Genomic DNA, 41,540 nt, shown 5'->3' on the forward strand with positions numbered 1-41,540 from the left:
TCCACGCTTTCACGCCAGTATTCTTTCAATATTTCACGGTGTCTTCCTGGAATAGAGTAATCGTAACTTATCCCTTCATATCCTTTTTTCTTAAGCCATGGTTCCCATTCATTTTGATTACTACGAAGAAGCATGTCACAGTGTGACGTCCCGACAACAATTCCCATTTCTTCTGCTAATCGTCCATTTTCCGGGTCCTCATTAAAGTAATTCACATGCATAGCCGGCCATATATAATTTGCTTTTAATCTTAATAGCAGTTCAAATATATGAACATATGTTTCAGGACCTATTGTATGATCATTTGTATGTTCTTTTGCCCATGCTTCAAGCTGCTCCTCATCGTTCAAGAAGATTCCTCTATATTGTACTGATGGATAGGATGATGTTTTAAATTCTTTATCTATTACAATAGAATCAAGCTTTTTAACAGGAACATCCGCAAAGAAATGCCATGGTGAAACACCTATCATTTTTGAGAATTCATATATGCCAAAGATAGTTCCTCTTCTATCTGTTCCTATAATGTATAAAATCCCATCCTTCTCTTGGATGAGGTACCCTTCCCAACTGTAGTTTCCTTCACCATCCAGTAGGCATTCCGTATCAATTTCCTTATCTTTGAGTCGTTTTTCCATTGCTTTATTATTCGCAATGGTCCCTATAACCACTTTACCTTCTCTATCTGAAACTTCTGCCATACCTCCACATACTTGATTGATATCTTTTGTAAGATTATGAGCAGCAATTCTCACAGCTGGAAGTTCATTCTGTGCTAAATAGATGTTTATCTTTTGTTCACGACTACAAATTAATGTTTTACCCTCCATACTTTTCATTCCCTTCTTCACTATAGTGCAAAACCTAAAATTCATCATTACTAGTGATAAACCCATTATAATTAAATACTATTTACATTAAAATTGCATATAATTGAAAATATATTGCATCTAGTCTCATGTCATCCTATACTAGGTGTAATCATTATTTGACTCTAACAAAAGAGGTTTTGTATGAATTTTCAAGATTATTATAAAGATCATCAGCTATTTTTTCATAAAAACTGTGACATGCCACCACATCCCCAAAAATATGGAATGCACGCTCATGAGATTTATGAGTTTTATTATCTATTATCAGGAAAAGGGACTTTTACAGTAGAAGGGAATACATACTTTCTAAATCCTAATAGTATTATGCTCATGCGTTCAAATGAAGCTCATTATGTAAAGATGGATCGTAATCTTCCATATGAACGAATTGTACTTCATTTTTTCCCACAGTTTTTAGATCACTTTGATCCAAATAAAATATTACTTGCTCCTTTTGACAACCGGGCTTTGGGAATTAATAATTACTATCCACCCGGAACTTTTTCTAATCAATTAGTTCGTTCGTGCCTTAATAATATACTCGACGTTAAAAATAATGACTACCAAAAAAGAGTGGCTATTATAACGAATCTTCTTACAATCTTAAATGAATTGAATAAAAGCTTTCATCATGAACATCCACAATTGTTATTTACATCTCAAAGTTCGCAAATGACCGAAGTGATTACCTACATAAATGAACATCTATTTGAAAATATAAGTATCGAAAGTATTTGCAAGCAATTTCATATCAGCAAATCTCAGTTAAATATCTTATTCAAAAAAGCGACTAATACAACCGTTTGGAAATATATAACGACTAAACGATTGATCAGTGCTAGACATTTGCTTTACGACGGTGTTCCTGCTTCTGAGGCAAGCGTGCAATGTGGCTTTAAGGAATATTCGACATTTTACCGAAGATACAGAGATTTCTTTGGTACTTCTCCTCAAGATGATATTGATAAGGTATAACTAGTTTATTCCTATTCGTTTAATTTAACGTTAATTAGAGAAGTGAAATTGGTAGCAAAGCGATTAAAGCTAGCTAGATAAGAGAACACAATCATGAAATGGATATAAGTGCTCCAAAATAAAGAAAATAGCTACTCAGTATGTGTCTACTACGACAAAAAGACGACCACTGCTTAAACGTGATCGTCTCTCCTAATTTTCAACAGGATATGTGTACGGCGCAGTATATGGATCTGTTGTTTTTTCGTCATTTCTTATTCAACATAAGCACCCATTAAAAACGGTAAGTATAGAGGGGCCCATAAATAGTGCTAACTTCATTAACTATTTACTTACTGCTTTTAGCAGGCTATCACCAGTTTCTATTTTCTCCGTTCTTGTAGGAATAAGTTCACTATAGTTGTCACTATTTGTTATAAGGACAGGAGTAACTACAGAATATCCTGCTTGTTTGATTTGATCAATATCAAAGTCGATAAGTTGTTGGCCTATTTCAACCCTATCTCCTTGCTGAACATAGGAATGAAAGAACTTCCCTTCTAACTGTACTGTATCCAATCCAATGTGTATTAAGATTTCAGTACCATTATCAGTTGTTATTCCAACCGCATGATTCGTTGGGAATAGTGCAGAAACGGTCCCTGAAACGGGTGAAACTAACTTTCCTTCAGTTGGATCAATGGCAAGTCCTTTCCCAAGTGCCCCAATCGAAAAAGCCTCATCTTTCACTTCTGACAGTAACATCACATTTCCTTTAAGAGGGCTTGATATGTCCTCATTCTTGTTCTGTGTGACATTCTTATTGTTTTCTTTGTCGTTATTTGAATCCTCAACATTCTGTCCTTTTTTAAAGCCAAAGAAATAAGTAAGAATAAAGCCCAATACTAAATTTGAAACCATTGCGATGATTCCACCCCAAAAACCTATGTCAATACCTTCAGGTCCAATTTTAGATGGAATTCCAAAAATTCCAAGTCCACCTAACATATATACTCTAGTGTCCATTAATGCCATAATTGCCCCACCAATAGCAGAGGTAATAAGGGTGATAATGAATGGTCGTTTTAACGGTAATGTAATCCCGTAAATTGCTGGCTCTGAGACTCCAAATATACTGGAAATAGCCGCTGGGATACTCAATGTTTTATACTTTTGCTGTTTTGCTTTTACCATTACTCCAAGTACAACACCAGTTGTTGCCAGAGATGTAGCAGATATATAGGCTAATAAAGGATCTGAACCAAATACGCTTAAGTTATTAAGTCCAATTGGAACAAGTCCCCAATGAAGTCCAAACATAACAAATACTTGCCACAATCCACCAAGTATAAAACCAGCTAAAACAGGACTAAAATCAAATACCCACATAGAACTGTTCCCCATAATCATTCCTAACCATGTAGCAAGTGGACCTATTACAATAAATGTTAGTGGAACAATGATTAATAAAGTGAAAAACGGAACTAAAAACGACTTGACTACATCCGGTATTACTTTTGTAAGCCATTTTTCTACCTTTGCAGCAAAATAAGTAGCAATGATAATTGGAATAACTGATGATGAATAAGTCATTAGAATAACTGGTATTTCAAGGAATGTAATATGAACTGGCGATTGAAACATGTTTCCTTCAAACAATGTGTAAAGTGGATCTCCAGCCGTTAGAGTACTTAATGCTGGGTAAACTAAAGCAGCACCTATTGCCATCCCAACAAATTGATTTCCACCAAATTTTTTCATCGCTGTATAACCTAGAAAAATAGGGAGGAAGTAGAAGAAACCATCGCCTACAGCTTGTAAAATTTGATATGTCCCACTTGAATTTTGATACCAGCCTAATGCAAGAAACAGGGCGTTAAATCCTTTAATCATCCCGGTGGCGGCTAATACTCCTAAAATTGGGGCGAATATCCCAGAGATAATATCAATAAATTTATTGAATAAACTTTGTGGTTCGCCATTCTCTTCATCTTTTGCTGACTGAGCTTCAAACCCACCAACATCTAGTACTGCTTTAAAGACATCAGGCACATGGTTTCCAATGACCACTTGATACTGGCCACCGCTCTTCATAACAGTAACGACACCATCCATATCTTTTAATACATCTGTATTTGCCTTACTTTCGTCTTTCAACTTAAAACGCAAACGTGTAACACAATGAACAACACTGATAACATTTTCTTTTCCGCCGACATTTTTTATAATGTCTTTTGCCAATTGTTCATATTTCATCTCTAAACCTTCTTTCTCTTATTTATTTTTTAAACCAAAGATAGTCCAACCACAAATGGTATGATTATGGGCAACCCACATTTTGCAAACGCTTTCCCATTACCGTTTAATAACCTAATTGAGATCTATGGTTTACTGAGGCTGGGACATAACTAAAGTGTCTATCTGGAAACCCGAACAAAAGATGAACGTAGCGGATGAAATATACGTAGACTCCTGCGGGATGAAAAGCCAAGGGTGAGACCCCGCAGTGCGAAGCACGAGGAGGCTCACCGGCTTCCCGCGGAAAGCGAAGTATATTTCAGGAGCGGTTTACGTCCACCATCTATCATTGTTCGGCTTTTCTTTTAGTTAAACCACTTTTGTCCCAGCCTCCATTTGTTTCAAGCACTTTCTTATACCAATCAAATGAACTTTTTTTAAAACCGTTGCCTGTTTCATTCCTTCGTTATCACGATCTTCGTCAATCAGGTAATCATCTTCTACTATTAGTCAACTCTAAGAGCCAGATTTAACTGATAGAAGATCAAAGGTTGCTCCTGCTTGTCTATATGTTCCTTTATCCAATTCTTTAGATGCTGAGCTGAAACTGCATCCAATTCACTAGTTTTTTGAAGATCTGATTTCAACAATTCTACTTTTGCTTTATCTTTAATAGAAAACACCGCTGCAAGATACCCTTCTTTTGCACTGTGATTGGAGAATTTAATGTTTTCAGAAACAATTTCTTGTTTCTTATCTGAAATTTTCTGTTCTTCTATTAAATCCTCAATGCTATTAATTTGATCTAATCCATAGTAGCAATACAGTGAATCTGGAGCTTCATTTTCTTTCATTACTTGCTTTAACTTTGTTATCATTTCAAACTCTTTAGTCGCGTCTTGAAGTGGATTTTCTTGGTTTGGATCCTCTTTATAATTAAATAATTTATTACCAAAACGTTGATAACTTTTAGCCATCCAGTCGGTTATTTGCATCTTTAATGTACTGATTCCTTTTGTAAATGCAAAAGAATTATCCAATTGAGCACCCTTGAGCTCATCTGATGTAAAGAGTCTATTCATTCGCATTGGCATTAAGGTGTACTCATGAAGATACTCTTCTTTTCCTGGCATTGGTCCTCTCATATAGATATAGTCGCCGGAAACAATATTGATATTGCTACCAAAGGTACCAAATAGACCAGCATCGTGAACCTCTTCTTCAGATTCAATAACCGAACTTAATGGCTTTCCTAGCATATTCTCCGGAATATCCAAATCATAAAATTCTAATATGGTAGCTGGTACGTCAATATTTTGGGCTAACTGATCTCTAGATTCATTTTGAACTCCTAACTGTGGGTTCCATATGAAGAATGGTAGATGGGCGACTTCGTTGTACACAGGCATAATGTTTTTTCCCCACCATTCATGTTCGCCTAAAAGCAATCCATGATCCGTATTGACAATTAGCATCGTATCTTCCCACATGTTAGTCTCGTCCATAAAGTCTAATACTTTACCTAAATAGGCATCACACATGGTAACGAGCGCTTTATAATATCCTTTAACCACTTCAGACTTTTCAGGTGTAAAATCATCGTGTGAATATAATAACCATCCATTGAAATCGTCTTTTGAGATACCATACATTTTCAAGTACTCTTCTTGTACAAAAAATGGCTCATGTGGATCAAAGCATTCTATTTGTAAAAACCATTGATCAGCATCTTGATTCTCTCTTAAAAATTCTAAACCCGCTTCGACAGTTCTATATAAGGTGTGGTCTTCCTCATTTTTCATGTAACTTCTATTAACAAAGTCTTGAGCCATACTACCGACCTTACGTTTCTTTGCAAAATCAGGAAGGTTCTCTAACCCTTCTATGTCCATATTCTTATTCACTTTTGCCTTCCAGTTGTCCCCTTCTTGGCCACGAATCAATTCATATGAGGAATAGCGCGTATGATAAGTAGCACCTCCATCTCTCCAATAATGTTTATGATCGGTAACAAGATGTGTGTAGATGCCATTTTGTTTCAAAATTTCAGGCATCGAATCATCAAATGGTTCTATTGGCCCCCAACCTCGATGCAAGAAATTGTAACGGCCAGTGTGCAAATCTCTTCTTGCTGGCATACAAGGTAAGCTTCCAGCAAAGAAATTATCGAATTGAACCGTTTTTCTTTTTAGTCGGTCAAAGTTAGGTGTGATTACATCCGAGGTTTCATATGCATTTAAATAATTTCGTTTTAAAGTATCGAACATGACTTGAATCGCTTTCATTACTTCATCTCCTTCCATAAGCGTGTCTGTGTTGTATTACAGTGAATTATATTGTAATAACCGGTGTAAAAGAAGGACTTGAACGGATTATGGGAAACGGTTTCATGACATGGGAATAAACATTTCTTTTTAATTTAAGACAAAATCCATTAAAAAAAGGGCTATTACAATAGCGTGCAATAGCCCTAACGTTTAGTCAGTAAAGTTCTAAATCACTTATTCTTTAACGATTTATTTTTGTATTCAAAATAATTATAGGCAAGGATTTCAATAACACTGTGAAATGCACTTGACGAAGCAAACCAATTCCTAATCATTGTTGAATCATTATTAACATTTACTGCAATACCAAATGTCGCATTATTCATCAACCAATTGTGATGGGATCCGGTTATTGCAAGGATGTTTACGTTCTTAATTAAAGGAATACTAAGTGCTTCCTTAAGAGTTGGATTGTTTCCTGAACCTGAAAATACAATAAGCATATCTTCTTCTGAAATTCTCTCCGTTACCAATTGATAAATATTTGTACTTATGTCCATGGGAAAAGTTTGCATATTCTTTCCGATTCCTAAAAACATCCTTTGCATTTCTTGAGCCAAACTTTGCTGCATGAGACCAGTGCCAGTTATATACACATTTGAACTTCTCTCAATAACTTCGCAAACTTTTGAAAAATCCATTTTATTCAATTGATTTACGGTTTGCTCTACATTGCTGATTAGCATTTTCCCGAAATCTTCTTGTGTAATAGGATTTTCGGTTGTTTGATTTTCCCACTTCATAAAATTTTTCATTTCCGTATATCCAGAGAATCCTAACTTCTGAGCAAATCGTAATACAGAAGATTTAGAACTTAAGCTTTTTTTAGCAAGTTCATTTATTCCTAAATCATAGATATCATCTTTATTATTTAATATAAACTTTGCCAAGACTTTTTCACCCTCACTAAAGGTTGAGTGATTATCATTAATTAATTCTTCTATCTTCAACTAGAATCACCTACTTATTTTTAATATTTTGTTTCTAGTTACTATATCTCGGTGATTTCCTTATTTTTTCAACTTAATAATAGTACAAAAAATTATGTTTTAAACCTTGCTGTTACTCGTGATATGTTCACATGGATAAAAGAAGGTGCACCTCAGTAGCTGAACTGCACCTTCATTTTTTCAAGTTAACAAAGAGCTTACGCATCGATCACACAACGAAATCCTAAATTACCTGTAGCACTATCGGCCGTATTTGAACTACGTGCTGCCACTCGGTATCGATTACAATAAGATTTATGGCAAAGATAGGAACCACCACGCATTACTTTAGTTTGACCCGTATTCGGTCCAACAGGATTCACAAACTGAGATAAATCCGGTGTACTAGTAAACCAGTCCGCACACCATTCCCAGACATTACCTGAAACATTATATAACCCATATCCGTTAGCTGGAAATGATTTTGCAGGTGCTGTACTCACATAGCCATCATCTGCCGTATTCTCTCTTGGAAAATCGCCTTGCCAAATATTACAATAATGCTCACCATTCGGAGTAAGTTCATCTCCCCAAGGATATAGCTTCTGCTCGTGGCCTCCTCTTGCAGCATACTCCCATTCAGTTTCTGTTGGAAGACGCTTCCCAGCCCACTTACAAAAAGCTACAGCATCATTCCAACTTACCTGAATTACAGGATGATCCATACGATCGTCTATGTTTGAGCCAGGGCCCTCTGGCTGATACCAGTAAGCTTCTTCTACTGCAAACCACCATGGCGTTTGCGGCAATTGTTTTGCCCTTTCTGTTAAGTTCCGGGGGATAAATTTGTGAAAAACAAAAGACCACCCAAAATTTTCTGACTCTGTTACATAGCCTGTATCTTTAACAAAAGCACTAAATTCTTGATTGGTTACAGTATAAGCGTCTATATAATATGGGGCCACTGTTACTTTTCTTATCGGCCCTTCTCCATCTGCAGGAAATCCTTCATTGTCTTCGGTACCCATTAAAAATTCCCCTCCAGGAAGGTGAATCATCTTTTCCTTATATTTAATCTGTTCGCTTTGTTCTATTTTCTCACTTTGTTTTTCCGTTTTTATTGGGCTATCAAAATCAGCTCTACTCCCAGCACAGCAAGAACATTGTAGATTCCCCTTATTCATTTATATCCACATCCTTAAGTAACTTCTTTTACTAATTTATATTAATTTTTTTTTGTAATTCCAGTCAATCAATATAATCAATTTAGTTATACCCTATTAATAACAGTGAATATGTAAACATCAAAACTTCTAAGATGATATTATATAGAAGATTATCTAGGGGCAACTACAGTGGACGTAACAACAGGTTTATTATTACTGCTTTGTGCTAGCTACAGGTAGGTTTATTCGCTATGCGTATAAGAGAATGCAAATTGTTGCTTATAATCTGAAATTATACTTTTCCAGAGAGAAATAATCCATTATTTGCGGAAATTGAAAGAAGTTTAAGAAGTGCCGTCAACTGTTATTAGAAAGTTAAACTGAATCGATATGGTTTATCAAAAAAGAGACTTCTCATAAATTAGGATATTTAATGAGAAGCCTCTTTTATTTACATTATGTTAGCATTTCATTATCAAAACACTCATAAAACCTTATAAATCAAGGGTTTTGGGAGCTATCACATCATGCCGCCCATTCCACCCATACCGCCCATGCCGCCCATGTCAGGCATGCCGCCGCCGCCAGCGCCTTCTTCTTCAGGCTTATCAGCGATAACAGCTTCTGTCGTTAAGAACATAGCAGAAACGGAAGCAGCGTGTTGTAGTGCTGAACGAGTTACCTTCGTTGGGTCAACGATACCAACCTCAACCATGTTTACCCACTCACCAGTCGCTGCGTTAAATCCGCTACCGACAGGCTCGCCTTTTAGCTTCTCAACGATAACAGAGCCTTCTAGTCCTGCATTGTGAGCAATTTGGCGAACTGGCTCTTCAAGAGCACGTAGGACGATGTTAACACCTGTCGCTTCGTCGCCTTCAGCGTCTACCGCTTGAACAGCTTTCAATACATTAATAAGCGCTGTACCACCACCAGCTACGATTCCTTCTTCAACCGCAGCACGAGTTGAGTTAAGAGCATCTTCAATACGAAGCTTACGTTCCTTCATTTCTGTTTCCGTTGCAGCACCGACTTTAAGAACGGCTACACCGCCAGCTAATTTAGCTAAGCGCTCTTGAAGCTTTTCTTTATCGAATTCAGACGTTGTCTCTTCGATTTGTGCTTTGATTTGGTTGACACGAGCACCAATTTCAGCTGTATCACCAGATCCTTCAACAATCGTTGTGTTTTCTTTTGTTACAACTACTTTACCAGCACGACCTAATTGCTCAATCGTTGCTGATTTTAGATCTAAACCTAGATCTTCTGTAATCACTTCTCCACCTGTTAGCGCAGCAATGTCTTCAAGCATCGCTTTACGACGATCTCCAAAGCCTGGTGCTTTGACAGCTACTGCGTTAAATGTACCACGAAGCTTATTCACTACTAACGTTGCAAGTGCTTCACCTTCAACATCCTCAGCAATGATTAAGATTGGTTTTCCTTGTTGTACAACTTGCTCTAGTACCGGAAGAACTTCTTGGATGTTTGTGATTTTCTTATCCGTAATTAAAATATATGGATTTTCAAGAACAGCTTCCATCTTATCAGAATCTGTTACCATATAAGGTGATGCATACCCACGATCAAATTGCATACCTTCTACTACCTCAAGCTCTGTTGAGAATCCTTTAGACTCCTCAATTGTAATTACTCCATCGTTGCCTACACGTTCCATCGCTTCAGCAATGATGTCACCAACTGTATCATCAGCAGATGAAATCGCTGCAACTTGTGCAATAGATTGCTTACCTTCGATTGGCTTAGAAATATTCTTAAGCTCCTCTACAGCAGCATTCGTTGCTTTCTCAATTCCTTTGCGAATGACCATTGGGTTTGCACCAGATGTGACATTTTTAAGACCTTCACGAATCATTGATTGTGCAAGAACTGTTGCTGTTGTTGTACCGTCCCCAGCAATATCATTCGTCTTACTAGCTACTTCTGCTACAAGCTTGGCACCCATGTTCTCAAATGCATCCTCAAGCTCAACTTCCTTGGCAATCGTTACACCGTCATTTGTAATGAGTGGAGATCCAAATTTTTTCTCAAGAACAACGTTACGTCCCTTTGGTCCAAGTGTTACTTTCACTGCATCCGCTAATGCGTCAACACCTCTAAGCATTGCACGACGCGCGTCTTCACTAAACTTAATATCTTTTGCCATCATTTCAACCTCCTAATATATTATATGTAGTTCTTTTCGTTAACCGATAATCGCAAGAACGTCACTTTCTCTTAAGATAAGGTATTCTTTCCCTTCATACTTCACTTCTGTACCTGCATATTTCGAGAAGATAATGGCATCTCCTGTGCTTACTTCAAGCTCAATTCTTTCGCCATTATCTGTTACACGCCCCGTCCCAACAGCAACGACTTTTCCCTCTTGAGGCTTTTCCTTTGCAGAATCGGGAAGTACAATCCCACTCGCCGTTTTTTCCTCAGATTCAACTAATTCAATAACAATACGATCACCTAATGGTTTTAACAAGGAAAACACCCTCCTTCAAAATTCTTATTCTTATATTTATTAGCACTCATCATCATCGAGTGCTAACACATTTATTATAATAATCATATCTAATTCATTTTGCAAGTATTTCACATAAAAAATTTTTCGTCATTTTCAGCTATTATTTTACGTATATCTCAACATGTTTTTATGTTTACACATCGGCTTCTATTATCCCCAACTTTCCTTACTCTATCCGACTTTATAGACATTCATCAATTTTTCATATCTTCCTAATACATACTTCATTCACTCATATGATACAATAAGAAAAGTTGTTAACAAATGCCTACATAACACAATGAAAGTGGAACATGATAAAAAGGAGACAAACACAGTGAATCGACGTTATTGGTGGATCATTATTACATTTTTAATTATTCAATTTTCAATTTTACCGGGACAATATATTTTATATTGGTTTGGCGTGGAAATCGAACGTATTTTCGGAATGTGGAATGTAATAGCCTTCTCAATCGGATTGGTTATTATGCTGCTATTACTCCGAAAAGATATGCAGGACAGACATTTAGTTAGAGATCGAGCAAGCCGAGGGGATGCTCTCATTTGGTCTATTATCGGAATATTCATGGCATTTGCTGCACAATATGCTGCTGCCTTTGTTCAAATGGTGATTCTAGGATTTGAGCCTGGATCAGAAAACACAGAAATCATCGTTGAATTTGCACAAGCCTTTCCACTATTTATAATCGTTGTTGCTATCATTGGACCTATTATAGAAGAAATTGTTTTTCGTCTCGTTATTTTCGGATCCTTATACAAACGATTTAACTTTTGGATTGCGGGAATTTTAAGTTCTCTTATTTTCGCCGCAATGCATGGTGATTTTCAAAATTTATTAGTCTACACCGCAATGGGGCTTACATTTGCTTTCCTTTATGTCAAAACGAAACGAATTATCGTACCAATCATTGCACATGTGGCCATCAACTTATTTGTCGCTCTCGTCCAAGTTGTCTTTGCAGACCAGATTGGCGATATGATTAATGAATTTGAAGAAGTACAGCAACAAGTATTACAATTTATTGGGGGATTATTATGAGAGCTTCACCTATGACTATGGCCGTCGTTTATTTTATAATTGGTGTATTACTCGTTTTATTTGCGATTCAATACGTCAATACATCAGGTTGGAACTTCTGGTCTTACTTAATTATCGGATTTGCGACGATTGACTTTATGATTGCTTTTCGCTTTTTCCGCTTACGTAAAGTCATTAAACAAATCCAAGATCAAAACAAAAAGGATAAGGATGATAAATGAATAATGTTTAGTCCTGCTAAACCGTTAATAGAGGCTTGAGCATTTAGTGGGGGCTTTCAGTAATGCGTGTAACGAAAGCACTCGATGCCTCCTTCTCATACACTCCCTTTGACTTATCTTTAAAAGATGATACACATAAACTCCTGATTCAACTAAAAATTAGGCGACAAATTCAGTTGAATTCGTCGCCTCTTCTCTTATCTTTCTAACACCTCTTGTAAAGGTTGCTTACCTTGGCCTAAGTCATTTTTACGAAAACGAAAAACGTTTCTCAAGTACGGTAACACCCAACGGTCTCCTCCGTATCTCCCAGCATTCGCACCAGCAGCCAGAATAAAGATCGCCACTACTATCATCAATGGATTAGTAGATACAGTTCCTGCAAACAAGAAAGACATATTCATCACGACTCCGAAGAAAGCTGCTGCAGAAGTAAGTACCCCTACTATTAACCCTAATCCGACTAACAACTCGCCCCAAGCAACAACAACGCTAAATACATCCGCGTTCGGAATCGCAAAGCCTTCTAAGAAAGCGACATAAGTAGGATAAACGACTTCCTCACCACTCATAACCGGGTTTGCAACAGACCCTTGTAAATACCCTCCTGCATGAAAATCACCAGTCACCTTTCCCCATCCTGCAGATAACCAAGACCACCCTAAATATAATCGTAAGAACACCATAATTCCAGCAGCAATTTTGTTTTCTCTTAAAAATTGACCAAACATGTTAGATTCCTCCCTTTATTATGCTCAATATTTCACATATAATTGTGAAGTCTTTCACATTCCCTTTACACTTACAGTATAGTTCATTGTCATACCATTGGCTATAGATTCTGAGCATTGTTCAAACTTTGTTCAATATTTCACAAACTTATTGATATTCTGTTGCTCATGTCGTGCCACTCTTGTCCCTCAAAAGCCAGAATAAAGGAATGAGGAAGCCGTATACAGCCTGTCATCATTCTAGCAGCGGAGCTCCACAGAGAGCCATTTGGTAATCCTCATACTGCTAAAAGACGAAATACTCGTTGCTTAAGGAGTAAAGGGAATTCCTATTCCGCTAATCTAGTAAAATAAGGCCAAATTGAGTAAGAAAAGTGGATATAGAGGAATGAGGAAGCCGTATGCAGCCTATTATTCACCTTTCCCCCACACCACGGATATGGAGGCCACTGAAAAAGTGAAAATCACACTTTTTCAGTGACCTTTAAGTAATGTGCATAGCCGTTGCCTTGCAATGAGTGGGTTTCTCATAGCAAGATGCGCAACGAGTGAAGCGCTCGCTTGTCAAATAAAAGGCACAGAAAAAGTTGATTTGTCTTTTTCTGTGCCCTCTCTTATTCCTTTTTTCTTTAACTTTTATTCCAGGCTTCTAATTATACGGTTTCCTTATTCTCTTCCTCTGCCTGTTCTCTTTCCTTCTCAGCCTTTAACACCTTACGATACGTAATCTTCGAAATCCAAATACTGAATTCATATAATAACAGCAGTGGTAACGTCACCATCAAATGAGAGATAAATTCTGGCGGTGTAATAAATCCTGCTACGATTAGTAATAGAAAATACGCAAACTTTCTAACTTGCTTCAGAAAGTCTGGTGTTAACAACCCAAGTCGTGTAAAGAACATCACAACGACTGGCAGTTGAAATAATGCGCCAAATGGTAATGTTACTTGAAATAAAAAAGAAAAATACTCATTAATACCATACTGTTCCGTAATTCCTAGTCTCTCCGATAAGTTGCTCATAAACTGTACTAAAAAAGGAAACAACACAAAGTAGGCAAACGAAATACCTGTAAGTAATAAAAAAAACGCAAATGGAATATATGCGAGCGTCGCCTTCTGTTCGTTCTCATGTAAACCTGGCTTAATAAACGCCCACAACTGATACAAAATGACCGGAAACGTTAAAATCAGTGCACCTGCAAAGGCAAACGTCATAAAAATACGAATAGGATCGGTCATTTTAAACGCGTTCATGGGCAAATCTTGTGCTGTCGGTGTACTTTGTAAATATGTGATTAACGGAGTAGCTAAAAAGAAGCCGGCAATGAGAGCGATTGTGAAGAATACGAGCGTAATGACTATTCTACGTCTTAGCTCCACAATATGATCCATTACCGACATGTCTCTTCGATTCATCTATATACCCTTCCTACTAGGCTTTGTCATTATTGTTGTTCTTCTTATCTTCATCTTCATCTGCAAGCCCTTTTGTTGCATTCTTAAATTCACGTAACGTGTTTCCCGCTGCTTTTCCAAGCTCAGGTAACTTCTTCGGACCGAAAATGATTAAAGCGACAATAGCAATTAATGCAATACTACCTGCACCTAATCCCATAGGTACACCTCCTTGTCCATCCTATTATACAGGATAATGCTTCAAAAAATAAACCAATGCTTGTAATTCTACAGAAAGATCAATGTGGTGCACTCGTACCGTGTCTGGCACATCCAATCGCGCTGGAGTAAAATTTAAAATTCCCTTAATGCCAATCTCAACAAGCTCATCAGCGATTCTTTGCGCTACTGCAACCGGAACCGTTAAAATGGCAACCGATACTTCATTTGGATCTATATGCTTCATATCATCGAAATGGCGTATCGTAACACCGCCTACCTCTGTGCCAATTTTCGATTTATCCACATCATAGGCCATCACAATTTGTGTATTATTATTCTTAGAGAAGTTATATTGCAAAAAAGCCGTACCGAGGTTTCCGACTCCTACTAAAATGACCTTCGTTAATTCGTCCTGATCTAACGTTTTTCGGAAAAAGGACAATAAATAGTTTACATTGTATCCATATCCCTTTTTCCCAAGAGCACCGAAATAAGAAAAGTCCCGACGAATGGTTGCAGAGTCTACTTTCACAGCTTCACTTAATTCCGTAGACGACACTCGCTGCTTCCCCGAAGCTTGTAAATTCTCAAGAAAGCGGTAATAAAGTGGGAGACGTTTAGCTGTTGCTTGTGGAATTTTTGTATGATCCGTATTCATTCAATGCCTCCCCCTTCTCTAAATTTAACTAATCATTTCTTAGCTATTGTACACTAATTCACAATTACTTGTCATTCGTTTACTTCGTTGTTCAACAAGTTGTTGAAAGATGCATTCTACGTTACACTAAAAGTGCGAGAACAAGTAACTATGATGAGATGAGAGAAGGAATATTCAAATGATCATTTTACAATGTAACAACCTTTCAAAATCATTCGGCGTTGAACCGATTTTATCATCTATAAAGCTAGAAATTCAAACTGGTGACCGTGTTGGGCTTGTCGGACGTAATGGTGCGGGTAAATCAACGTTACTAAAAATTATAGCCGGACAGCTTTCTTATGACAGTGGCGATTTAATGATGCCAAAAGGAATTGATATTGGTTATTTGGCTCAGGATACTGGCTTAGAATCAAACCTGTCTATTTGGGATGAAATGCTTGCGGTTTTTAAACCATTACAAGAAATGGAGCGCCATATAAGGTCAATGGAAGAACAAATGGCCAATCCATCCATACTAGCCAATAACACAAAATACGAGAAACTCCTTAAAGATTACGATGAAAAACAGCTTCAATTTAAAGACCAAGGTGGCTTTCAATACGAAGCTGATATTCGCAGTGTACTAGCAGGCATGAACTTTGCCGACTTCGATTACGCAACAAAAATTTCGAATTTATCCGGTGGACAAAAAACAAGATTAGCTCTAGCAAAACTACTATTAACGAAGCCTGATCTCCTCATTTTAGATGAGCCAACGAACCATCTAGATATTGAAACACTCACATGGTTAGAACATTATTTAGCAGGCTACAAAGGGGCTATTCTAATCGTTTCCCACGATCGGTATTTCCTAGACCGAATCGTTACTCAGGTCGTTGAAATTTCAAGGACATTAACAAAGAAATACACCGGAAACTATAGTGACTATTTAGATGAAAAAGCTAAACAATACGAGCTAGAGCTGAAGCAATTCGAAAAGCAGCAAGGTGAGATTTCCAAGCTAGAGGAATTTATTCAACGTAATATCGCTCGTGCCTCAACAACAAAGAGAGCGCAAAGCAGAAGAAAACAGCTACAGCGTATGGACAAGCTTGATCGGCCAGCTGGTTCAGAGAAGTCAGCTTCTTTTTCCTTTAATATCGAACGTCAAAGTGGGAATGAAGTACTTCGAGTTAACCAATTGCATATTTCATACGATGAAAGCACGATTTTCAGTCAATTGAACCTTGCCATCAACCGTGGAGAGAGCGTCGCGTTAATTGGACCGAACGGCGCTGGAAAGTCGACATTATTAAAGGCGATTATGAACAAGCTGCCAACAGAGCAAGGAACGATACATCTTGGAAGCAATGTTCGAGCGGGCTATTACGACCAAGAGCAAGCCAATTTAAAGTCCAATAAGCTTGTTCTGCATGAACTATGGGACGAGCATCACCTTCTTCCTGAGAAGGAAATACGGACTGTTTTAGGTAACTTCTTATTTAGTGGCGATGATGTTCTGAAGCCGGTCTCAACGTTGAGTGGTGGAGAAAAAGCTAGATTAGCATTAGCAAAGCTCATGATGCAAAAGGCAAACTTCCTCATTCTGGATGAGCCAACGAACCATCTCGACCTCGACGCTAAGGAAGTGCTTGAAAATGCCCTTATCGATTATCCAGGAACGCTTTTATTCGTTTCACATGATCGCTACTTTCTTAATCGACTTGCTACTCGGATGGTCGAGCTAGACCAAGGTCAAATAACTGATTACCTCGGTGATTATGATTATTATGTTGAGAAGAAGGAAGAAACGAAACAACGAGAGCTCTTGAAACAGCAAGATCAAGTCACAGATGTACCGACAAACGTTCAAAATGATAAACAATCCTATGAAATTGACAAAGAAAAGAAGAAGCTAGAACGCCAACGAAATCGTCGCATTGCTGATATTGAAGAGCAAATTGAAGCAATTGAACAATCATTAGCAGATCATGAAGAGGCATTGTGTGATCCAGATGTGTATACCGATCATGAGAAGGCTCAACACATTCAAGAACAAATCGATCAAGGAAATGAAGAGCTAGAGAAACTCATGGACGAATGGGAGCAGCTTCAAGATTCGTAAATTTGTAGCTGTTGCATACCTGATACGCCGAACCAACCCGTATCAGGCATGCAACGTGTGAACCATTTCCATCAAGACTCTTAACCCCCACCTCTCAAGTTTTATCCTCAATAGGAAAAGTCGATTTAGCCGATTGAAATGTACCTACCTCCTTTCGCTCTTTACATTTAGCCAACCAATAATAATGAGTTGAAACAACAGAGAACATCGAAATAGCTGCTGCTACTACACCTGAATCATTAAAGACACACAATGCAAAGGATGCTACCACACCCGATTGCAGAAAGAGCTGCTTCCTTTTGTCTCGTAGCTGTATTCTCTCTTTCCATAAAATAATCGCCACAAGAGCATAGCTCGTTACAAATAGCTGTGTCCAATTAGAATGTCGAATTAACTTAACGTTCATTTTTAACTTCCGTATGACCGTATCAGTAATATAGGTCACATCACCAGCGATAAGACGTTCATAGGCCATACCTATGTGGGTCTGTTCGCCGAACTGTAAACTAAACAAACCGAGCATCAACAAAACAGCAAACAACATAATAAGAATGAGTAATTTTTTCCTCATACGAAGATGAAGCCATTTAACAAATAGAAACCCAAATACTACTGCCGAAGCTAGAGCAGCTCCAGCATTCGTTCCAAGTGAACTTTTACCTAATACGATAAATACAAATAACGACAGTAGCCCAAGACTAACGGTTGAAAGGAGTCCCTTCTTATACATAAAGGGGCTAATCATCATTAGAATCGCAATCATATAAACACCTACAAATTCATTGCCAATTCCATAATATCTAGCACCAATGATCGGATCATATCCTAAAAATGATCGCTGCATGAACCATGAGCCTGCAAAAAGATCAAGCGTAATGACGACTGCTGTTAAACCACCGATGATTGCGATTGGGTAACGGTCAAACCGTTCGAAGAAAAAGCCAGATAGAAACGTTGCTATAATTAATCCAAAAACAAAACCAATGATTCCGATCGAACCAACTAATGGTGCAAGCGATAAAAACCAAAATGGTGACATTAAAGCTGCCAGCAAACAAATTCGGTTCCATTTTCTCCAAACAGGTCGCTGATGGGGATTAAACCAACCAAAAAGGGCAGCTATGAGTAACGAAATAACTAAAACTGTGACGTAGAACGAGACGACCGATGCTCTCATTTTATAGATGAGCACCATATCATCGACACGATCATGAATCGTTTTAGCATGGACAGATGGATCGACCACTTGCATAGGTTGACCTGTCCAATAAGAATCAACGTCCACCTCAAATGATTTCAGCCAAGTTGGAATGAAATCGATACTTGATACGAGGCCATGACGTCTCGTTGTCTGTGACGTTAATGTACCTCCAGCATGATCAGATGACCAGTAAAACACTGGTGCTAACTGATATCTCAATTCATATGCTTCTTGGTGCATCATTGGAGCAATCAGCCAAACATCACTCTCCGCTGTTATTTGTTCAACAAACAGAGTTAATTCGTGTAGCAAAATAGACAACTGATTGTTGAAATGCTCTTTCTCCATAAAAGGCTTCAAAGAAAAAAGCCGATGAAAATCTCCCCATTCAATCACAGAAAATGTACGCTGTGCATTTGTTGTGGATAACCTATCGATAAGGAACTTTCTATCCATCTTCATACTATAAGGGAATTGCTGATCATCCTTAATCGCAAGTAATATGTCCCCTTCTGTATATCCCTCTTCATTCATCGTTAGCAATGACGCATAACGAATCTTTTCATCATTTGTATCACTATGACCATAAACTCGATGACCGATTTGATTGTTAATTAACAACTGTCCAAACCGTCCAGGTACGGCTTTATAAGTTGTTTGTTTATTTTTGTCTACAAGACGATGAAATAATGGCTGAATGATACAATCAGAGCATACCTTCCCTGTTAGCTGTTCCATCCAATCACGACTTCTAATTCCGTTTATGTATTCACGATCTTCGTAACTATTCCACTCTTGAACCCCTACAGCTTTTCCCCCTGACCCAATTGTCACCATATTATTTAAATACGAGTACGGGCCATCTGGTCGAACATTCATTGCTGCAAATGCAGCATCTTTCCAAATAGAATTCTCACTTTGAAACAACAATGGTGTTTCCAAAAAAGAGAGTGCTGGCACAACAATGACGACAACGTCAAGAGAATCATCAGTAGAATGTGAATAACCTGTTAGTGGCTGGACACTTAAAAACGTTAATAAAAATAAAATGATCACTTTTTTCCACATATTCACCAACCTCTACTTATACACTCGATATATCCACACTACACACAGGTTTATACACAGGAAAAACCGTATAAAAGCTTGATTGAAATAACTTATACACATTATCCACATTTTTACCCACAAAGGGTTAGCCACAATCAAAAAGTGATTAAATGAAGCTTTTTCACCCTTTTCCACACTATCCACAATCCATGTGGGTAAGTTATCCCTTATAAATACAAAAAAACACTTATTAGGAGTATATTCTCCAATAAGTGTTTTCTTATACGACGATCTATCGTTACCATTGCTCTAAATCAATAGCTGGGTTTCCATTCAAATCATATCCTGAAAATTGCTTTGTTCGTAGCTTTAAGCTTGCAGCGGCCCCAATCATCGCTGCATTATCTGTACATAGATGTAATGGAGGAATGCTAACTTCTACATTCCATTCAGCAAACGAATCTTTCAACGCTGTTCTTAAGCCTTTATTAGCAGCAACTCCACCTGCTAATACGATTTGCTTCACTCCATACTCACTCGCCGCTCTCTTTGTCTTCTGAACTAATACGTCAATCACACTAGCCTGAAAGCTTGCTGCTAAATCGTTAATTGGAAGCTGTTCATTACGTTGCTTATAATTGTGAACCGTATTAATGACCGCTGATTTTAAACCGCTAAAACTAAAATCATAAGAATCAGGCTCTAACCACGCACGTGGTAAGGAAATGGTTGGCTCACCTTCCGCTGCTAACCGGTCGATATGCGGTCCACCAGGGTAAGGTAATCCAATGGTACGAGCTACTTTATCATATGCTTCACCTACAGCGTCATCCCGTGTTTCTCCAATAACCTCAAACGCTCCGTGCTCCTTTAAAAAAACAAGCTCAGTATGTCCACCTGAAACGACAAGTGCGATTGCAGGAAAATGAAAAGACTCCATGATTAATTGATTCGCATAAATATGTCCAGCAATATGATGGACACCAATTAAAGGCAGATCGTAAGCAAAGGCTATTGCTTTCGCTGCATGCACACCAATTAGTAATGCCCCTACTAAACCTGGACCTTCCGTTACTGCTACTGCATCTAAGTCAGCAAATGATACATCAGCCTCATTCAAAGCCTCTTCTACAATGATCGTTATTTGTTCGACATGATGCCTTGACGCTATCTCAGGAACGACTCCGCCAAACCTCTTATGGCTTTCCACCTGAGAAGACACGATATTACTTAGCACATGACGTCCATTTCGTACGACAGCAGCAGAAGTTTCATCACAGCTTGTTTCTATCGCTAATATTAACTCATCATTCATCATCTAATTCCACCCACATGACTAATGCGTCTTCCTGATTATCCGCATAATATTTTTTTCGAATGCCGCCTTTTCGGAAGCCAACCTTCTTATATAGATGTTGAGCAACTTCATTGGACACTCTTACTTCCAAGGAAATCTTGACGACACCGAGATGGCGTAAAAAGGCGAGCACATAGCGCATTAATCTTTCTCCATGCCCTTGTCCACGGTGACTCGAATGAATACCGACATTCGTAATTTGTGCTTCCTCCATAACCACCCACATTCCACAATAACCAAAAATATGTCCATTCTCTTCATATACAATATAATGAGCAAATTGATTCGACGTAAGCTCTTGCATAAACACACTTGGATCCCAAGGCGCAGCAAACGCATTACGTTCTACACGCACAACCTCATCAATATCCTCAATGGTCATAAATCGAAATGTATATTTTTCTTCCTTTTCTTCTTGTTCAATCATTTTGAATCGCTCTTTTCTGACTGAGCTTGTAACCATTTTGCCTCTGCTTCAGCTAGCTGAATATAGTTAGGAACGAATTGATGTACATTTTGACTCACTTCTAGATCCCTACCAATGAACGCTAATTCGGAAGGCCTCGGAACCGCTAACGTGGCAGGAGAGAATAACGCATGATCCCTTAACGCTGCACAGATCATTTCTCGATGAAGCTTTGCATCTTGACCGACAATCAAGGTGGGCTTTTCTCGCTGTGCCAATTCTTCTAGCCACCTATCTAGCATCACTAGTCGATCCTCTTTAACTGTCGTAATCACTTCTTTTTCAAACGAATATAAGCCCGTATATACTTGTCCTCTTCTTGCATCAACTAATGGAACAATATCTCCATTGAAATAGCGTCCCGCTTGTGCCATTAAAGCAATACTAGAAACCCCGACAATCGGTATTTTCAATGACCACGCAAGTGTTTTCGCTGTTGTCACACCAATTCGTACACCTGTATACGATCCAGGTCCATTGGCCACAACAATTCGCTCAAGCTCACTAGGTTGCATGTCTACGTCTTTCATCAATTTAGATATAGCCGGCATAAGTCGCAATGAGTGATTTTTCTTTATATTCGTAATCAATTCTCCACGAATCGATTGATCTTCTGTCACAGCCACGCCCATCACATAAGAGGATGTATCAATCGCTAAAATCTTTGTCATACCGCTAACTCCTTACTTAGCTCACTCGATCGTGAGCCTGTTGCTTCGATCGTAATAAGTCGTTCATTTTCATCTTTATATTCAATCGTGATCTTTAATCGATCTTGTGGTAATTGTGCAATAATCATCGAAGGCCACTCAATAACGGTCACACCATCTCCATAAAAATATTCCTCAAACCCAAGATCTTCATATTCATTTTCAAGACGATATGCATCCATATGATACAGCGGGACTCGTCCTCTATATTGCTTCATGATCGTAAAAGTTGGGCTATTGACCACTCTTTTAACTCCTAAGCCTCTAGCCAGGCCTTTTGTAAAGCTCGTTTTACCAGCTCCTAAATCCCCTTCAAGTGTAATAACATCACCTTGTTGGACAAGATCCCCAAGCTTTTTTGCAAATACCATCGTTTCTTCTGGTGCCATCGTTCGTATTGACCATGTCTCCATTAAACTTCACCCACGCTTTTGAAAATGGTTGTAACCTTTTTTTTCAAGCTTCGTTAATTGATTTTCTTCTTTCAAATAGACACCTTTCCCTGTTAGAACATGTCCGATTTTCGTTATGAATAGCCCTTCCTCTTTAAATAACTCCTCAACCTTGTTGAAGTCCTCTTCCTTAGTAGTTCCAATTAGAACAAAATCTTCCCCTCCGAAAAACATATACTCTAATTGCTGTTCTCGTGAATAGCTAGACATCGCTTCATCAATCGGAATACAAGACTTGTCAATATGTATTTTTACATTGCTCGCTTCAGCTAATTCATTTACCTCGCTTGCTACTCCGTCACTTACATCATTTAATGATACTCGCAAGCCTGCATGACATAGTATCCGACCAGCCTTTACGTGAGGCTGAGGTTCTTGATGCGCCCTTACGAGCTTTTGCTCTGCTAAAGAGAATGATCCATTTACACCTTTTTCAAACAACAAATCTAAACCGGCTGCTGACCGACCGGCATGACCAGTGATGAACACAACATCTCCCGGCTTAGCCATATGTCGATAGACCGCGCGGTTACGTTCAACTCGCCCAATAACCGTAACTGTTAAGACAAGTGTATCAGGTGTTGATACCGTATCTCCACCAATTAAATCCATTTTGTATACTTGAGCTAACTCAAGCATTCCTTTATACACGTCTTCTAGCTCCTCTTGCTTCCAGTCTGAAGACGCTGCAACTGAAACGATATAATAAATAGGCTGTGCTCCCATCGCTGCTACATCACTCACATTAATGGCTAAGGCTTTCTTTCCTATTTGAAACGGAGTCAATGTATCTCGGCGGAAATGTATGCCTTCTACCATCGTATCAACGCAAACTACCTCATCATATTGTTCTGAACCACGATAAACAGCTGCATCGTCCCCTATGCCTTTAACAAGGGAGGGCTGGTCAGTCTGTCGTGGAGTAATTGATTTAATAAATTCAAACTCATCCTTCATGATACCACTCCTCATTCAGGTATTAGAAAAACGGAATTGCAGCTTTTCTTAGACGCCACCCTCGAGTTCGCCTACATCCTTCTTAATGAACATTCAAATTCTTAAAAAAAAGCCGAAACATATACGTTTCGGCTTTTTTTCGGTATTGCGGGGGATGGATTTGAACCATCGACCTTCGGGTTATGAGCCCGACGAGCTACCAGACTGCTCCACCCCGCGACGTTTTCATAGTATATGGAAATGCTTTGACGCTATCATGCGTCGAGTTAAAATAAGAAGACTGGCAACGTCCTACTCTCACAGGGGGAAGCCCCCAACTACCATCGGCGCAGAAGAGCTTAACGACCGTGTTCGGCATGGGAACGGGTGTGACCTCTTCGCTATCGCCACCAGACTTCTTTATTAACAGGCAAGATCAATTGTATCATGAATAAAATCCAATAGCAACTGTTTTTTAAAATTAGATTCAAAAAAAGAAGAACCTTCGACAAGTGGGGGAGCTTGCCGTTGGTTCGCGCAGGCTTAGACTATATGTAACTATCCTGCAAATGACGATTTCCTTATAAGGATGGACCCATTTATTCTATTTTATACATTCTTTTTTTGCCTAAAAGTTATTATATACAACCTCTCTAGCCTAATCTTATTGCCTTCTTAAACGTCTCAACGATATCCTTCTCATCTTCAATTCCAACTGAAATACGCACAAGCTGTTTGCCAATCCCTAGCTCCTGTTGCAGCTCTTTAGGAATCGTCCGATGTGACGTTCTTAACGGATACGAAACCGTTGTTTCCACACCTGCAAGAGTAGGAGCAATCTTAATCCAATCTAATGATTTAAAAAAGACTTCTACATCGACATGATCGGCTAAATCAACACTTACCATTGCACCGTTTCCTTTTTCTGAAACAAAGTCTGGATAATAGACTCGTTGAACATTAGGATCTTCTTCCAATGCATGTGCTAACGCTTGGGCATTTCTACTCTGCTTATCCATACGAATACTTAACGTTTTTAACCCCCGACAAGCTAACCATGCTTCAAATGGGCTTAAATTGCAACCCATTGTAACTATTTTCGAACGAGCTTTAGCAAGTAAGCTTTCATGTCCTACTAATACGCCTGCGGTCACATCACTATGACCCCCAATATATTTCGTAGCACTATGAATAACCAAATCCGCTCCTAACACATAGGGCTGTAACAAATACGGTGTTGCAAATGTATTGTCAATCATCACCTTAACATCAGAATCTTTACCTAATTGAATAACCCCTTCTACGTCCTCAACGCGCAACAAAGGATTAGTTACTGACTCGGTGTAAAGAAGAACCGTATTCGATTTAATGGCTCCCTTCACGTTAGCTAGTTCCTCAAAAGAAACAAATTCTACCTCTATACCAAGAGATGCCACTTCATCTGCAAACAGCTGATACGTTCCACCATACAAATCCTCCGAAGCTAGAATGTGATCACCATGCTTTGCTACTGCTAGCACTCCCGCTAGGATAGCGGCCATCCCTGAAGAAGTCGCTACTCCATCCTCTGCATTCTCTAATAAAGCGATTCCCTGTCCTAAATCATCTGTATTTGGATTACTGTAACGAGAATACAAATACTCCTTTTCTCCTTCATAGAAACTTTCCATATCATCTAAATCTTTAAATACAAAAGCTGATGTTTGATAGATCGGCTTTGCTTTACTCGTATTTCGTGCCGGCTCCTTAGATTGAAAATGAACCGCCCTCGTATCAAACTGTTTATCCTTCATCTCAACATCCCCTTATATCAATGAGCTAAGCTACTATTAAATCCTAGCATAAAGAGGACGATTGAGCCAATGTATAGAAAGTGTTCTTTAGAAGACATGAAAAGAAAGCATTGAGCAAAAGACCCTCGAAGCAACTAAAAAAACGCACAGGGAATCCTCATTCCTCTGATCAAGCAAACAAGTGCAAAATGAGTTAAAAAAGCAGAAATAGTGGAATGAGAATCCGTAACGATGAAAAATGTGTCAAAAAAGCCCAAATAGCAGAACGAGGAACCGCATGTATCCCTGATCTGTCTCTTCCCACTACCACTATCGTACTTCGGAGCTCTAAAGAGAGCTAAAGAAGAACGCTTTGCTTTGGCTCTAACTCACCCTTTTACAGAACCCGATGTAATCCCTTCAACAATACGATTACTTAAAAAGAAAAAAGCGAGTAAAATAGGAATAATACTAATCATTAAGGTTGCACCAATGGCTCCCCAATCAGTTGTATATTGCCCTATAAAGTTTTGAATACCTACTGTCAGCGTCTTATAACGATCAGAGCTAATAAACGTGTTGACAAAAACAAATTCATTCCAATTGTAGATCATATTAATAATCGCTGTCGTTGCAAGCACCGGTGTTGTCATTGGTAATATAATTTGGAAGAAGATCCGATGCACAGAGCACCCATCCATCACAGCCGCCTCCTCCACTTCACGTGGAAGTGTTTGATAGAAACCTAGTAGAATCATAATCGTTAGAGGTAAATTAAAGGCTGTATACGTTACAACAATCGACATAGGATGATTCATCAATCCTATATCTGTATAGAAGCTAAATAACGGAATAAGCGTTGAATGCACAGGAATCATTAAACCAACCATAAATAAGCCTAATACGAGTTTACTAAGCTTCCACCTCATACGCGTAATCGCATATGTTACAAAGCTTGCTAGTAAAACTGTTAAAACAACCGCCATCACTGTAATCCAAACACTATTAAAAAAATAAAGACTTATATTGCCCTCTGTCCATACTTTCACATAGTTTTCCCACTTCGGGTCAGAAGGAATCGCAAATGGGGCAAGCTGGAAGATCTCCTGATTATCTTTAAGAGAAAATAAGAGTAACCATATTAACGGAAGAATTTGTAGGATTGCTACAGTAATTAAGATCACATACAATACGATCAAGCTTAGTTTTGAAAGCATCGATTTCGTTTCCTTTTTAACAGAAGAACGAGTAGCTTTCAATTGTGTGGATGCATTCATCGTTACCATCCTCCTTTCATTAATATTGAATTGAATCCTTTGATTCAGTTAGCTTTCTAATGAGCCATGTAACAATTAGACAAATAAGAAGTAATAGAAAGCCAGCTGCACTTCCGTATCCAAAATCATTTGTTCGAAAGGCTAGCTTATACATATAAGAAGCCATCACTTCACTTGCTCCATTAGGTCCACCGTCCGTCATCACATAAATTAAATCAAAGTATTTTAAAGAACCTACAACCGCTAGCACAACCGTGACTTTTATCACTCCCGCTATGAGCGGCACTTTAATTTTGTAAGCAATTTGCCATGGAGATGCTCCATCAATTCGCGCCGCCTCAACTAGAGAATCGGGTATATTTTTTAATGCGGCGTAATAAATCAATATGTAAAACCCTGCGTACTGCCATAAAATCGGAATAAAGATGGCATATAACACAATACTCGTATCTGATAACCAAAGCGGTGGCTGCTCCACACCGATGGACATCAAAAATCGATTCATAATTCCATTTGAAGGATGGTACACTCGCATCCATAGCTGAGCAATAGCGACCGATGACAATAGCATTGGAATTAAATAAATTTTACGAAATAATTGAGCGCCTTTAACCTTCCCGGATAGAACAACTGAAACAAGTAAATACAGTCCCAAGCTCAAGACAGAAAACAAAGCAAGTAAAAAAGAATGCCAAGCGCTTTGCCAAAACTGATTATCGCTCATAAGCTGTATATAATTTTCCAAGCCAATAAACGTCATTTGTCCTATACCATCCCAATCCATTAATCCATAATAGCCTGTCATAATGATAGGAATATATACAACGACTAGCAAAAGAATGAATGCGGGGAGAACGTATAAAGCAATCACTTTTTTATCTGACATAACTCTGTTCATTTTCACCCATCTCCTTTCCATAATTATTAATTGCATCTGTTTAGTCGTTACTATCGTCTTAGTTGATCTGAATTTGGTTTCCTTTTCAAATCAGCGTGTAACGAACAAAGCTGAAGCGCTTCTATGCATTCACATATACTCTACTTAATGAACCTCATTCCGTTATTTCCGTCATCATGTCTTTTGGGATTGCCCTTCCGGATCCTCGTTCCGCTATTTGACCATTTGTGCTTCGCTTTGCTCTTCTTTTTACGTTTTAGCGGAATGACGTTCCACTTAGTACGTATAAATAGCGTGTATCTCCCAAATAACGGATTGAAGTTCCGTTTCATCCCACTTTGATTGACCTTATAAAATCTGATTCTGTAAAAAAAACCGCAGTAGCGGTCTTTTCTTAAAAGCTGTTTTCTTTTAAGAAAGGAGGTGTCTCACATTTTGAAATGGAGACCTCTCCTTCTTCATTCACTCATTATTCTTCATCTGCTAGTGCCTCTTCATGTGTTTTTGCAAAATCTTCTGGTGATACTTCTTGACCAAAGAGAGATTGAATCATATTTAAGTGAGTCTCAGCTACACCAGCGCTCATTTGTACATCTGCAAATAACGTAATATTCGTAGCTTGATTCAATTCACTTAAGACATCAATATAAAGATCTGGTAAGTCAATAGCATCAGTATCAACCTGAGTGGCAGGAATTACACCCGCTCCTGTCACTGCTTGTTCACCCCACTTCTCAACGAAGAAGCGAATGAAATCCTTTGCTTCTTCTTTCACATCTGAATTCTCTGCAACAAAGAAGCCGACACCAGGTCCACCTACCCAGCTGTCTATGTCACCTGCTCCTCCATCAATAGTAGGGAATTTAAAGAATCCGACCTGATCTCTAAACTCTTGGGGAATTTCATCATTTGTCGTGAAGTTCGGTAATTCCCATGAGCCCATCAAGTACATAGCCGCTGTTTCATTTAGAAATTCAGCCTTTGCTTCATCATTATTTAACCCATTAAAGCCTCGATTAAAAGCATCTCTTTCGACTAGATCAACTATACTTTCAGCAGCATCAATTAATTCCTGAGTTTCAAATGTTCCACTACGATCAATCGCTGAATTCAGCGCATCAGGACCACCGTAACGATCAGCTAAATACATATACCAAAGCGATCCCGTCCAACGGTCTCTATTCCCAAGTGCGATAGGAGCAACTCCATTCTCAACTAACGTATCAACAATATGGAGAAAATCATCATATGTTTCAGGTACATCTAAATCATATTCAGCAAAAATAGCTTGGTTATAATACACTGGAGCTATATTCAACTCAAGTGGTAACGCATAAAACGTATCATCCATTTCATAAGCCTCTAGTGTTCCCGCAACAAATGACTCCTGAAGTCCACCATCAAGCACATCATCTAACGGAGCAAATAATTCCCCTTTTACATAAGGCTCCATAAAACCCGCTGGCCAAGTCATCCCTACATCAGGAAGCTGATTAGAAGACGATACAACTTGTAATTTATTTTTGTATTGCTCGTTTTCAAGTACTTCCTGCTCAATCGTTACATGCGGATTCTCTTCAATATATTGGTCAATAATCTCATTGACAATTCGATTCTGACCAGCTGAAGTACCGGCAGGCCAAAGATGCATGAAATCAATGGTTACATCTGCTTGCTCTTCTGAACCCGCATCATTAGCATCATTTGACGCTCCTTGCTGTTCACCTGACGTTCCATCTGAATCTGTGCCTCCACAAGCCGCTAATACGAACAAAAGAAACACAGACCATACGATACATAGTGAATACGCTTTCTTTTTCAAATGAATATCCCCCTTACTATTTTTAATCCTCTTGAGTGTAACAAGGAACGAGCATTGGGATAAGGGTACGATGTTTGTATCATTTTCCACTTTTTTTAGAATCTACTTTAAAAGGCTGCTTAAGGCTGTCCAAAAAAGATTCTTCCTTTTGGACATTCACTTATATGTTTTTCGATAATATCCAGGAGTAACACCTTCGTACTCCTTGAAAATCTTGTTGAAATACTTTTGTGTTTGATAACCGACCTCCTCTGCAATGAGTGAAATTGGCATATCGGACTGTAGCAGCAAATGCTTGGCACTTTGAATTCTTTTTCTTGTCACATATTCACTAAAATTTATTCCTACTTCCTCTTTAAATAATGTACTAAAATAACTTCCGTTTAAATGGACAGCGTTCGCAACATCTTGTAAGCTAACCTTCTCTTTAAGGTGATCGTCGATATATCTTAATGCCTTTTCAATCGCCGGCTCATATCGATCGTTATTTAAGTCCGCTTGTTCTAACAATTGTACATCAATGACTTTCGTTAATCGCTGCCCTTGTTCTTGATCTTCTTTCTTAGAAATTGCATGCTCAACTGCTTCAATTAACTCTTTTTTTCTAATTGGCTTTAGTAAATAATGAATGACCCCGTGTCGTATGGCTTCTTGAGCATAATAGAAATCTGAATAAGCTGACATAATTAATACGATCGGTTTTGCTTCCATATCCGCTATAAGCTGAATAACTTCTAAGCCTGTCATCTCTGGCATCCTAATGTCAGTAATTAATATATCGATTTGCCTCTCACTTACTATTTTAATAGCATCTCGACCCGTGCTAGCGCTTATGACTTCAATCGAATATTGAGCCCATTGCTCCAACGTTTTACTAATACCTTCCCTTGTTCTTGGCTCATCATCTACGACTAAAATCGTTCTATTCATCATGAACACCCTCTCCCATAGGAATGTCAAAATAAACACACGTTCCTTCCCCACGCTCACTTTTAACAGCTAAGCCTCGATGATGAATGTCTTTATAATATAGTTGGAGGCGTTTGTTCACATTTGTCATCCCCATCCCTTTTTGACTGCTATACGCTTGCTGAAACACACCGTTAATGGTTTTCTGATCCATCCCAATACCATTATCGATAATGAAGATGCTTAAGCGATTGCCTATATCCGATGGCTCTATTCGCACTTGAACCACCCCACCTTCACTTCGATTACCAATACCATGTAAGATTGCATTTTCAACTAATGGTTGAATCGTTAGCTTCGGTATCATACAGTGATTAAACTCATTATGATCATCAATATGCCAAGAGATTCGATCTCCAAAACGGACCTGCATCACATACAAATACCCTTCAACATGATCGAGCTCCTCCCTTAATGAGACCCAGTCATCCTTTTTTTGATCACTGATCGTATAACGGAACAATTCTGATAATGTAATGACATACTCAGCTAATTCCTCCTCGTCTTTTTCTTCTAATGCCCAATACAATGCTTCAAGTGTATTAAAAAGAAAATGGGGATGGATTTGTGCCTGTAACGCTTTCAGTTCAGATTGGTGGCGGACAATCTCCTTTGCATATACCGCTTCGATTAAATGATTAATCGTCTCAACCATTTGATTATACGATTGATTTAACTCATTCATTTCCACCGTAGTTGAACGAACAGGAATCGTTTTTAATTCACCATCCTTTCCTTGTCGCATCGTATTTGTTAATCGAATAAGAGGTTTCGTTACATACGTTGCTAGCAAATAAGAAAATAACATAAATACAAAAAAACCCAACCCTGCTGAAAGAATGAGAGCTAGTCGTAATGCTGATACTTCACGTGTAATCATTTGAACTGGAGTAAACATATACGTGCGCCAGCCCGTTTCAACTGATTCATGGTGAACTTTTATGTAGTCTTGTTGATGCACAGTAAACGTTGATTCATCTTGACTAAGAAGCTTTTGTTCATGACCCGGATAGTTCGAAGCAACCGGCTCATATTGTTCATCGACCACAATCATCCATTCACTTTCCATCATGGAATCGTGCACTTCAAAATAAGTAGGCTTTATACGAACTAATAAATATCCTCCTTTCGAAAACCACCTATTCATTAAATTCACTTGTCTCAATGCAAGGAAATAACCAGGCTTATCTCGATCCTTTCCGATCCAAATGAGTCGTCCTTTTTCCTCTTCTGCTTTTCGTATCCACCTATCGTCAATTCGTTCTGAAAGAGAAGCTTCATTCAATGGAAACAACCGACGTTCATTAGACAAATATAATTCAAAAGCATCAATCCCGTTCGAATATGCTTGGAATGAATCGACGACTTGCATGAGTGACTGACGTTGATGAAACAGAGTTGTTTGTCCATGTACTTCTTCTAACAAGAGGTCTTGAACGTAAGCATTTGTTGCAACTTGATTTGTAAGCATATCAAGCTGATGATAGAGAGCATCTACACGACCACTCGCTTGTGTAACTGTTTGTTGAATTTGCTTTTCTGCATTATTCGTTAACATCGATGCGACCATATTGTAAGTCATCACTGCAACAAACGACATGACAATCGCCATTGCCATCACAAAAACAACCAATATTTGATTACGTAAGGTGCGAAACCAGCGAATAGACATTTCTAAATCTCACCTCTTTGTTGATAACGCTTACTTAAAGAATAACAAAGGTTCCTTTGCATGCTACATATAGAAACAACATATAATATTTAAAAAAGTATGAATGAACGATACTACTACAAAAGAAGGTATATACATACACCTTTTTCAATGCTCGATCAGTAACGTACGTAATCGTGAATAGCTCCAATAAACAAAAAGAATGCTCCAATAGGCTTTAGCCTAATGAAGCATTTTTCTCAATACTTTTATTCTATTATGACCAGCTCTTCTAACCCCCACTAACCGGTGGGATAAAAGCAACGGTATCACCACTTTTCACAACGTCTTCCTCATTAGCAAACTCCTCATTTACAGCAACCATGACGTTATCAAACGTACGTATCGAGTAATCACGAATGAGCAGTTCCTTTAATTCTTTAATGGTGACCGGTGCTAGCTCTAAACTAATTTCGTCCTGACCGCTCTCCTCTTGTAGTTGTGCAAACAATAATACTTTAATCATGAGACTCACCTCCACCATCCGGTTCACCTAAAGGATAGGACGTTTCACCTGACTGATCACCAACCCATTTCGTACCATCCTGCCAATACTCCTTCTTCCAAATTGGAACTATTTCCTTAATTCTTTCCATTGCATATGCATTCGCTTCATATGCTGCTTTACGATGCGGGGTTGAAACAGCGATAATGACCGCAATATCGGAAATTTGCAGTAAGCCAATTCGATGAGAGATCGCGACCGTTGCTCCAGGCCACTTTTCCTCCACTTCTTGACCAATATGCTGCAATTTTTTCACGGCCATTGATTCATACGCCTGATACTCCAGCTGGAGTGTCTGCTTCCCTTGTGTAAATTCTCGAACAGTTCCGATAAAAGTCGCAATCGCACCACACTCTCGACGTGTGACCTTTGCTACTAATTCCTCTACCGATAACGGTTCTTGGCTAATTTCAAACATTGAATATTTCATTATAAGCTCCTTATTCGTTTCACAATAAATGATACATACTCTTCTTCCTCACCAATGGTAAACACAGGTACATCTGCTTCAAAAGGTCGTCCCCATGTAATGATTATTTGCACATTTTCCATTTGACTCAACATATGTTGATCTTCATTCCCTTTCAATATGACGACCTTCGGATAACATTCTCTTTTATACCCTTCCACTAATATAAAATCTGCCTCTAAGCTCTGTAGTAGCTTAATCGTCTGTTCCAAGCTTTCAACATGGTTTTGCTTATGAAGAATTAAGTCTCCCCCACCTTCGACAACCGTCATGATTGCCCCAGCTTTCAGGTGCCGATCACTATCCTTCGCTTCTCGACTATCATATAGCCGCTCTCCTCGATGACCATGGTGCTTAATAGTTGCTACATTCCATGCAAGCTCTTCCTTACACCTCTCAAGGATTTTTCTCATTAACGTTGTCTTTCCGCTATTTGAAAAGCCGACTACTTGTAAGACGCGACAATCTGATCCCACGGCCACTCACTTCCTACTTGATCGTCAAGTAATAGAACATCCACTTTCATTCCACGCTCATACCCTCTCGTTCCACCAGGTAGAAGCATAAGGGCATCGGCGCCTGAGAGAGAGCTGACCACTCCTGATTTATCGAGCCCTGATGGCTCAACATACAATGCTCCTTCGTCAAATATTAGCTGCGATCGAACGAAACGCATAAATGGATTCGGCTTAGGAAAATCAACATTTAACGTAGCTGTCACCCTTCGCAAATGAGGCTTCTTACTATAGAAGGCTTTCCTTAAAATAGGTCGAACAAATAGCTCAAAACCGACATAGCAAGCAGATGGATTACCAGATAAACCGTAAATCACCTTTCCTTCTCGTAACAGCGCTACTGTCGTCACACTACCAGGTCTCATGGCAATTTTATTAAAGAGTACATTCGCTTCAATCTTCTTTAAAATTTCTGGAATAAAGTCAAAGTCTCCAACAGAAACTCCGCCAGTCGTAATGAGCACGTCCACTTCATGTAAGGCGTTATTAACAGCTTCATAACAGGAATCAAAATCATCATCTAGCTTCCCAAGATAAACAGCTTCACCACCCGCTCGCTCAATCTGAGCCATCACCATATGTGTATTACTATTACGGATCTTTCCTGGTACGAGCTCTTCATCAACGTCTAACAGCTCACTTCCGGTTGCCATTACACCTATTCTCACTCGCTTTGCAACTGCGACCTCACTATAACCAAACGTCGCTAATAAGGCGATGATTCCAGGATTGATTTGTGTTCCCTTTTCGACTAGTACGGTTCCCTTTTTCGTATCCTCACCTTGAAATGAAATGTTCTCATGCTTCTTTACTTTTCGTTTAATTTCAATCGTTTCATTTGGTCGTTCATTCACAAGCTCTAGCATAATAACAGCATCTGCCCCCTTCGGAATCGGAGCCCCTGTCATGATTCTGACCGCCTGCTGAGTCTTCACTTCTGCATCATATACAAAGCCAGCACCAATATGACCAACGACATCAAAGGAAACCGGTGTCTCGACTGTTGCTCGATTCGTATCCTCTGACCGAATCGCAAAGCCATCATACGGAGAACGATCGAAGGATGGCACATCATGTGTAGCGATTAAATCCTCAGCTAAAAAACGATCCATCGCCTGTTCCAATTTCACTCGTTCAAACGTAGCTTCTAACGAAAATTCCATTACTCTTTTTACAGCTTCCCTTACTTGAATCGGTGTTCGCCTCTCAACCAATCCCCTCACTCCATTCTTGTTTATCGGTTTTGTATGATTTATAATGTCAAAATGTTATGATAATAAATGAATTGTACTTTATTTTAGCATAAAGAGACGCGCTTGAAAAAGAAAGAAGGGGTATTATGGACGTAGAAGGAGTTCTGTTAGCTGGAGGGAAATCATCTCGCTTTGGCAAGCCTAAAATGTTTGAGTGCTACAAAGAGAAGCCATTCTACGAGCATGCGATCACTGCTTTTCAAAAGGCTGGTATTGAATCGATTACGATCGTGACAAATGAAGCTCTCTCTGCTCATTTCAACGTATCCTTTTCTCGTACATCTGTTTTAATTGAAAACCCACCATATGAAGGGCCGCTACATGCACTCTATCAGGCAATGTTGAAACAAGAAGCGGCAAATTGGTATTTTACGTTACCTGCTGATACACCCTTTGTTACATCTACCTTTATTAAAAACCTGCTTTCCTATCGAAGTGATCAATCAGCCATCATTGTACCTGTTGCTAATAACTTTGAGCAGCCCTTACATAGTCTATATCCAGCAAGCTGCTTACCTGTTATAAAAAAGCTACTATCAGAACAAAAAAGAAGCATGAAGCTCTTATTTGAACAATTCCCTGTTCAGCGCGTCGAATTTCATAAATCCCATCAAGATTTTATTAATATCAACACCCAAACAGAATGGAGTCGATACAAGAATGAGTGAGTTTTCCCATTGGAACGAAGAAGGGCGACCAAAGATGGTCGATATTTCAGCGAAAAATGAAACGAAACGATCGGCAATAGCTCGTTGCTATGTACAATTTAGTTCTGAATTATATGATGCGATAGAGCAACAACAATTAAAAAAAGGCGACCCTGTTCAAGTCGCACAAATTGCCGGAATTATGGCAGCTAAAAGAACGCATGATCTAATCCCCATGTGTCATCCAATTGCCATTCAAGGTGTAGATTTCACCTTTCAATATGAAAAAGTCGAAAGCGGTTATCAGTTAATCATTGACGCTTGTGTATCATGCAAAGGGAATACAGGAGTTGAAATGGAGGCTCTAACTGCTGTATCAGCTGCTGCACTGACCTTTTACGACATGTGTAAAGCAGTTGATAAAGCGATTGTTATTAAGGAAACAAAGCTACTATCTAAAACCGGTGGAAAAAATGGTGATTATACTATAGCGTAAGCTGTGTAACGTATCGTGTATGATTAAGGTCATTGAAAAATATATTTTTCCAATGACCTTGCTATTCTACACTCTCTTTTCTTTTAAAGCCTGTTCAAAAGAAGAAATAATGTGGCAATGGCTCCGTTCGATAAGCGTCTTGTGGCAAGGTCATTCAAAAAGGGAAAAACCGCTCTTTTGAACAACTTCTTTTAAAAAGGCCTCATGAAACGCCAACGATTTTTCCGCTGAAAAAGCTCGACTAAAATCCTCAATACCTAAATAACCACGATAACCTACCTCTTCTAAATCAAGCAAAACCTGTTCCCAACAAACGACTCCATGATCCACACGCTCCCACTGGACGTTCCACTTCATATTCCCATCTTCTCGCTGCCACTTCGCGTTTTTCACATGAACATGCGCTAAGTACGGTCCCAGAAGCTGTAAAGCCATTCTATGATTCTCATAGCCTTCATGAACTAAATTACCAGGATCATACAATACCCCAATATAATCTGGATGACATCCATCAACTAACCGCCATGCCATTGATGCACTTGGAGCAATTGTTGCATGATGAGTTTCAATTAATCCTTTTACTTCATATTGCTCACAGAGCTGCTCTGCCTGATGAATATACAGACGAGCCTTTTTAAATAAATCATCATAATGCTGACTCCCATCATAAGAAGGCACACCTAAACGAATCATTTGAGCTCCTAACTTCTTTGCAACCTTTAATACATTTTCTGTTTCTTGAAGATCGCCACACGTTAAATAAGCGTTTATGCTTAACGTAGACACTTGGAGCTCCGTTGCTTTTTCATGTAAATCAGCTAAATATTGATCTGACATTGCTGGTGTAATCGTACAAAGATTATTTCCCCAAAAACTTGGTGCTTCTACTCTTAACTCTGGCCCCATTCTTTTATAGCGCCATTCCACTGCCGAATAGCCATACTGGTATAATTTTTCTAGCAATTTCTCAGGTGTCCATTCCGGTGTCATCACCGAAAATACAGAATACTTTGACATAACCGTTGCTCACTCCTTCTGCCCTATAACATGCTTCTTCTATACTGTTCAGGTGTTACACCTGTCAATTGCTTAAATACTTTGCTGAAATGAGATGGATATTTGAAGCCTAATTGATAGGCGAGCTCTGTTACACTTATATTCTTCTCAAGCATTAACTGGATTTTGGCTTGATTCACCCTTCTCTGCTTCACATAATTAAAAATCGTAATGCCTGTGACATCTTTAAATAAATTCGCTAAATAATATTTACTGACATGTAGCTCATCTTCAATTTGCTCTAATTCAAGGTGCTCCATATAATGCTCTTCGATAAATGAAATGACGCGCTGTACATGATTTTCCTTCTGACTATTAATCAAAGGAGTCTTCCTTAAATATTGTTTACACAATGGGTACAGTAACGCTAGTAACTCTAATACGTGCACATCAACCTGAAAATGAGATAATGAATCAGATTGACATGAAAATTGATTGATTTTCTGAAGCAGCTCCTCCACCTCCGCTCTCTCGCTCTCCTTCAAATGAAAACGAATAGATGGCAATGAGGTAAATGGCTCAAGTAAACCCGGCATATTCATAGAACTAAGAATCTGTTCAATATAATGGCGATCAAAATGAATAGTCGTACGGATATAGTCCGCACTCTCAAATAGCTTTGGACGATGAAGAGTCATACCATTCATTAAAATGACATCCCCAGGCTTAAGGACGTATATACGATCACCAATTAAATAATTGCATCGTCCACCGTGAAAATAGAAAATTTCATATTGCGGATGTGAATGGAAAGGAATATCTACTTTATTATTTTGACAATAGCCTATGCTAATTTGTTTGTTCATTCCATCGTAGTCTCCTTTCGCATTCATATCACTACTCAACCTTTATCGCTTTTTGTTGAGCGACCAAACATAGCTCCGCAGCTTTAAAGGCATGTTCTTGTGTCATAGCATGTTCCGTACGATTAAGACAATCCTCGATCAATTCACCAAAAAAGGGGAAACCCACCTTCCCTTTCAGTGACAAATAGCTTTCTCCTCGATCATTCACTAAAAAGAGGTGATCTGTCTCTTTACTTTTTGCAATATCTGTATATTTGCGTAATTCTATATATCCTTTTGTGCCCAGAATAAACGTACGTCCATCCCCCCAAGTCCCTAATCCATCAGGTGTATGCCAATCGACTCTAAAGTAGTTGGTTGCTCCATTATCTCCTAGTAATGTGGCATCGCCATAATCCTCTAGCTCAGGGTAATCTTTTGCATGATAATTAGCTACTTTACTATGCAACACATTAGCATCTTTACAGTCAGCATAATATAAAAATTGTTCAATTTGATGGCTACCTATATCACAGAGAATGCCACCATAATCTTTCTTTTTAAAAAACCACCCCGGTCGATTAAAGGCTGATAAACGATGGGGACCGAAGCCTGTCACTTGAATGACTCTACCAATTTCGCCATTCTGGATTAACTGTCCGGCATACACTGCACTTTCAACATGAAGCCGCTCACTATAATAGACCATATACTTCCGACCTGTTCGTTCAACAACCTCTCTAGCATGCGCTAATTGCTCTAACGTTGTAAAAGGAGCCTTATCTGTAAAGTAATCCTTTCCATGCTCCATTACTCGCACACCTAATGCACAACGTAATGACGGTATCGCTGCTCCTGCTATGAGCTGTACGTCAGAATCATTCAGCACCTCTTCTTCTGATGAAGCAACTCGAACAGAAGGAAACGCTTTCAAAAAATCTGCAACCTTTTGTTCATCTTGATCATAGACCCACTTCAAGGTAGCTCCTGCTTCCACTAGTCCATTACACATCCCATAAATATGACCGTGATCTAGACTAACCGCCGCAAATATAAATTCATTCTCGTCTACGACAGGAGACCGTTGCCCTTTTGGTGCATAATTCATTCCTTCTTGTCTGTCCATTACTCTCCCTCTTTTCTAATGAGATCCTTTCACATCTAGTACGTTCATTGTCTCTTTCTTTTTAGCAGTAGATTGCTTGATGCGATCTTGTAAATGTTGATAATAGTGTTCTTCATCAAGTGGTAACGTCACCCAATCATCAATCCATGTTGACAGCTGCATCGCATTGGAAATTGTTAAGCCTTTAATACCTTCTACTCCCGGTGCAATTAAGTTTTCCCCTGTTACTATCGCATCAACAAAGTTTTGCGTAATTCCTTTGTGACCTAGCTCGACCCCTTCAACAGGAACCGTACATTCCCAGCATTCAGGGCTACCAAATCCCCCTTTATATTGCTGATTAAATTCACTTTCAGCAATACGCAAGCGCCAAAACAATAATCGTGATTCCTCAACAACTATTTTTCCACGATCTCCTGCAACCTCAAGTCGATTAGTGCCTGGAGCCTCCCCTGTTGTCGTCACAAAAACACCCGTTGCTCCGTTCTCGTGTTCGATATAAGCCGTTACCTCGTCCTCCACTTCAATTGCACGATGTTTTCCAAATTGACAGAACGCGCGGATCCTTGTTGGCACAAGATCTGTCATCCATTGCCACAAGTCAAGCTGATGAGGACATTGGTTAATCAAAACGCCTCCTCCCTCACCTTTCCATGTCGCCCTCCAGCTACTCGAGTCATAGTAGCTTTGCGAACGATACCAATTTGTTATAATCCAGTTCATTCGTTTAATTTCACCTAGCTCACCTGACTGGACCATATCTCGAACCTTCATGTAAAGTGGATTCGTTCGTTGGTTATACATCATTGAAAATACGAGACCTTTTGATTGACTTAGTTCATTCATTTCCCTCACTTGCTTCGTATACACACCCGCGGGTTTCTCACAAAGCACGTGTTTATCGTGCTTAAATGCTTTATTCGCTAAGCGAGGATGGTCATAATGAGGAGTAGCTATTAAAATCGCATCAATATCATCATTTGAAAAAAAAGCATCCTCATCAGCAAAGACTTCTACTCCTATTAAATACTGTCTCGCCCATTTTCGTTGTGCTTCATTCACATCCAAAACAGCCCGTAGTTCAGCACCTTTTATTTCACCTTGATGTAAATACATGGCATGAGCAGAACCCATTGAACCGACTCCAATTAACCCAATCCGAACATTATCCACTGGTAACACTTCCTTTCATTTACTACTATAATCGTAATAAATAAAAGCTCTGTCTGCTTCAATCATGTTAACTAAATTCGTTATCTATTTATATATAATTGCTGTCTTTTTCTTTAGATAAAATATGAATATGATCTGCTGACTGTTTCTACAAAATCATCACAATGAGATATAAGACAGGTAATACAACGATTAATAAAATCGTATTAATAAACCAGCTTGAATTGGCTAAATCTTTGTCTAAGTTAAAGAGCTGTGGAGGTACTAACGAAGTAAAACCAGGTGGCATCGCCGATAAAATTAATATCGTCTTAAATGCAATCCCCTCATAATACTCCTTTAACCCGAACAAAAAGGCACAGAATGTGACCGTAACCGGTACAATAACATATTTAATACTCGCTATCGATAGGCTTTCTTTTAAAAACCCCTTAACCTTTGTCACCTGCAAGTTAAACCCTGTTGGAACGACTAACAATATCGTAAAAATGGGAACTAGCAAACTATTTAAATGTGTATAGAACTCGGGCCGATCAATGGGCGAAGCATTTAAAGCTCCTCCAATCCCAATGGCAACAATCGTCACAATAAAAAAAGGATTTCTCATCACTTTACTTAAAACAGACGGGGGCTTTGTTCCTTTTTGACGATCACCATAAGACTGAGCTACTGGAAAGCCAACCGCATAATAAATCAAGTCCTCAAACAGGCGAAACAACGCCACAAAAACAAGGCTCGCTTCTCCTAAAAATACAAAGCAAAACAAAGCACCAAAGCTACCTAAATTCGTAAATGTGCCCGAAGCAAACATCGCTCCTTGCTTTTTTCTCGATAGCTTTAAAAGTTTAGCAGCATACAGTGCTAATACACCACCAATTCCAAGCGATAGAGCACCAAGTATTGGGATGTACATTAATCGAATGTCATCCATCTCAACGAACCAAAAGGCTCCTAATATAATTAACGGATTCACAACCAACAATGCCGACATCGTACAATTTTTTAAAATCCAATGCATCTTTGCTGCCGATTCAATTTTTCCTTTATCAAGTAAAACTCTTAATCCTCTTCCAAATAACAGACCGATAATAATAATGGATAGTGCAAATAAAAAATTCCCAATCATGAAATGTCTCCCTCATTGCTGACAACATATCGTTTGTTTATAACGTATCATGGTTTATTGGAAAAAGATACAGTTTGATTTTCACGTAGAGATTTTATTAATGAGAGCTTTTATTTGCCTTCCTTTTGCTCACATAAAAAAAGCACAACCCTATTGGATTGTACTTGTTCGCCCGGCAACGTCCTGGCTCTTGCTTTCTCTTCTACGGGGATGATCCTCTTGGAGACTCCGCTTTGATGTTCCCTCTTGTTGCTTGACGAAGAGTAACCATTCGTCAAGCAGGGGACATGTTGCTTTTCTTGATCCTTCTTCACGGCGATCCATCGGCTCTTTCACAGATGATGCTGTCCCTTCCGGAACAGTGCTCT

At 38.9% G+C, this 41,540-nt stretch carries 39 protein-coding genes, 1 tRNA gene, 1 rRNA gene and 1 pseudogene (1 of these 42 only partly in view); 6 read left to right on the plus strand and 36 right to left on the minus strand.

What is annotated here, in order from left to right; all coding sequences use genetic code 11:
• On the minus strand, positions 1-830 hold the beginning of the coding sequence (locus ACERJO_RS12430; protein ID WP_373647688.1) for a glycosyl hydrolase 115 family protein. It extends 2,839 nt beyond the left edge of the window; only the first 830 of its 3,669 coding nucleotides appear in the window; the start codon lies at positions 828-830; its stop codon lies off the left edge, out of view.
• Between the two features lie 183 nt (positions 831-1,013).
• Between ACERJO_RS12430 and ACERJO_RS12435 the strand changes: the two genes are divergently transcribed.
• On the plus strand, positions 1,014-1,847 hold the full coding sequence (locus tag ACERJO_RS12435) for an AraC family transcriptional regulator (RefSeq protein ID WP_247107090.1): 834 nt from the start codon (positions 1,014-1,016) through the stop codon (positions 1,845-1,847).
• A 324-nt stretch (positions 1,848-2,171) separates the two neighbouring features.
• Here ACERJO_RS12435 and ACERJO_RS12440 read toward each other — a convergent pair whose 3' ends face one another.
• From ACERJO_RS12440 to groES, 7 genes and pseudogenes are all read right to left on the minus strand, one after another.
• Positions 2,172-4,082, minus strand: coding sequence for a beta-glucoside-specific PTS transporter subunit IIABC (locus ACERJO_RS12440; protein WP_247107089.1), 1,911 nt, complete (start codon positions 4,080-4,082; stop codon positions 2,172-2,174).
• A gap of 328 nt (positions 4,083-4,410) precedes the next feature.
• Positions 4,411-4,541 (minus strand): annotated as a pseudogene (locus tag ACERJO_RS12445) (hypothetical protein); the annotation flags it as partial.
• 29 nt (positions 4,542-4,570) lie between these two features.
• Positions 4,571-6,349: a sulfatase gene (locus ACERJO_RS12450; RefSeq protein ID WP_247107088.1), complete on the minus strand. Its 1,779-nt coding sequence runs from the start codon at positions 6,347-6,349 to the stop codon at positions 4,571-4,573.
• Between the two features lie 212 nt (positions 6,350-6,561).
• Positions 6,562-7,341 (minus strand): MurR/RpiR family transcriptional regulator, encoded by a 780-nt coding sequence (locus tag ACERJO_RS12455; RefSeq protein ID WP_247107087.1) that lies wholly within the window; start codon positions 7,339-7,341, stop codon positions 6,562-6,564.
• A gap of 197 nt (positions 7,342-7,538) precedes the next feature.
• Complete coding sequence (locus ACERJO_RS12460) at positions 7,539-8,504, minus strand: formylglycine-generating enzyme family protein (RefSeq protein ID WP_247107086.1); 966 nt, start codon at positions 8,502-8,504, stop codon at positions 7,539-7,541.
• A gap of 502 nt (positions 8,505-9,006) precedes the next feature.
• Positions 9,007-10,653 carry a chaperonin GroEL gene (gene groL, locus ACERJO_RS12465; protein ID WP_247107085.1) on the minus strand — a complete coding sequence of 549 codons (1,647 nt, stop codon included), beginning with the start codon at positions 10,651-10,653 and terminating at the stop codon, positions 9,007-9,009.
• 39 nt (positions 10,654-10,692) lie between these two features.
• Positions 10,693-10,977: a co-chaperone GroES gene (gene groES / locus ACERJO_RS12470; protein ID WP_035346788.1), complete on the minus strand. Its 285-nt coding sequence runs from the start codon at positions 10,975-10,977 to the stop codon at positions 10,693-10,695.
• Between the two features lie 358 nt (positions 10,978-11,335).
• On the opposite strand from groES, the gene ACERJO_RS12475 reads away from it, so the two are divergent.
• Both ACERJO_RS12475 and ACERJO_RS12480 read left to right on the plus strand, forming a co-directional pair.
• On the plus strand, positions 11,336-12,061 hold the full coding sequence (locus tag ACERJO_RS12475; protein WP_373647689.1) for a CPBP family intramembrane glutamic endopeptidase: 726 nt from the start codon (positions 11,336-11,338) through the stop codon (positions 12,059-12,061).
• Positions 12,058-12,282, plus strand: coding sequence for a YdiK family protein (locus tag ACERJO_RS12480; RefSeq protein ID WP_247107083.1), 225 nt, complete (start codon positions 12,058-12,060; stop codon positions 12,280-12,282). The genes ACERJO_RS12475 and ACERJO_RS12480 overlap by 4 nt, the downstream gene beginning before the upstream one ends.
• 197 nt (positions 12,283-12,479) lie before the next feature.
• On the opposite strand, the gene ACERJO_RS12485 is transcribed toward ACERJO_RS12480, so the two are convergent.
• The 4 genes from ACERJO_RS12485 to ACERJO_RS12500 all read right to left on the minus strand — a co-directional run bounded on the left by ACERJO_RS12485 (position 12,480) and on the right by ACERJO_RS12500 (position 15,293).
• Entirely contained in the window at positions 12,480-13,013 is a 534-nt protein-coding gene (locus ACERJO_RS12485) for a DoxX family protein (protein WP_247107082.1), read from the minus strand.
• A 653-nt stretch (positions 13,014-13,666) separates the two neighbouring features.
• The gene (tatC, locus tag ACERJO_RS12490; protein ID WP_247107081.1) at positions 13,667-14,434 is read right to left on the minus strand and encodes a twin-arginine translocase subunit TatC; all 768 of its coding nucleotides are present in this window, start codon (positions 14,432-14,434) and stop codon (positions 13,667-13,669) included.
• A gap of 16 nt (positions 14,435-14,450) precedes the next feature.
• Entirely contained in the window at positions 14,451-14,633 is a 183-nt protein-coding gene (locus tag ACERJO_RS12495; protein ID WP_035346782.1) for a twin-arginine translocase TatA/TatE family subunit, read from the minus strand.
• Between the two features lie 24 nt (positions 14,634-14,657).
• Entirely contained in the window at positions 14,658-15,293 is a 636-nt protein-coding gene (locus tag ACERJO_RS12500) for a redox-sensing transcriptional repressor Rex (RefSeq protein ID WP_247107080.1), read from the minus strand.
• Between the two features lie 178 nt (positions 15,294-15,471).
• Between ACERJO_RS12500 and ACERJO_RS12505 the strand changes: the two genes are divergently transcribed.
• Positions 15,472-17,400, plus strand: a complete 1,929-nt coding sequence (locus ACERJO_RS12505) for an ABC-F family ATP-binding cassette domain-containing protein (RefSeq protein ID WP_373647692.1) — start codon at positions 15,472-15,474, stop codon at positions 17,398-17,400.
• 94 nt (positions 17,401-17,494) lie between these two features.
• On the opposite strand, the gene ACERJO_RS12510 is transcribed toward ACERJO_RS12505, so the two are convergent.
• From ACERJO_RS12510 to ACERJO_RS12595, 18 genes are all read right to left on the minus strand, one after another.
• Positions 17,495-19,669, minus strand: coding sequence for a hypothetical protein (locus ACERJO_RS12510; protein ID WP_373647693.1), 2,175 nt, complete (start codon positions 19,667-19,669; stop codon positions 17,495-17,497).
• A gap of 280 nt (positions 19,670-19,949) precedes the next feature.
• Positions 19,950-20,969 carry a tRNA (adenosine(37)-N6)-threonylcarbamoyltransferase complex transferase subunit TsaD gene (gene tsaD / locus ACERJO_RS12515; protein WP_373647695.1) on the minus strand — a complete coding sequence of 340 codons (1,020 nt, stop codon included), beginning with the start codon at positions 20,967-20,969 and terminating at the stop codon, positions 19,950-19,952.
• Positions 20,959-21,435, minus strand: coding sequence for a ribosomal protein S18-alanine N-acetyltransferase (rimI, locus tag ACERJO_RS12520; protein WP_247107076.1), 477 nt, complete (start codon positions 21,433-21,435; stop codon positions 20,959-20,961). The genes tsaD and rimI overlap by 11 nt, the downstream gene beginning before the upstream one ends.
• A complete protein-coding gene (gene tsaB / locus ACERJO_RS12525; RefSeq protein ID WP_247107075.1) occupies positions 21,432-22,145 on the minus strand; it encodes a tRNA (adenosine(37)-N6)-threonylcarbamoyltransferase complex dimerization subunit type 1 TsaB in 714 nt (237 codons plus the stop codon). The genes rimI and tsaB overlap by 4 nt, the downstream gene beginning before the upstream one ends.
• Positions 22,142-22,597, minus strand: coding sequence for a tRNA (adenosine(37)-N6)-threonylcarbamoyltransferase complex ATPase subunit type 1 TsaE (gene tsaE, locus ACERJO_RS12530; protein ID WP_247107074.1), 456 nt, complete (start codon positions 22,595-22,597; stop codon positions 22,142-22,144). Before tsaE ends, tsaB begins: the two co-directional genes overlap by 4 nt.
• 6 nt (positions 22,598-22,603) lie before the next feature.
• On the minus strand, positions 22,604-23,593 hold the full coding sequence (gene thiL / locus ACERJO_RS12535; RefSeq protein WP_373647697.1) for a thiamine-phosphate kinase: 990 nt from the start codon (positions 23,591-23,593) through the stop codon (positions 22,604-22,606).
• A 145-nt stretch (positions 23,594-23,738) separates the two neighbouring features.
• Positions 23,739-23,812: transfer RNA gene (locus ACERJO_RS12540), tRNA-Met, on the minus strand.
• 59 nt (positions 23,813-23,871) lie between these two features.
• Positions 23,872-23,987, minus strand: a 5S ribosomal RNA gene (gene rrf / locus ACERJO_RS12545).
• A gap of 238 nt (positions 23,988-24,225) precedes the next feature.
• Positions 24,226-25,365, minus strand: a complete 1,140-nt coding sequence (locus ACERJO_RS12550) for a trans-sulfuration enzyme family protein (protein WP_247107072.1) — start codon at positions 25,363-25,365, stop codon at positions 24,226-24,228.
• A 368-nt stretch (positions 25,366-25,733) separates the two neighbouring features.
• Positions 25,734-26,561, minus strand: coding sequence for a carbohydrate ABC transporter permease (locus tag ACERJO_RS12555; protein WP_247107143.1), 828 nt, complete (start codon positions 26,559-26,561; stop codon positions 25,734-25,736).
• A 79-nt stretch (positions 26,562-26,640) separates the two neighbouring features.
• A complete protein-coding gene (locus tag ACERJO_RS12560; RefSeq protein WP_247107071.1) occupies positions 26,641-27,519 on the minus strand; it encodes a carbohydrate ABC transporter permease in 879 nt (292 codons plus the stop codon).
• A 469-nt stretch (positions 27,520-27,988) separates the two neighbouring features.
• Positions 27,989-29,341, minus strand: a complete 1,353-nt coding sequence (locus ACERJO_RS12565; protein WP_373647698.1) for an extracellular solute-binding protein — start codon at positions 29,339-29,341, stop codon at positions 27,989-27,991.
• A 156-nt stretch (positions 29,342-29,497) separates the two neighbouring features.
• On the minus strand, positions 29,498-30,274 hold the full coding sequence (locus ACERJO_RS12570; protein ID WP_373647699.1) for a response regulator transcription factor: 777 nt from the start codon (positions 30,272-30,274) through the stop codon (positions 29,498-29,500).
• On the minus strand, positions 30,264-31,982 hold the full coding sequence (locus tag ACERJO_RS12575) for a sensor histidine kinase (protein ID WP_373647700.1): 1,719 nt from the start codon (positions 31,980-31,982) through the stop codon (positions 30,264-30,266). The genes ACERJO_RS12570 and ACERJO_RS12575 overlap by 11 nt, the downstream gene beginning before the upstream one ends.
• 271 nt (positions 31,983-32,253) lie before the next feature.
• Entirely contained in the window at positions 32,254-32,487 is a 234-nt protein-coding gene (gene moaD / locus ACERJO_RS12580) for a molybdopterin converting factor subunit 1 (protein WP_247107067.1), read from the minus strand.
• Positions 32,480-32,956 (minus strand): molybdenum cofactor biosynthesis protein MoaE, encoded by a 477-nt coding sequence (locus ACERJO_RS12585; protein WP_247107066.1) that lies wholly within the window; start codon positions 32,954-32,956, stop codon positions 32,480-32,482. Before ACERJO_RS12585 ends, moaD begins: the two co-directional genes overlap by 8 nt.
• The gene (gene mobB, locus ACERJO_RS12590) at positions 32,956-33,471 is read right to left on the minus strand and encodes a molybdopterin-guanine dinucleotide biosynthesis protein B (RefSeq protein WP_247107065.1); all 516 of its coding nucleotides are present in this window, start codon (positions 33,469-33,471) and stop codon (positions 32,956-32,958) included. The genes ACERJO_RS12585 and mobB overlap by 1 nt, the downstream gene beginning before the upstream one ends.
• Positions 33,441-34,724, minus strand: a complete 1,284-nt coding sequence (locus ACERJO_RS12595) for a molybdopterin molybdotransferase MoeA (RefSeq protein ID WP_247107064.1) — start codon at positions 34,722-34,724, stop codon at positions 33,441-33,443. Before ACERJO_RS12595 ends, mobB begins: the two co-directional genes overlap by 31 nt.
• A 125-nt stretch (positions 34,725-34,849) precedes the next feature.
• Here ACERJO_RS12595 and mobA point away from each other — a divergent pair, with 125 nt between their 5' ends.
• Both mobA and moaC read left to right on the plus strand, forming a co-directional pair.
• Entirely contained in the window at positions 34,850-35,431 is a 582-nt protein-coding gene (gene mobA, locus ACERJO_RS12600; protein ID WP_373647701.1) for a molybdenum cofactor guanylyltransferase, read from the plus strand.
• The gene (moaC, locus tag ACERJO_RS12605) at positions 35,424-35,906 is read left to right on the plus strand and encodes a cyclic pyranopterin monophosphate synthase MoaC (RefSeq protein ID WP_373647702.1); all 483 of its coding nucleotides are present in this window, start codon (positions 35,424-35,426) and stop codon (positions 35,904-35,906) included. Before mobA ends, moaC begins: the two co-directional genes overlap by 8 nt.
• Before the next feature lie 150 nt (positions 35,907-36,056).
• Here the strand turns inward: moaC and ACERJO_RS12610 are convergent, their stop codons facing one another.
• From ACERJO_RS12610 to ACERJO_RS12635, 6 genes are all read right to left on the minus strand, one after another.
• Positions 36,057-36,923 (minus strand): sugar phosphate isomerase/epimerase family protein, encoded by an 867-nt coding sequence (locus ACERJO_RS12610; protein WP_373647703.1) that lies wholly within the window; start codon positions 36,921-36,923, stop codon positions 36,057-36,059.
• A gap of 23 nt (positions 36,924-36,946) precedes the next feature.
• Positions 36,947-37,768 (minus strand): helix-turn-helix transcriptional regulator, encoded by an 822-nt coding sequence (locus ACERJO_RS12615; protein WP_373647705.1) that lies wholly within the window; start codon positions 37,766-37,768, stop codon positions 36,947-36,949.
• Between the two features lie 31 nt (positions 37,769-37,799).
• Positions 37,800-38,873, minus strand: a complete 1,074-nt coding sequence (locus tag ACERJO_RS12620; RefSeq protein ID WP_247107059.1) for a Gfo/Idh/MocA family protein — start codon at positions 38,871-38,873, stop codon at positions 37,800-37,802.
• Positions 38,874-38,888: 15 nt separating this feature from the next.
• Positions 38,889-40,046, minus strand: a complete 1,158-nt coding sequence (locus ACERJO_RS12625; RefSeq protein WP_373647706.1) for a Gfo/Idh/MocA family protein — start codon at positions 40,044-40,046, stop codon at positions 38,889-38,891.
• A 148-nt stretch (positions 40,047-40,194) separates the two neighbouring features.
• Positions 40,195-41,172 (minus strand): AEC family transporter, encoded by a 978-nt coding sequence (locus ACERJO_RS12630; protein ID WP_373647707.1) that lies wholly within the window; start codon positions 41,170-41,172, stop codon positions 40,195-40,197.
• Between the two features lie 150 nt (positions 41,173-41,322).
• A partial coding sequence (locus ACERJO_RS12635; RefSeq protein ID WP_373647708.1) for a hypothetical protein occupies positions 41,323-41,540 on the minus strand: 218 nt, incomplete at its 5' end.

This window comes from Halalkalibacter sp. AB-rgal2 (genome assembly GCF_041821005.1).
Taxonomy (GTDB): Bacteria; Bacillota; Bacilli; order Bacillales; family Bacillaceae_D; genus Halalkalibacter.

Coding starts and splice junctions, on each gene's coding strand:
- tsaD (WP_373647695.1), bottom strand. CDS start 20,969: ATGATGAATGATGAGTTAATATTAGCGATAGAAACAAGCTGTGATGAA.
- ACERJO_RS12585 (WP_247107066.1), bottom strand. CDS start 32,956: ATGAAATATTCAATGTTTGAAATTAGCCAAGAACCGTTATCGGTAGAG.
- ACERJO_RS12620 (WP_247107059.1), bottom strand. CDS start 38,873: ATGGACAGACAAGAAGGAATGAATTATGCACCAAAAGGGCAACGGTCT.
- rimI (WP_247107076.1), bottom strand. CDS start 21,435: ATGATTGAACAAGAAGAAAAGGAAGAAAAATATACATTTCGATTTATG.
- moaC (WP_373647702.1), top strand. CDS start 35,424: ATGAGTGAGTTTTCCCATTGGAACGAAGAAGGGCGACCAAAGATGGTC.
- ACERJO_RS12555 (WP_247107143.1), bottom strand. CDS start 26,561: ATGCTTTCAAAACTAAGCTTGATCGTATTGTATGTGATCTTAATTACT.
- tatC (WP_247107081.1), bottom strand. CDS start 14,434: ATGAATCGAAGAGACATGTCGGTAATGGATCATATTGTGGAGCTAAGA.
- ACERJO_RS12610 (WP_373647703.1), bottom strand. CDS start 36,923: ATGTCAAAGTATTCTGTATTTTCGGTGATGACACCGGAATGGACACCT.
- ACERJO_RS12460 (WP_247107086.1), bottom strand. CDS start 8,504: ATGAATAAGGGGAATCTACAATGTTCTTGCTGTGCTGGGAGTAGAGCT.
- moaD (WP_247107067.1), bottom strand. CDS start 32,487: ATGATTAAAGTATTATTGTTTGCACAACTACAAGAGGAGAGCGGTCAG.
- ACERJO_RS12450 (WP_247107088.1), bottom strand. CDS start 6,349: ATGAAAGCGATTCAAGTCATGTTCGATACTTTAAAACGAAATTATTTA.
- ACERJO_RS12550 (WP_247107072.1), bottom strand. CDS start 25,365: ATGAAGGATAAACAGTTTGATACGAGGGCGGTTCATTTTCAATCTAAG.
- tsaE (WP_247107074.1), bottom strand. CDS start 22,597: ATGGAGACATGGTCAATACGAACGATGGCACCAGAAGAAACGATGGTA.
- groL (WP_247107085.1), bottom strand. CDS start 10,653: ATGGCAAAAGATATTAAGTTTAGTGAAGACGCGCGTCGTGCAATGCTT.
- ACERJO_RS12480 (WP_247107083.1), top strand. CDS start 12,058: ATGAGAGCTTCACCTATGACTATGGCCGTCGTTTATTTTATAATTGGT.
- ACERJO_RS12495 (WP_035346782.1), bottom strand. CDS start 14,633: ATGGGATTAGGTGCAGGTAGTATTGCATTAATTGCTATTGTCGCTTTA.
- mobA (WP_373647701.1), top strand. CDS start 34,850: ATGGACGTAGAAGGAGTTCTGTTAGCTGGAGGGAAATCATCTCGCTTT.
- ACERJO_RS12510 (WP_373647693.1), bottom strand. CDS start 19,669: ATGTGGAAAAAAGTGATCATTTTATTTTTATTAACGTTTTTAAGTGTC.
- thiL (WP_373647697.1), bottom strand. CDS start 23,593: ATGAAGGATGAGTTTGAATTTATTAAATCAATTACTCCACGACAGACT.
- ACERJO_RS12435 (WP_247107090.1), top strand. CDS start 1,014: ATGAATTTTCAAGATTATTATAAAGATCATCAGCTATTTTTTCATAAA.
- ACERJO_RS12560 (WP_247107071.1), bottom strand. CDS start 27,519: ATGAACAGAGTTATGTCAGATAAAAAAGTGATTGCTTTATACGTTCTC.
- ACERJO_RS12570 (WP_373647699.1), bottom strand. CDS start 30,274: ATGATGAATAGAACGATTTTAGTCGTAGATGATGAGCCAAGAACAAGG.
- ACERJO_RS12505 (WP_373647692.1), top strand. CDS start 15,472: ATGATCATTTTACAATGTAACAACCTTTCAAAATCATTCGGCGTTGAA.
- ACERJO_RS12440 (WP_247107089.1), bottom strand. CDS start 4,082: ATGAAATATGAACAATTGGCAAAAGACATTATAAAAAATGTCGGCGGA.
- ACERJO_RS12575 (WP_373647700.1), bottom strand. CDS start 31,982: ATGTCTATTCGCTGGTTTCGCACCTTACGTAATCAAATATTGGTTGTT.
- ACERJO_RS12615 (WP_373647705.1), bottom strand. CDS start 37,768: ATGAACAAACAAATTAGCATAGGCTATTGTCAAAATAATAAAGTAGAT.
- tsaB (WP_247107075.1), bottom strand. CDS start 22,145: ATGACAAAGATTTTAGCGATTGATACATCCTCTTATGTGATGGGCGTG.
- ACERJO_RS12630 (WP_373647707.1), bottom strand. CDS start 41,172: ATGATTGGGAATTTTTTATTTGCACTATCCATTATTATTATCGGTCTG.
- ACERJO_RS12485 (WP_247107082.1), bottom strand. CDS start 13,013: ATGTTTGGTCAATTTTTAAGAGAAAACAAAATTGCTGCTGGAATTATG.
- ACERJO_RS12500 (WP_247107080.1), bottom strand. CDS start 15,293: ATGAATACGGATCATACAAAAATTCCACAAGCAACAGCTAAACGTCTC.